This is a genomic window from Streptococcus pseudopneumoniae (assembly GCF_001074565.1).
GTDB lineage: Bacteria > Bacillota > Bacilli > Lactobacillales > Streptococcaceae > Streptococcus > Streptococcus pseudopneumoniae_J.
In genome coordinates this window covers 1-57671 of sequence record NZ_JUQX01000001.1, presented here as the reverse complement: position 1 = coordinate 57671, position 57671 = coordinate 1, and the positions used below count along the sequence as shown (strand labels likewise).

Genomic DNA, 57671 nt, shown 5'->3' with positions numbered 1-57671 from the left:
CAGGTATCAATGCCTTGCTTAGTAAAATGACTCCCAAAGCTGGCATTTCAAGGATTTTTGCCTTTAACCAAGTCTTTTTCTACCTTGGAGGTGTTGTTGGCCCTATGACTGGTTCAGCAGTCGCGGGGCAATATGGCTACCACTCTGTTTTTTATGCGACGGCTGCTTGTGTGGCTTTCAGTTGCTTATGTAACTTAGTTCAATTTAGATCATTATTAAAAGTAAAGGAAATCTCGTGCGAGTAAAAATCAATCTTAAATGCTCCTCTTGTGGTAGCATGAATTATCTAACCAGTAAGAACTCAAAAACCCATCCAGACAAGATTGAAGTTCTAAAATATTGTCCAAAGGAAAGAAAAGTAACTTTACATCTTGAATCTAAGTAGAATTTATGGTAAAATAATAGGGATTTTAAGGAGTTTGATATGTATAACCTATTATTAACCATTTTATTAGTATTATCTGTTGTGATTGTAATTGCGATTTTCATGCAACCAACTAAGAACCAATCCAGCAATGTATTTGATGCCAGCTCAGGTGATTTGTTTGAACGTAGTAAAGCGCGTGGTTTTGAAGCTGTGATGCAACGTTTGACAGGTATTTTAGTCTTTTTCTGGCTAGCCATTGCCTTAGCATTGACGGTATTATCAAGTAGATAAGAAATGGGCGAGACTAGGTCTTAGCCTATTTTTATTTTTATACTCTTCAAAAATCAAATTCAAACCACGTCAGCGTCGTCTTGTCGTACTCCAGTACTGCCTGCGCCTAGCTTTCTAGTTTGCTCTTTGATTTTTATTGAGTATTAAATGATGTTTGAGAAGGTCTTACAGTTAAAGAAAATTAAAAAATCTAGAAAGAAAACATGAAAGATAAAATTAAAGAATATTTGCAAGAGAAGGGGCGAGTGACGGTAAATGATCTAGCTCAGGCTCTCGGAAAGGATGGATCCAAGGATTTCCGTGAGTTGATTAAAACCCTGTCTCTGATGGAAAGAAAGCACCAGATTCGATTTGGAGAAGATGGAAGCCTTACCTTGGACCAGAAGAAGAAACATGAAATCACCCTCAAAGGGGTTTTTCATGCCCATAAAAATGGCTTTGGCTTTGTCAGTCTGGAAGGCGAAGAGGACGACCTTTTTGTAGGGAAAAACGATGTCAACTACGCTATTGATGGCGATACCGTTGAAGTGGTCATCAAGAAAGTTGCTGACCGCAACAAGGGAACAGCTGCCGAAGCTAAAATTATTGATATCTTAGAACACAGCCTGACGACAGTTGTAGGCCAAATCGTTCTGGATCAGGAAAAACCTAAGTATGCTGGCTACATTCGTTCAAAGAATCAGAAAATCAGCCAACCGATTTATGTGAAGAAACCAGCCCTCAAACTTGAAGGGACAGAGGTTCTCAAGGTCTTTATCGACAAATACCCAAGTAGAAAACACGATTTCTTTGTCGCATCTGTACTGGATGTAGTAGGACACTCTACTGATGCGGGAATTGATGTCCTTGAAGTCTTGGAGTCCATGGATATTGTCTCAGAATTTCCAGAGGCTGTTCTCAAAGAGGCAGAGAAAGTACCGGATGCGCCATCTCAACAGGATATGGAAGGGCGTCTTGATTTAAGAGATGAGCTTACTTTTACCATTGACGGCGCGGATGCCAAGGACTTGGACGATGCAGTTCACATCAAGCCTTTGAAAAATGGCAATATGGAACTCGGAGTTCACATCGCGGATGTTTCCTACTATGTGACTGAGGGCTCTGCCCTTGACAAGGAAGCCCTTAACCGCGCGACTTCTGTCTATGTAACAGATCGAGTGGTTCCAATGCTTCCAGAGCGTCTGTCAAATGGTATCTGCTCGCTCAATCCTCAAGTCGATCGCTTGACCCAGTCTGCCATTATGGAAATTGATAAACACGGTCGTGTGGTTAATTACACCATTACCCAAACAGTTATCAAGACTAGTTTCCGTATGACCTATAGCGCTGTCAATGACATCCTAGCTGGCGATGAGGAAAAGAGACAAGAGTTTAAGAAAATTGTTCCTAGTATCAAGTTAATGGCCAAGCTTCATGAAAGTCTAGAAAGCATGCGTGAGAAACGTGGTGCCCTGAATTTTGATACCAGCGAAGCTAAGATTTTGGTGGATAAAAAAGGCAAGCCTGTGGATATTGTCCTCCGTCAACGCGGCGTTGCTGAGCGGATGATTGAGTCCTTCATGTTGATAGCCAACGAAACGGTTGCCGAGCACTATAGCAAACTGGACCTACCTTTTATCTATCGGATTCACGAGGAGCCCAAGGCTGAAAAAGTTCAGAAGTTTATTGATTACGCTTCAAGTTTTGGATTACGAATCTATGGAACTGCTAGTGAGATTAGTCAAGAAGCCCTTCAAGACATCATGCGTGCTACTGAAGGCGAGCCATATGCGGATGTGTTATCAATGATGCTTCTCCGTTCCATGCAACAAGCTCGCTATTCTGAGCACAATCACGGACACTATGGACTAGCGGCAGACTATTACACTCACTTTACCAGCCCCATTCGCCGTTATCCTGACCTCCTTGTTCACCGCATGATTCGGGACTATGGACGTTCTAAGGAAATAGCAGAGCATTTTGAACAAGTGATTCCAGAGATTGCGACCCAGTCTTCCAACCGTGAGCGTCGTGCCATCGAGGCTGAGCGTGAAGTAGAAGCCATGAAAAAGGCTGAGTACATGGAAGAATACGTGGGTGAAGAATATGATGCGGTTGTATCCAGCATTGTCAAGTTCGGTCTCTTTGTCGAATTGCCAAATACAGTCGAAGGTTTGATTCACATCACCAATTTGCCTGAATTTTATCATTTCAATGAGCGGGATTTGACTCTTCGTGGGGAGAAATCAGGCATTACCTTCCGTGTAGGACAGCAGATACGTATTCGCGTAGAAAGAGCGGATAAAATGACAGGTGAGATTGATTTCTCTTATATTCCAAGTGAGTTTGATGTCATCGAAAAAGGCTTGAAACAAGCTGGTCGCAGAGACAGGGGTCGTGGTTCAAGTCGTCGTTCGGATAAGAAGGAAGACAAGAAGAGACAAGGTCGTTTTGATGATAAGCGCAAATCGTCTTCTAAAGACAAGAAAAAGGGTAAGAAACCATTTTACAAAGAAGTAGCTAAGAAAGGAGCCAAGCATGGCAAAGGGCGAGGGAAAGGTCGTCGCACAAAATAAAAAGGCGCACCACGACTATACAATCGTAGATACGCTAGAGGCAGGAATGGTCCTGACCGGAACTGAAATCAAGAGCGTTCGAGCTGCTCGAATCAATCTCAAGGACGGCTTTGCCCAAGTAAAAAATGGGGAAGTCTGGTTGAGCAACGTTCATATCGCCCCTTACGAAGAGGGCAATATCTGGAACCAGGAACCTGAACGCCGTCGCAAACTCTTGCTCCATAAGAAGCAAATTCAAAAATTGGAACAAGAGACCAAAGGGACAGGAATGACCCTTGTTCCCCTCAAAGTCTATCTCAAAGATGGCTATGCCAAGCTTCTTTTAGGACTTGCCAAAGGGAAACATGACTATGACAAACGGGAGTCGATCAAGCGACGTGAACAAAACCGCGATATTGCGCGTGTGATGAAAGCTGTTAACCAGCGTTAAGAAGAGGAAGTAAAATGGAAAAATTAATTGCCTATAAACGGATGCCCTTGTGGAATAAACAGACCATGCCTGAAGCTGTTCAGCAAAAGCACAATACTAAAGTCGGCACTTGGGGAAAAATTACTGTCTTGAAGGGGGCACTCAAGTTTATTGAGTTGACTGAAGATGGTGAGGTTCTAGCTGAGCACCTTTTTGAGGCAGGAGCTGACAATCCTATGGCACAACCGCAAGCCTGGCACCGAGTAGAGGCTGCAACAGACGATGTAGAGTGGTACTTGGAATTTTATTGTAAACCTGAGGATTATTTCCCTAAGAAATACCAGACCAATCCAGTCCATTCAGAGGTCCTAGAAGCTATGCAAACGGTGAAACCAGGAAGAGCCTTGGATTTGGGTTGTGGTCAAGGCCGTAACTCTCTCTTTCTTGCACAGAATGGTTTTGATGTGACAGCTATTGATCAAAATGAACTATCCCTTGAAATCTTGCAAAGCATCGTAGAGCAAGAGGATCTAGACATGCCTGTCGGACTTTATGATATCAATTCAGCCAGCATTGGGCAAGCCTATGATTTCATCGTATCGACAGTTGTTCTGATGTTCCTACAAGCGGACCGCATTCCAGCTATTATCCAAAATATGCAGGAGCACACCACGGTCGGTGGCTATAACCTTATCGTCTGTGCCATGGATACAGAGGATTATCCTTGCTCAGTGAACTTCCCATTCACCTTTAAAGAAGGGGAATTGGCTGACTACTACAAGGATTGGGAGTTGGTCAAGTACAATGAAAATCCAGGACATCTGCACCGTCGTGATGAAAACGGCAATCGCATTCAACTACGTTTTGCGACCATGCTAGCTAAAAAAGTAAAATAAACATACATGAAGGTCGGGAAAAAAGAAGGGGTATCAAATAGAAAAATTGCTTCTTTACTTGGAAAAGAGCTCTTTAAACTGTCCATACTGAAATCAAACGTGAGACAGTCCTATTGATTTCAAATAAAAGCGCTGAGTCTGTCAATCAGGCTCTAAAATTCATCTTAAAACAGCATTAAATTCTTTCCATCACGACAGATAATTGAACAGGATTCAACCACTTGTCTAATGTGTTTTCTAAGGAGCATATCTATTATCCACACCCCTATGCTTCTTGGTTAAGGGGAACTAATGAAGATCACAACAGGCTCATTCGTAGATGGTTACCCAAAGGAACTAATAAAGCGACTCCTAAAGAAGTCGCCTTCCTCGAAAATTGGATCAACAACTATTCTAAAAAATGCTTGTACTACAAGTCGCTCAGAGAAATTCTTCTTAATGGCTAACTTGAACTGAACAATTTGATTTGTTCTTAAATTGCTGACAAAAAATGAAAGCGCTTGACAAAATGGTTGTATTGGTTGTAAAATATGAATGATGTGAGAAGTTTTGTTTTAAATATACGGAACTGAAATGTCGATATAAAAGGAGATGAATATGAAACAAAAATATAAGTTAAATGTAGATGAACGTAGAAGAAGGTTTAGTCTCAGAAGAGTTTCAGGAATTGGGGTAGTGTCTGCTGTGATTGGGATTATTGGCTTTTCTTCACTTCCTATTGAAACAGTTTCAGCTACTGAAACAGATATTACAGTAAACTATAAATATGCCACTATGGATGAACTGACAGAAATAGAGAAAAAGCTCATTGTAAATGAGTTACCAAAGGATCTTGTAGATGGTTCAGATCTGTTTGTTATCTATCGTAAAGATACTGCAAAAAATACTTTACCAAATACTGGAAGTAATTTATTTCCCTTGGCTTCTATTATTGGAACAGGTCTACTGTTAGTTGCTTATATCATAAAAAAAACTGGTAATTCAGATAAGAAGATTGTTAAGAGTATTTTGTCAATCTCTTTGGTTGGAGGAGCTTTGACTGTGACAACTGTATCTGCTTTGACAGTTATTACTTTATCTAACTATAACCATACCGAAACGATAGCAGTAGGCTCAACGCTTCCAGATGGTAAAGTTAATATATCTGGTTATCAGTTTGTAGGTTACATTGATGGTAAAGTTCTAGTTATGAATCCAACTACACCTGCAACTTCACTTCCAGCAAAGGAAAATAAAATTCAGGATACTATTGTTCCAACGGATAATCCTGAGCAAGTTGCTATCAATGATGGTAGTAGTGGTAAAGTGGAGCCTATTAAACCAATAACGCCACCAAAAGAAGACGAACCAGTTAAGCCTGTAGACCCTAAAGTTATTGATAAAATTATCAAAGTGGATGACTCTGGGAACACTTTAGAAGATGTTACTGGTTATACAAAAGTTAGTACGAGCCAACCTGTTGAAACACGAGAAGTTCAGGATGGTCATTTAGTTATCATTCGAACTGTAACTGAAGTTTATGAGAAAGATACTGTATCAGAAGAAAATACAACTACGGATCTTCTTAAGGGAACAAACGTTGTTGTCCCATCTACATTAGTAGAAATATTGTCTGAGGAAGTTGTTGAAGATGAGACGCAAGTTACAACTACTCCAACTGCTAATTCAACCTCAGTTAAGCCAACAGTTGAAAAAAATTCGGAAATTGAAAATACAGAAACAGCACCTTCAACAGAATCATCAGTAAGAGAGGATAAAAAAGAAGATATTCCAGCTTCAGTTGAGGCTTCAAGCTCTAGCTTAGGAAGTATTACAGAGTCCACAATAGTTAAAGCCAAAAAAGTTATTCGTACTATACGCTCTACAGAAGACATTTCATTCAAGGTGGTTATCAAGAAGGATAACTCTTTATCTGAAGGTGAGAGCAAGATAGAAGCAGAAGGAAAACTTGGTAAGAAAATATCTACTCAAAAGGTTACTTTGATGAATGAAGTTGAAACTGAAAGGGAAATAATTTCAGAAACAATAGAAGAACCTCAAAATAAAGTTATCCTGATTGGAACTAAGAAAACAGTAACGAAATCTACTGCGAATGAAGTAGTTCCAAATGCAAGCTTAGATGTAGCGCCTACCACTGAAATCAAAGAAATAACACCGAAAACTACTTTTTCAGCTGACTATACAGTCGAGGTTACTGAATCTGAAAATAAAACAGTCGTCACTGACCGTGAAAAAATTCGTGAGTTGGTAAAAAATAGAACACCGTTTCTAAATCTTGCTTCACCAGATGGAGAAAAGTTGATTCAGATCAAGACGATAGAAGTCTATGATAATACAATTCTTGAAGGTCAGCGACAATTACGAGATATTCAAGCTAGTTATGTGACGGTAAATGTTAAGAAAAAAAGGGTTCTAAGTAACAAAGAACAACAAACGGAATTAGTAATTCGCAAAGATATACCATTAATTACTAAAGTTTATCATATAGGTGCCCCCAAAAAAGGGTTGTCTAGGAAAAATGTAGTTGTTTCAGGACACGCATACGATAGTAACAATAATGCACTTGAAGAAAGATCTATATCGGTTTATAAAGACAATAAATTAATTACTGAAGTTAATACTGATTTTGATGGCTATATGTTTGCTCATTTAATCTCTAATCAATCTTACACTTTGAAATCTAATAACTTCGAAGCTAAAGTTACAGCTCTACCTTATGGTGATCCGATAATTGAAAATATAAAGGGTCGTTTTGAATTAGGGAGAAAGTATTCAGATGATATGGTGGACTATCATCTAAAAAGCAAGGTAATTTACGTTAATGACGGTCGATATCAGAGCGAAAGTGACGATGGGAAAAAATTAGTATTGTCTAAAGAAATTGATGCCAGAGTAGGTGATATTCTTGTGGTCCCACCATCTAAGATTTATGAAACTTCAAAAGCTATCAAAATCAAATCAATTATCACTATTAATAATCAATCAGTTATTGAATATAGTGTTCCATCATTGTACGAGGTTGTACAAAATATCAACACAAAAGCTTGGTCATCTAATATTAGTAGTGCTACTTTTATTCCAGCTAAAGGAGTCACTGTAAAAAAAGCATCAAATACAGATACAAGTCTATTTAGAAGTGTATCTCTTGAAGGATCTTTTTCATCATCAGTCTCATTGACTGGTAAGAGAAATGATGATAAAAGCATCAAAGGAATGCTATCATTTAATATTGAAGGTAAGGTTTGGTCAGATGCTGTTGATTTAAATTTCTTGTCTCCTAAACTAGATTTTATGAATTTTGATATCAATAAAGAATTCAAATTTACCACAGAAGGTTCTTTAGAATTTAGTACATCAAAAGATATAAAAAGTCTAGAGATTCCGTTAGGAGAATTGATTTTACCTACACCGATTACGGGAGCGACTGTACATATCCCTATAAGTCTTAAAACAACTGTTGAAGGGAGTTTAAGTGTTTCAGTATCAAGCACATATTCAATTCAAAACTCAATCAAATTGAAAAATTGGGTGCCCGAATTTAAGCGTACTGTAAATCATACAATGGAAGTGGGAGAAGTAAAAGCTAAAGCTACAGTCCAAAGTGGTCCAGAAATAAAAGTAAAACCCAAAATATTTGGAATAGATACAGTTTCTCTTTCTGCTACTGCTGGGTTAGGAATAGAATCTTCGTATTCGAATACAAGCCATTCAGTTGAGGATAAAACAGAGGATAAGAAAAATCTAATTACTGGAAAAAATGATAAACTTATTACATCAACTATTTCTATAAATGATAAAAAAATTTCTATCGAAGAGTTTGGTTATCTAACCTTAAAGGCTGAATTAGAAATTTTGAAGCAAGCTAAAGATCTGGGATTCAATCTCGAAGGATTCAAGGAATTAAATTTTGAATTAACCGTATTTGATGGTAAATTAATACATAAAAAATATGAGCTTGATTTAGGAAATGATGTTAAGGTTGAACTAGTTCGCAATCCAGAAGTATTATTTGAAAAATTAACTAAACCATTCATCTTTACTAGTGGTGCAGGAGGGTGGTACACAGGAATGTCTATTTCCAAAGATGGTAGTATCAAAGGAACTTACCTTGATATGAATCGTGGAATTACTGGTTCAAATCATCCAAATGGTCAAATGTATCTTTCTAAATTTACAGGTAAATTTAAAAATCTAGTTAAAGTTAATGACTATGAATACAAGATGACTTTAACTGATTTGGATTATCCTAAGGTGGGAGAAACAAAGATTGTTAATGGTGTGAAAATTGATACAACTGAACCTTATGGAATAGCAGATGGGAAATCCCCAGGAAAAGAGTTCATTCTTTATTTACCAGGTCGTCCAGTTAAAGATTTACCAGAAGAAGTTGGTAGTTGGATTTATGATTTCAAAAAACGTATGCCAGAGAAATTAACGCGAGCAGTAATTTTTAATAAAGATAAAGGCTGGGCATTTGAAGAAAGCAATCAGCCGATAAGTAAAGTGCCTGTTGAGGATGAATTTGCTATTAAAGAAATTATTAACAATGGTTACGCTTATCAATTTTCTAAACTGGTAAAATCTAAACCTGTTATGAACGCTTATTCTTTGTATGTGCGTCAGTTTAACCCAGGTGAACTAATAGATTATTACAATACATATAAAGGTGATAAAACCTATCAACTGGAAGATGTTATTAAGGCTTTATTACCCACGCCTGCTAAAAAACTAAGTGTACCTTTGAAGTATTATACCGAGAAACAATGGCGTAAATTAGCTAATGATAAAAAATCTTGGGTAGAATGGTTTTATTCACAAGCAGATAAAGCTTTCTATGAAGTTGCTACAAATGGGAGAGGAGGATATGCCCCTCCGTTGCACATTGAACCAAGTAACAGATGGGTAGTGTCTGATAATGGTATTGAAGTAAAAACTTATCTTAATGATGGGGTGAATACACCTTATCAGAAATACCTATTAAAGAAAAATAATAAGAAGTATGATGGTGGAATAAATAAAACTCCATACTATATCTCTAGGGTTACCAGATTATAAGTCTCTTTTCTACCATTTTTCAAATCTATCAAGGCTTTAAAAAATAATGAGATAAGACAGTAACTATTCAAGGTTGCTGTCTTATTTTAATGCTTGTTTGAATATAAAAAATTTCATATTTTACGAATAGATGATATAGAAGGATTGACAGATATACGCATTATGAGTATAATTAAAACTAGAAAGGTGACTATAAATGCCCATTACAGGTAAGGAAATGGTAAAATTAGCTCTTGCAAATGGATGGATTGAAGTTCGTAAGAGGGGAAGTCATCATCATTTTAAGAAAGAAGGAGTTCCCTATCTTGTCACTATTCCAGTCCATGGTAATGATGATCTGGGAAGAGGTTTAGAGAGAAAGATATTAAAGGATTTGGGCCTGTAGTAGATTTGGAACAATGGAGGTGTGTTATGCTAAAGTCTTATCCAGCTATTTTTCATAGAGAAGGCACTAGATATTGGGTTGAATTTCCCGAATTTGGAGGCGGGACTGAGGGAGCAACGATTGAACTTGCCATGAAAAATGCTCATGAAATGCTCGAAAGTGTCTTAGCTTCTTATATTGACGAGGGACTAGCCCTACCTAAACCCAGTGATATTTTTCAGTTGCAAGCTCCTGATGGTTTTGTAACTTTGATTCAAGTAAATCCTCTGCCTTTTGTAAAAAATAATAAGGCGATTCGGAAGAATGTTACAGTTCCAGAGTGGTTGGTCAGATTAGCAGATCGAGAGAAAGTGAACTATTCTGAAGTGTTGACGCAAGCTTTAGAAAGTCGCTTGCAGCTGTAAGCTCATAAAATGATGAAGGTTGGGAATAACCCAGCCTTTTTCTTATTCTTTTCGAATAAAGTAGAAAAGGGGGTATAAATGTTTTTAGCCAGAGATGAAAAAGGAAGCTTAGTCAATGCCTTGGAGGATAAATTAGTTAAACAAAGCTATACTTGTCCAGCTTGTGGAGCTTTGGTTCGATTAAGAAAAGGGAAGAACCTACGGACGCATTTTGCCCATGTATCGCTCAAACAGTGTGATTTTTACTACGAAAATGAGAGTCTAGAGCATCTGGAAAATAAGGTTGCCCTTTTTAATTGGGCGATGAAAAATGACAAGGCCGAGCTTGAATGTCCCATTCCTCAACTAAAACAAATTGCAGATATTTTAGTCAATAAACAGCTTGCCTTAGAAGTTCAGTGTAGTCCTATTTCTCGTCAACTTTTGGAGGAAAGAAGCTTGGGCTATCGAAAAAAATGGCTACCAAGTACTTTGGCTAGTCGGTCAAAAACTTTGGTTAAAGGAACGTTTGACTCAGCTCCAAAGAGACTTGCTTTCCTTTAGTCAAAATATGGGCTTTCATCTATGGGAATTAGATCAGCAAAGGGACATACTACGCTTGAAATACATGATCCATCAAGATTTAAAGGGGAATCTTTATTATCAAATAAGGGAGTTTCCTTATGGGCAAGGCAATCTCATAGAGATTTTACGGCTTCCCTATCAGAAGCAAAGAATAGCAAGTATGGATGTATCACAAGATGAAACAATTTGCGCCTATATTCGCCAACAACTCTATTATAAAAATCCTTACTGGATGAAGAAGCAGGAGGAAGCTTATTATCAAGGAGACAATCTATTAAACCATCAACTGGACGACTGGTATCCTCAGGTCAGACCGATAGAGTCAGGTGATTTTTTGCAGATTGAAACGGATTTGACTAGCTATTATAGAAATTTTCAGGCTTACTATCAAAAAAATCCGAAAAATAATCGCCAAAAGCTCTATCCACCAGCCTTTTATCACTTATATTTCTCAAAAAATGTGGTAAAATAGAAAGGATGGAGGAATCTTATGGTATTACAACGACATGAAATAAATGAAAAAGATACATGGGATCTTTCAACAATCTACCCAACAGACCAGGCTTGGGAAGAAGCCTTGAAAGATTTAACTGAAAAAGTACAAACAGCATCTCAGTATGAGGGGCATCTCCTGGATAGCGCAGACAGTTTGCTTGAGATTACAGAATTCTCACTTGACTTGGAACGCCAAGTTGAAAAGCTTTATGTCTATGCGCATATGAAAAATGACCAGGACACACGTGAAGCCAAGTATCAAGAGTACTATGCTAAGGCAATGACCCTATACAGTCAGTTAGAACAAGCCTTTTCATTCTATGAACCTGAGTTTATGGAGATTAGCGAAGAACAGTATGCGGCCTTCCTAGAAGCTCAACCAAAACTCCAAGTTTACAAGCACTTTTTTGACAAGCTCTTGCAAAAGAAAGACCATGTTCTTTCGCAACGTGAGGAAGAATTGCTTGCTGGAGCAGGAGAAATCTTTGGTTCTGCTAGTGAAACCTTCGCTATTTTGGACAATGCGGATATTAGCTTCCCATACGTGCTTGATGACGAAGGCAATGAAGTGCAACTCTCACACGGTACTTACATCCGTTTGATGGAGTCTAAAAACCGTGAAGTGCGTCGTGGTGCCTATGAAGCCCTTTATGCGACATACGAGCAATTTCAACACACTTATGCTAAGACTTTGCAGACAAATGTTAAGGTGCAAAACTACCGAGCAAAAGTTCGCAACTATAAGAGTGCTCGCCATGCAGCCCTTGCAGCAAACTTTGTTCCAGAAAGTGTCTATGATAATCTAGTAGCAGCAGTTCGCAAGCATTTGCCACTCTTGCATCGTTACCTAGAACTTCGTTCTAAAATCTTGGGGATTTCCGACCTCAAGATGTACGATGTCTACACACCGCTTTCGTCAGTAGATTATAGCTTTACCTACGAAGAAGCCTTGAAAAAGGCAGAAGAGGCCTTGGCGGTTTTAGGTGACGACTACTTGAGCCGTGTCAAACGTGCCTTCAGTGAGCGTTGGATTGATGTCTATGAAAACCAAGGCAAGCGTTCTGGTGCCTACTCTGGTGGTTCTTATGATACCAATGCCTTTATGCTTCTCAACTGGCAGGACAATCTAGACAATCTTTTTACCCTTGTCCATGAGACAGGTCACAGTATGCACTCCAGCTATACTCGTGAAACCCAACCTTATGTTTACGGAGATTATTCTATCTTCTTGGCTGAGATTGCCTCAACGACTAACGAAAATATCTTGACAGAGAAATTGTTGGAAGAAGTAGAAGACGATGCGACTCGTTTTGCAATTCTCAATAACTTCCTAGACGGTTTCCGTGGAACAGTCTTCCGTCAAACTCAATTCGCTGAGTTTGAACATGCCATCCACCAAGCAGATCAAAATGGAGAAGTCTTGACAAGTGATTTCCTCAATAAGCTCTACGCTGACCTGAACCAAGAGTACTATGGACTCAGCAAGGAAGACAATCCTCAGATCCAATACGAGTGGGCACGCATTCCACATTTCTACTATAACTACTATGTTTATCAGTATTCAACTGGTTTTGCAGCTGCTTCAGCCTTGGCTGAGAAGATTGTCCATGGAAGTCAAGAAGATCGTGACCGCTATATCGACTACCTCAAGGCAGGTAAGTCAGACTATCCGCTCAATGTCATGAGAAAAGCGGGCGTCGATATGGAGAAGGAAGACTACCTCAACGATGCCTTTGCAGTCTTTGAACGCCGTTTGAATGAGTTTGAAGCCCTTGTTGAAAAATTGGGACTAGCTTAAGATGGTAGAGTCTTACAGTAAAAATGCCAATCACAATATGCGACGTCCCGTCGTCAAGGAAGAAATCGTAGAACTCATGCGCCAGCGTCAAAAGCAGGTGACAGGTTCCTTGAAAGAATTGGAGACCTTCGCTCGCAAGGAAAATATTCCCATCATTCCCCATGAAACGGTCGCGTATTTTCGATTTCTCATGGAGACCATACAGCCCAAGAACATTTTGGAAATTGGGACAGCTATTGGCTTTTCTGCCCTCTTGATGGCAGAACATGCGCCAGATGCAAAGATTACAACCATTGACCGTAATCCTGAGATGATCGGTTTTGCCAAGGAGAACTTTGCCAAGTTTGACAGTCGTAAGCAAATCACTCTTTTAGAGGGAGATGCAGTAGATGTTTTATCTACTCTGACAGAAACTTATGACTTTGTCTTTATGGATTCGGCCAAGTCCAAGTATATCGTCTTTCTGCCTGAAATCCTTAAACATTTGGAAGTCGGTGGAGTAGTGGTCTTGGATGATATTTTTCAAGGAGGAGATGTTGCCAAGGACATCATGGAAGTCCGCCGAGGTCAACGAACCATTTACCGTGGTTTGCAAAGACTTTTCGATGCAACTTTGGACAATCCAGATCTAACAGCAACTCTAGTTCCGCTTGGAGACGGCATTCTCATGCTACGAAAGAATCTAGCAGAAGTAGAGCTTCCTGAGAGCGAATGATTTTCAGAAAAATTTAAGAAATTATAGTAAAATAGATAAGGTAACACTTACCGTAAAAGGAGTAAACATGAAGAAAAAACTTATGGCAGGAGCCATCACACTTTTATCAGTAGCAACACTTGCAGCTTGTTCAAACAGTTCTGAAGGAAAAGATTTGATCAGCATGAAGGGCGATGTGATTACAGAGCATCAATTCTTTGAAGAAGTAAAGAACAATCCAACTGCACAACAAGTCTTGCTCAATATGACCATCCAAAAAGTATTTGAACAACAATATGGGTCGGAGGTAACGGATAAAGATGTGGATGATGCCGTTGCTGAAGAACAAAAGAAATACGGCGATAGCTACAACAGCGTGCTTCAACGTGCAGGTATGACACCTGAGACTCGTAAAGCTCAAATCCGTACCAGCAAATTGGTTGAATTAGCGGTTAAGAAGGCTGCAGAGAGCGAGTTGACAGACGAAGCCTACCAAAAAGCTTTTGAGTCTTACACACCAGATGTAACAGCTCAAATCATCCGTTTGGATAATGAAGACAAGGCAAAAGAAGTACTTGAGAAAGCTAAAGCAGAAGGTGCAGATTTTGCTCAGTTGGCAAAAGACAACTCTAATGACGATAAAACAAAAGAAAATGGTGGAGAAATCACTTTTGACTCTGCTTCAACAGAACTTCCAGAACAAGTCAAGAAAGCAGCCTTTGCCTTGGATGTGAACGGGGTTTCTGATGTGATTACAGCTACTGGAACACAAGCCTATAGCAGTCAGTTCTACATCATCAAAGTAACGAAGAAAACAGAAAAATCTTCTAATATAGAGGATTACAAAGAAAAATTGAAGACTATCATCTTGACTCAAAAACAAAATGATTCAGCTTTTGTTCAAGGAGTAATTGGTAAAGAATTGCAAGCAGCAAACATCAAGGTTAAAGACCAATCATTCCAAAACATCTTCACCCAATACATCGGTGGTGGTGACTCAAGCTCAAGCAGCAGTTCTTCATCTAACTAAGTAAGCAAAAAACAAATCTCAAAAGAGATTTGTTTTTTTATACCTGATACTAGAAAATGAGTAAAATTCGAAGGATTAAAGGATAAGAGTTTTTTTCTTTCTGAAAAAGTGGTATAATAGCAATCAAAACTAGAAAATAAAACGGAATTGGGAACAGAAGCGTCTGTTCCTATTAGAGTGGTGAAATATGAAAATTAGTAAAAGGCACCTACTAAACTATTCCATTTTGATTCCTTATTTCCTTTTATCGATTTTGGGACTGATTGTGGTGTACTCGACAACGAGTGCAACCTTGATCGAAGAAGGGAAAAGCGCCTTTCAATTGGTGCGTAACCAGGGGATCTTCTGGATAGCTAGTTTGATTTTGATTGCCTTAATCTATAAATTAAAATTAGGTTTCCTAAGAAATGGGCGTCTCATCTTTATCGTAATGATTGTGGAGATGGTTCTTTTAGCTCTGGCGCGACTGGTCGGGACACCTGTCAATGGAGCATACGGATGGATTTCTGTAGGACCTGTAACGATTCAGCCTGCAGAGTACCTTAAGATTATCATCATCTGGTACCTGGCACATCGATTTTCAAAACAACAAGATGAGATTGCGGTTTATGACTTCCAGGTTTTGACACAGAATCAGTGGCTACCTCGAGCTTTTAACGACTGGCGTTTTGTTCTGCTAGTTCTGATTGGTAGCTTGGGAATTTTCCCAGACTTGGGAAATGCGACCATCTTGGTCTTGGTGGCGCTCATCATGTATACGGTTAGTGGGATCGCCTATCGTTGGTTCTCGACCATTTTGGCTCTCTTGGCAGGGAGCTCAATGTTAGTCTTGTCTGTCATTCGCTTTGTTGGGGTTGAAAAGTTCTCTCAAATTCCTGTATTTGGTTACGTTGCTAAACGTTTTAGTGCCTTCTTTAATCCCTTTAATGACTTGGCAGGTGCAGGACACCAGCTCGCAAATTCCTACTATGCAATGGTAAATGGTGGCTGGTTTGGACTGGGACTGGGGAATTCTATCGAGAAGCGTGGTTATCTGCCAGAAGCCCATACGGATTTTGTCTTTTCGATTGTCATCGAGGAGTTTGGATTCGTAGGAGCTAGTATGATTTTGGCTTTACTCTTCTTCTTGATTTTGCGAATCATCTTGGTTGGTATTCGAGCAAAGGATCCCTTTAACTCCATGGTTGCTATTGGTGTCGGAGGAATGATCCTTGTTCAGGTCTTTGTCAATATTGGTGGGATTTCAGGGTTGATTCCTTCTACAGGGGTAACCTTCCCCTTCCTTTCACAAGGTGGGAACAGTCTATTGGTATTATCCGTAGCCATCGCGCTTGTACTGAATATTGATGCCAGTGAAAAACGTGCCAAACTTATCAGAGAATACGAGAATCAAACCGATGAAAATCTGTAAGGATTGAATGGAAAGGAAAGTATATGTCTCTTCAAAAATTAGAAAACTATAGTAATAAAGCAGTCGTCCAAGAAGAAGTCTTGATTCTGACTGAGCTATTAGAAGATATCACAAAAAATATGCTGGCGCCAGAAACCTTTGAAAAGATTATCCAGTTGAAGGAATTATCAACTAGCGAGAATTATCAAGGGCTCAATGACCTAGTGACCAGTCTTTCGAATGAAGAAATGATTTACATTTCACGCTATTTCTCAATCCTTCCACTTTTGATTAATATCTCTGAGGATGTGGATTTGGCCTATGAAATCAATCACCAAAACAATGTGGACCAAGACTATCTAGGAAAACTATCTACAACGATTAAGATGGTAGCTGAAAAAGAAAATGCAGCCGAAATTTTAGAAAAGTTAAATGTCGTTCCTGTCTTGACCGCTCATCCAACGCAAGTACAACGCAAGAGTATGCTGGACTTGACCAACCATATCCATACGCTTTTGCGCAAGTACCGTGATGTCAAACTTGGTTTGATTAATAAAGAAAAATGGCACACGGATCTCCGTCGTTATATTGAAATTATCATGCAAACGGACATGATTCGTGAGAAAAAATTGAAAGTAACCAACGAAATCACCAACGTGATGGAGTATTACCAAAGTTCTTTCCTGAATGCTGTTCCGCGTTTGACGGCTGAGTATAAAAAATTAGCTAAAGAACAAGGTATCGAGCTTGAGCATCCAAAACCAATTACTATGGGGATGTGGATTGGAGGAGACCGTGATGGAAATCCTTTCGTAACAGCGGAAACCCTCAATAAATCAGCCTTGACCCAGTGTGAAGTCATCATGAACTACTATGATGAAAAGATTTATAATCTTTACCGTGAATTTTCACTGTCAACCAGCATCGTGAATGTCAGCGACAAGGTTCGTGAGATGGCGCTGAAGTCACAAGATAACTCGATTTACCGTGAAAAAGAACTCTATCGTCGTGCCCTTTTTGATATCCAAGCTAAGATGCTGGCAACCAAGGCTTATTTGATTGAAGACAAGGATCTTCAACCTAGATATGCCACTGCAGATGAATTCTATCAAGATTTGTTGGCCATTCGCGACTCTCTCCTTGAGAACAAAGGAGAATACCTGATTTCAGGAGAATTTGTCGAGTTGATGCAAGCTGTCGAAATTTTTGGTTTCTACCTTGCTTCTATTGATATGCGCCAGGATTCTAGTGTTCACGAAGCCTGTGTGGCTGAATTGCTAGCATCAGCTGGTATTAACGACCATTATAGCGACCTTTCTGAAGACGAAAAATGTACCCTCCTCTTAAAAGAGTTGGAAGAAGATCCTCGTATCCTCTCAGCGACTCATGCTGAAAAGTCAGAACTGCTTGAAAAAGAACTCTCTATCTTTAAAGCTGCGCGCAAGTTGAAGGATAAACTGGGTGAAAACGTCATTCGTCAAACCATCATTTCTCACGCAACCAGTGTATCCGATATGTTAGAGCTAGCCATTATGCTTAAGGAAGTCGGCTTGGTGGATGCCCAAAAAGCCCGCGTTCAGATTGTTCCCCTCTTTGAAACAATCGAAGACTTGGATCACTCAGAAGAAACTATGAGAAGATATTTCTCTCTACCTTTGGCTAAAAAATGGATTGCTTCAAAAGATAACTATCAGGAAATCATGCTCGGCTACTCTGATAGTAACAAAGACGGTGGTTACCTGTCATCGTGTTGGACCCTCTATAAAGCGCAACAACAACTGACTGCTATTGGGGATGAATTTGGCGTTAAGGTTACTTTCTTCCATGGTCGTGGTGGTACTGTGGGTCGTGGTGGTGGACCAACTTATGAAGCCATCACATCTCAACCACTCAAGTCTATTAAGGACCGTATCCGTTTGACTGAGCAAGGAGAAGTGATTGGAAACAAATACGGAAACAAAGACGCTGCCTATTATAACCTTGAAATGCTAGTTTCTGCAGCCATTAACCGTATGATTACCAAGAAGAAGAGTGATACCAACACATCAAACCGTTACGAAGCTATCATGGACCAAGTAGTGGATCGCAGCTACGATATCTACCGTGACTTGGTCTTTGGAAATGAACATTTCTATGACTACTTCTTTGAATCAAGTCCAATCAAGGCTATTTCAAGCTTCAATATCGGTTCGCGTCCAGCAGCTCGTAAGACCATCACTGAAATCGGCGGTTTGCGTGCTATCCCTTGGGTTTTCTCATGGTCACAAAGCCGTGTCATGTTCCCTGGCTGGTACGGAGTGGGATCAAGCTTTAAAGAGTTTATTGATCAAGATCCAAAGAATATCGAGTTCCTTCGTGATATGTACCAAAACTGGCCTTTCTTCCAATCTCTTCTTTCCAATGTGGACATGGTCTTGTCTAAGTCTAATATGAATATTGCTTTTGAATATGCCAAGCTCTGTGAAGACGAAGAAGTACAAGCTATCTACTACACTATTTTAGATGAATGGCAGTTAACTAAGGACGTTATTTTAGCTATCGAAGGTTATGACGAACTCTTGGCAGAAAACTCTTACCTAAAAGACAGTCTAAACTATCGTATGCCTTACTTTAATATCCTGAACTACATCCAGTTGGAGTTGATAAAACGTCAACGTCGCGGCGAATTGTCAGCTGACGAAGAAAAACTGATCCATACAACTATTAACGGAATTGCAACTGGTTTGCGTAATTCAGGCTGATATTCTACAAACTTCCTCTTTTTTCAAGGGGAAGTTTTTGAATTGTTTAAAAAATTCTAAAAATAAGCTTGACAAGTAGTTGAAAAATGATATAATTTAAACATTCAGAAGGTAATCATGCTCATTTTTTAGAGAGTCTGTGGTTGGTGAAAGCAGATAGATGAAATTGATGAAAATTGGGCTGAATGTACTTAAGAATTTGAAATCATAAAAATTCGGTGAGCACACCTTACAGTGCAACTCGTTATTGCGAGAAAGAGCGATAGGGATATTCCCTATAATTGAGGTGGCACCGCGCATCGACGTCCTCACACAAGTTTTTTGTGTGAGGACTTTTTCTATTAGGAGGATGATGATGGAATTTAAACGATGGCATCGCTAGATGATGTGATTTAACAAGTTAAGGTAAAAGAATTAAGGAGAAAGAAAAATGAAAAATAAACGTTTGATTGGAATTGTCGCTGGATTAGCAGTATTGGTAGTGGCTAGCCTGATTTATTCATCTATGAACAAACCAGCAGCTAAGGAAGAGCAAAAGGTCGCTAAGGTTGGTGTCCTTCAATTTGTTAGTCACCCATCCTTGGACTTGATTTACCAAGGAATTCAAGATGGACTAGCTGAAGAAGGCTATAAGGACGATCAAGTAAAAATCGACTTTATGAACTCTGAAGGTGATCAGAGCAAGGTTGCAACCATGAGTAAACAATTGGTAGCAAATGGAAACGACGTTGTTGTTGGGATTGCGACACCAGCTGCTCAAGGACTTGCTAGTGCTACAAAAGACCTACCTGTTATCATGGCTGCTATTACAGACCCAATCGGTGCTAACTTGGTCAAGGATTTGAAAAAACCAGGTGGCAACATCACAGGGGTGTCAGACCACAACCCTGCTGAACAACAAGTAGAGTTGATAAAAACCCTCACACCAAATGTCAAAACAATCGGCGCTCTCTACTCAAGTAGCGAAGATAACTCAAAAACACAGGTAGAAGAATTCAAGGCTTATGCTGAAAAAGCAGGTTTGACAGTCGAAACATTTGCCGTTCCATCAACAAATGAAATTGCTTCAACAGTTAATGTCATGACAAGCAAGGTCGATGCGATTTGGGTTCCAATTGACAACACCATCGCATCAGCATTCTCAACAGTTGTTTCAAGCAACCAAACAGCTAAAAAGCCAATCTATCCAAGTGCTACTGCCATGGTAGAAGCAGGTGGATTAGCATCTGTAGTAGTTGACCAACACGATCTTGGAGTGGCTACTGGTAAAATGATTGCCAAAGTTTTGAAAGGTGAAAAACCAGCTGATACGCCAGTTAATGTCTTTTCAACTGGTAAGTCAGTGATTAACAAAAAACTAGCACAGGAACTTGGTATCACCATTCCTGAGTCCGTTCTAAAAGAAGCAGGACAAGTGATTGAATAAAGATAAAGGAGGAGCTGGACACATCTCCTCCCATTTTTACTAAAGAAAGAGATGAGTGAAAGATTATGATAGTATCCATTATTTCTCAGGGAATGGTGTGGGCGATTTTAGGTTTGGGAATCTTTATGACCTTTCGAATTCTAAATTTTCCTGATATGACAACTGAGGGCTCTTTTCCTCTAGGGGGAGCAGTAGCTGTAACCTTGATAACACAAGGGGTGAATCCATTTTTAGCGACCTTGGCTGCAGTAGGAGTGGGCTGCCTAGCTGGTATGGCAACAGGTCTCTTATACACCAAAGGTAAAATACCAACTCTCTTATCAGGGATTTTGGTCATGACTTCCTGCCATTCTATCATGCTCATGATTATGGGACGTGCCAATCTGGGCCTTCTTGGAAGCAAGCAAATTCAGGATGTTTTGCCTTTTGATTCGGACCTCAATCAACTCCTGACTGGATTTATCTTTGTTGCCCTTGTTATTGGTCTCATGCTCTTTTTTCTAGATACCAAACTAGGTCAGGCCTACATCGCTACAGGTGATAATCCGGATATGGCGCGTAGTTTTGGGATTCATACGGGACGCATGGAACTCATGGGTTTGGTTCTTTCAAATGGGATTATCGCGCTAGCAGGGGCATTAATTGCTCAACAAGAAGGATACGCAGATGTTTCTCGAGGAATTGGAGTGATTGTCGTAGGGCTTGCTAGCTTGATTATTGGTGAGGTTTTGTTCAAGAGTTTGACCTTGGCAGAGCGACTCATGACCATCGTTGTAGGTTCTATCGCTTATCAGTTCCTCGTATGGGGAGTGATTGCTCTTGGATTTAACACGAGCTATTTACGACTATATAGCGCTTTAATCTTGGCAGTTTGCCTTATGATTCCAACCTTCAAAAGCAAATACCTGAAAGGAGTCAAGTTTAGCAAATGACAGCAATTGTAGAATTAAAAAATGCTACCAAAGTCATCACGAATGGCTTTGACGAGGAAAAAATCATTCTAAATGATGTTTCTCTTGAAATTTTCGAACATGATTTCATTACTATCCTAGGTGGAAATGGAGCAGGGAAGTCAACGCTTTTTAACACTATTGCAGGTACCTTACCTTTAACAAGCGGAAGTATCCGTATAATGGGGGAGGATGTGACGCATTTTTCACCTGAGAAGCGGGCTAAGTACTTGTCTCGTGTCTTTCAGGATTCTAAGATGGGTACGGCTCCACGTATGACGGTGGCGGAAAATCTCTTGATTGCCAAGTTTCGAGGTGAGAAGAGAGGGCTCCTTCCTAGAAGGCTATCAAGCCATAGAGAGGAGTTTCAGGCTACCATTGAAAAAGTTGGAAATGGCCTTGAAAAACATCTGGACACTCCGATTGAATTTTTATCAGGTGGTCAACGTCAGGCCTTGAGTCTCTTGATGGCAACCTTAAAGCGCCCAGAGTTGCTCTTGTTGGATGAACACACAGCAGCTCTCGACCCAAAAACCAGTGTTGCATTGATGGAGTTAACAGATGAGTTTGTCAGCAAGGACCATCTGACAGCCCTCATGATTACACACCATATGGAAGACGCCCTCAAGTATGGAAATCGTCTCATCGTCATGAAAGAAGGTCGCATCATCCAAGACCTCAATAAAGAAGAAAAAGCAAAAATGAAGATTTCGGACTACTATCAATTATTTGAATAAAGTAGAGAATTTTTCGTCAAAAAATAGAGAAGAAAAACTTAGAAACATGGAAGTGTTTCTGAGTTTTTTATCTTCCCTTCCTATCAAGAAAAATAAGGCAAAGAGAATTACGGAAAGTGTATGAAATGGTTTACTTTTTTTCAGAAATAAGCTATACTAGATAACGTGAAACTATGATAAGATGGAGGTATTGTGTATGGTTGACAAGCAAGTCATTGAAGAAATCAAAAACAATGCCAACATTGTGGAAGTCATAGGTGACGTGATTTCTTTACAAAAGGCTGGACGGAACTATTTAGGGCTCTGTCCTTTTCATGGTGAAAAGACCCCCTCTTTCAACGTTGTGGAAGACAAGCAATTTTACCATTGTTTTGGTTGTGGGCGCTCAGGAGATGTTTTTAAGTTCATCGAAGAATACCAAGGTGTGTCCTTTATGGAAGCCGTTCAGCTCTTAGGAGAGCGCGTCGGTATTCAACTGGCTATGCCTGTCCAGTCTCGTCCTCAACAAGCTCCCCCCCATCAAGCTCTATATGATATGCATGAAGAAGCTGCACGCTTTTACCATGCCATCCTCATGACGACAAAGATGGGAGAAGAAGCAAGGGCTTATCTCTACAAACGCGGATTGACAGATGATGTTCTGAAGCATTTCCAGATTGGACTGGCTCCAGCAGAGAGAACCTATCTCTATCAACGTTTGGCTAACAAGTTTGAAGAAAAGGATTTATTGGATTCGGGCTTGTTTTATCTGTCAGATGACAATCAATTTTATGATACTTTTTTTGGACGGATCATCTTTCCTTTGACCAATGACAAGGGGCAGGTCATTGCCTTTTCAGGTCGTATTTGGCAAGAAACGGATAATCAGACTGCCAAATATAAAAATAGTCGCTCGACTGCAATTTTTAACAAGAGTTACGAATTGTATCATTTGGACAAGGCAAAGAAGGGAACAGGTAAGATTACAGAGCTCTATCTGATGGAAGGCTTCATGGATGTGATCGCAGCCTACCGTGCTGGTATAGAAAATGCTGTAGCTTCCATGGGAACAGCCTTAAGCAAGGAGCATGTTGATCACCTCAAACGCTTTACCAAAAAAATTGTTCTCAGCTATGATGGCGACAAGGCAGGGCAGGCAGCAACAGCCAAGGCTTTAGAGGAGTTAAAAGATTTCTCAGTGGAAGTTGTTCGGGTACCTGATGCCATGGACCCAGATGAGTATTTGCAAAAGAATTCTGCTGAAGACCTGGCTTACCTTTTAACCAAGACACGTATCAGTCCCATAGAGTTCTATATTCACCAACTCAAACCTGAGAATAGTGATAACTTGCAAGCGCAAATCGAGTTCATTGAAAAGATTGCGCCCTTAATCGCCAAAGAAAAGTCTATCACTGCCCAGAATTCATACATCCACATTCTGGCGGATAACCTACCTTCCTTTGATTACCAGCAAGTAGAACAGATTGTAAATGAAAGTCGGATTGTTCAAAGACAGGAGAGAGTCAAGGAGCAAGCTACACCAGTAGCGATTAGTTTGCCTGTGACGCGGCAACTGACAGCAGTTATGAGAGCAGAGGCTCATCTCCTTTATAGGATGGCTGAGAATCCAGTTGTGTTAAATGACTATCGATTAAGAGAAGATTTTTTCTTTGATACCCCAGAATTTCAGATTCTTTACGAATTATTAAGTGTAGAGGGAGAAATCGGATCAGAGGAACTGTCTCATCAGACTCCTGAGGTTGAAAATGCCTGGTACCATGTTCTTGGTCTAGATTTGCCAACAGAGATGTCGCCTCAAGAACTTTCTGAAGTCGAAGAGACTCGTAACCGTGCCCTCCTCAGCAAGGACAATTTAAGGATTAAAAAGAAAGTGCAGGAAGCTAGTCATCTAGGAGATACAGACACAGCCTTGGAAGAATTGCAACGATTGATTTCCCAAAAGAGAAGAATGGAGTAATAATGGCAACAAAACAAAAAGAAGTAACCACATTTGATGTGCAAGTAGCAGACTTTATCCGTAACCACAAAAAAACAGGAACAGCAACAGACGATGAAATCAACTCAAGTCTGGTGATTCCTTTTAGTTTAGATGCAGACGGTATTGAAGACCTTTTGCAACGGATTCAGGATGCTGGTATTTCTATCACGGATAACGAAGGGAATCCAAGTGCACGTGTCCTTAGTACAGAAGAAGAGCCAGAACTCAGTGATGAGGATTTGATTGGCTCTACCTCTGCCAAGGTTAATGACCCTGTCCGTATGTATTTGAAGGAAATTGGGGTTGTTCCTCTCTTGACCAATGAAGAAGAAAAAGAATTGGCTCTAGCTGTTGAAGCTGGTGATATCGAAGCCAAACAACGTCTTGCAGAAGCCAACCTTCGTTTGGTAGTTTCGATTGCTAAGCGATACGTAGGTCGTGGTATGCAGTTTCTTGACTTAATCCAAGAAGGAAACATGGGCTTGATGAAAGCCGTAGACAAATTTGACTATTCAAAAGGATTTAAGTTTTCTACGTATGCAACTTGGTGGATTCGTCAGGCAATCACTCGTGCTATTGCCGATCAAGCTCGTACCATCCGTATCCCTGTTCACATGGTTGAAACTATCAATAAATTGGTTCGTGAACAGCGTAACCTCCTTCAAGAATTGGGACAAGATCCGACACCTGAACAAATCGCTGAGCGTATGGATATGACACCTGACAAGGTCCGTGAAATCTTGAAAATCGCCCAAGAACCAGTATCACTTGAAACACCGATCGGTGAAGAGGACGATAGCCATCTTGGGGATTTTATCGAAGATGAAGTGATTGAAAATCCAGTAGACTACACAACTCGCATCGTCTTGCGCGAGCAGTTGGATGAAGTCTTGGATACTCTCACAGACCGTGAAGAAAACGTCTTGCGCTTGCGTTTTGGTTTGGACGATGGAAAAATGCGCACTCTTGAAGATGTTGGCAAAGTCTTTAACGTGACTCGTGAGCGTATCCGTCAGATCGAGGCCAAGGCTTTGAGAAAATTGCGCCAACCAAGTCGCAGCAAACCCCTTCGTGATTTTATTGAAGATTAGAGTGAGGATGAACATGGCTTATACAGAAGAGCAAATTGAAACGATTAAAACACGCATTTTAAATGCCTTGGAAGAAGTCATCGACCCTGAGTTGGGGATTGATATTGTCAACCTAGGTTTGATTTATGAAATTCGTTTTGATGGTGAAACAGGTCACACGGAAATTGATATGACCTTGACAACTATGGGTTGCCCACTGGCTGACCTCTTAACAGACCAGATACACGATGCGATGACAGAGGTGCCTGAGGTAACTAATACCGAAGTCAAATTGGTCTGGTATCCAGCCTGGACGGTTGAAAAAATGAGTCGCTATGCGCGTATCGCCCTAGGAATTAAGTAATCGATTGGAAAATTACGAGAGACGATTGGAAAAGAGAGGGGCTCCTCCATTTTCCTCTGGTCTCTTCTTCCTTTTACTGATTTTCTTGAAATAAAATGGTATAATGAGTAATATGGAAAACAAAAAATTGCGTATTAATATGCTAAGTTCAAGTGAAAAAGTGGCTGGTCAAGGAGTGTCAGGAGCCTACCGTGAATTGGTGAGTCTCCTTCATCGTGATGCCAAAGATCAGTTGATTGTTACGGAGAATCTTCCTGTAGAGGCAGACGTAACCCACTTTCACACCATTGATTTCCCTTATTATTTATCCACATTTCAAAAGAAACGCTCTGGGAGAAAAGTTGGCTATGTGCATTTCTTGCCTGAGACACTCGAAGGGAGTTTGAAAATTCCATTTTTCCTAAAAGGAATTGTCAAACGCTATGTTTTTTCCTTTTACAATCGGATGGAACACTTGGTGGTGGTCAATCCCATGTTTATCGAGGATCTAGTTGCTGCGGGTATTCCACGAGAAAAAATAACTTATATTCCCAATTTTGTAAACAAAGAAAAATGGCATCCATTACCAGCTGAACAAGTTGCACAACTTCGTGAAGAAATGGATCTCGCAAAAGATCAGTTTGTCGTGGTTGGTGCGGGCCAGGTTCAGAAACGAAAAGGGATAAATGATTTTATCCGTCTTGCTGAAGAATTGCCAGAAATTACCTTTATCTGGGCTGGTGGTTTTTCATTTGGTGGAATAACAGATGGTTATGAACGCTATAAGAAGATTATGGACAATCCACCTAAAAATCTAATTTTCCCAGGTATTGTGTCACCGGAGAGGATGCGGGAACTGTATGCTTTAGCTGATTTGTTCTTACTACCTAGCTATAATGAACTATTCCCTATGACCATCTTAGAGGCAGCTAGTTGCGAGGCTCCTATTATGTTAAGGGATTTGGACCTGTATAAGGTCATTCTTGAGGGAGATTATCGTGCTACAAGTGATGTCTCTGAGATGAGAGAAGCAATCCTAGAATATAAAGAAAATCCTGAAGCGTTGAAAGAATTGAAAGAAAAAGCTAAAAGGATATCCAAGCAGTATTCAGAAGAGCGTTTACTGGGAATTTGGTTAAAATTTTATCGGGAACAGGCTGCTCTAGGTAAAAAGTGAGGTAATCTATGCGAATTGGTTTATTTACAGACACCTATTTTCCTCAGGTTTCCGGGGTTGCGACCAGTATTCGAACCTTGAAGACAGAGCTTGAGAAGCAAGGCCATGCAGTTTTTATCTTTACAACAACAGATAAAGATGTGAACCGCTACGAGGATTGGCAAATTATTCGAATTCCAAGTGTCCCTTTCTTTGCATTTAAAGATCGACGATTTGCCTATAGAGGTTTTACAAAGGCACTTGAAATCGCCAAGCAGTATCAACTCGATATCATTCATACCCAGACAGAATTTTCACTTGGATTATTAGGGATTTGGATTGCACGAGAATTGAGAATTCCTGTTATCCATACTTACCATACCCAGTACGAAGACTATGTGCATTATATTGCTAAGGGAATGTTGATTCGTCCAAGTATGGTAAAATATCTGGTACGTGGTTTCCTTCGTGATGTAGATGGAGTAATCTGCCCTAGTGAGATTGTTCGGGACCTTTTATCTAAATACAAAGTGAAGGTTGAAAAACGTGTCATTCCAACCGGAATTGAGCTAGCTAAGTTTGAACGACCTGAGATTAAAGAGGAAAACTTACAAGAACTTCGTTCGAAGTTAGGTATTCAGGAAGACGAGAAAATGCTACTGAGCCTTTCGCGTATTTCTTATGAGAAGAATATCCAAGCAGTCCTAGATGCTTTTGCTGAAGTATTGAAAGAAGAAGATAAGGTGAAGCTGGTCGTTGCTGGAGACGGTCCTTATCTGGACAGTCTGAAAGAGCAAGCAGTGAAATTAAACCTGCAAAAACATGTGATTTTTACAGGTATGATTGCTCCAAGCGAGACAGCCTTATACTATAAGGCTGCAGATTTCTTCATCTCTGCCTCTACGAGTGAAACTCAGGGCTTAACCTATCTAGAAAGTCTAGCCAGTGGAACGCCTGTTATCGCTCATGGCAACCCCTATCTTGATAACCTGATCAGTGATAAAATGTTTGGTACCCTCTACTATGGAGAACGAGAGCTTGCAGGAGCCATCCTTGAAGCCTTAATCGCTACTCCGTATATGTCTGAACAAAAGTTGGCGGATAAGTTGTACGAAATTTCGGCTGAGAACTTTGGGAAACGAGTACATGAGTTTTACCTTGATGCCATTATCTCAAATAACTTTGAACATGAATTACATGATGGGAAACCTGCCAGTCAGCGCTTTTTGAAAACGATTTTATATCTACCCCAACAGGCTGTTACAAGTCCAGTAAAAGAGTCTAAGCGTATTTTACGGGCTTCTCGGAAGCAATTATCCAGCATCAGAGATTATTGGAAAGATGAATTCAAATAATAGAATAAGAGGAAAATACTATGAAAAAATTAATGCGAAGTGGAAAAAACCAAATAATTGGTGGAGTCTGTGCAGGAGTTGCCCATTATTTTGATATTGACCCAACAATTGTTCGTGTTGTTTGGGGTGTTCTTGCATTTTGTTATGGAGCAGGAATCCTTGCTTACATCATTTTATGGGTGGTTGCACCGGTTTCGACAGACTATTAAATTAGAATTATATAGAAAAAGGAGAAGTTATGGCTTTTGGAGATAATGGTAACCGTAAAAAAACAATGTTTGAAAAGGTGACACTTGTTGTCGTGCTCATCATGTTGTTTGTGACCCTTGCTGGTATCTTTGCAACGGCGCTTGGAGCTTTTAGCAGATTCTAAGCAAGTTGTTTAGACAGAAACAATAACTAATGACTGGGATTTCCCAGCCTTTTTAAAGCGAGAAAAAATATGAGTATGTTTTTAGATACAGCCAAGATCAAAGTCAAGGCTGGTAATGGTGGTGATGGCATGGTTGCCTTTCGCCGTGAAAAATATGTCCCTAATGGCGGACCTTGGGGTGGTGATGGTGGACGTGGAGGGAACGTCGTTTTCGTAGTAGACGAAGGCTTGCGTACCTTGATGGATTTCCGCTATAACCGTCATTTCAAGGCCGAATCCGGTGAAAAAGGGATGACCAAAGGAATGCATGGACGTGGTGCAGAAGACCTTCGTGTTCGCGTACCCCAAGGAACGACTATACGTGATGCTGAGACTGGAAAAGTCATTACAGACTTGATTGAGCATGGCCAAGAGTTTATCGTGGCACATGGCGGTCGAGGTGGTCGTGGAAATATACGCTTTTCAACACCAAAAAATCCTGCACCTGAAATCTCTGAGAACGGAGAACCGGGTCAGGAACGTGAGTTGCAACTGGAATTAAAGATCTTGGCGGATGTCGGTTTGGTAGGTTTCCCTTCGGTCGGGAAATCAACTTTGCTTAGTGTTATTACTTCAGCCAAACCAAAGATTGGTGCCTACCACTTCACAACTATTGTCCCTAACCTAGGGATGGTCCGTACACAGTCAGGTGAATCTTTTGCCGTAGCAGATCTTCCAGGTTTGATTGAGGGGGCTAGTCAAGGTGTTGGCTTGGGAACTCAGTTTCTTCGACATATTGAACGCACTCGAGTTATCCTTCATATCATCGATATGTCGGCTAGCGAAGGGCGTGATCCTTATGAGGACTACCTTGCTATCAATAAGGAATTAGAATCCTACAACCTTCGTCTGATGGAGCGTCCGCAGATCATCGTGGCCAACAAGATGGACATGCCCGAAAGTCAGGAAAATCTTGAAACCTTCAAGAAGAAATTGGCAGCAAATTACGACGAGTTTGAAGAACTACCAGCCATCTTCCCTATTTCTGGTTTAACCAAGCAAGGGTTGGCACCCCTTTTGGATGCGACAGCTGAATTGTTAGATAAAACTCCTGAATTCTTGCTCTATGATGAGTCTGATATGGAGGAAGAGGTTTACTACGGCTTTGACGAGGAAGAAAAAGCCTTTGAAATTAGCCGCGACGATGATGCGACATGGGTACTTTCTGGTGAGAAACTCATGAAACTCTTTAATATGACCAACTTTGACCGTGATGAGTCAGTCATGAAGTTTGCTCGTCAGTTACGTGGTATGGGGGTTGACGAAGCCCTTCGTGCGCGTGGAGCTAAGGATGGAGACTTGGTACGAATCGGCAAGTTTGAGTTTGAATTTGTAGACTAGGAGATTGATATGGGAGATAAACCGATATCATTCCGAGATGCAGATGGAAATTTTGTTTCTGCAGCAGACGTATGGAATGAAAAGAAACTAGAAGAATTGTTTAATCGTCTCAATCCCAAACGTGCCCTTCGATTGGCACGTATGAAGAAAGAAGAAACACTTTCAAATGAATAAAAGAATCCCGTGATTTTCAATCACGGGATTTGTTTTATTCGCTAAAGAAAAATGGTGGGGCATATTTTTTAAGATTTTCAAAACATGCTTGAGCTTTTGTAGCATCTTCACAGATGATCATGCAGACATCGTCTCCGCATAGTGTAGCAACAACTTCGTTGAAATCTAGGGCATCAATGACAGCTCCAAAAGACTGAGCCAAACCTGGAAGAGTCTTTAGAATGACTTGGTGTTGGACAGGACGTAACATGACAAGAGCATCTTCCATATAGTTTTCCAAACGTTTCTCCCATTTAGAAATAGAACCAGTATTTAGTACATAGTAGGACTGATCTTCTTCCCGAACTTTCGAAAGGTTCATAGTCTTGATATCACGAGATAAGGTTGCTTGTGTGACTTGGATATCATTCTCAGCTAGCAAGGTTTGTAATTCTGCTTGGGTATGAATTTTATTTTTTGAAACGAGGGCGCGGATAAGTTGGTGTCGATGTTCTGATTTGTTCATAAAGTAAGTACTCCTTTTAAAAGGTACAGTAAGCGTGGACTGAACGAAAACGTCAGTCGGGTGGTAGGCGGTATTGTCACGTATGATGATGTCAAAGTCAGTAGTATAAAGAACTAGACGGAGAGATTCTCCATCTTTTAACTTGTCACTAGTTGGGTGCAGATAAACTGGGTATCAATCCGTTCATAACCATTGATGTTCTTTAATGACAGTAAATCATTCAATTAGGTTAGCATTTTGTCACGGCTTGTTGTGAATTTACTCTAAATGTCAATTCACAGAGATTTTCCAACATGTGGTCTAGTAGCGTGTATGATAAATGGTTACACATGTTGGTTAGAGGAAGTATCTTTTGTCCAAGGTTCATCTAGAGGCTTATAAAAAGCTCTTATTTGAACTGGATTTGATACGAAGTTTATGTTTAGTTGGACTGTTCAAGTGGAAATCCTTGGTTATAGGAAGTTCAATGGATAATTTGACTGCCTTTTCCTTGGAATATTTCCATATTGAAAGTCTGGGATGTTATACCTTTTGACATGGTAGAATGAGAGTAGACTGTTCAAGATCGACAGTCAGGTGATAGTCTGTATTATCTCGAATTGTAATCTCAAAGTCAGTCGTGTAGAGAACCAAACGGAGAGAATCTCCTTTTTTTAACTTGTAAATAGTTGGTTGCAGTTCAAATTGCAGCTCCATCCATTCATCCGTAGTGATATCCTCTACTAAGAGTAAATCTTTTCTATTTTGAAGATTGAGGTAGCCTTTAGTGATGACACGTTGGGCACTTGGATTGAATGGCAGTTCGCAGAGATTTTCAAGCATGTGGTAGCGACCGTTGTCAATGGTTCTAGCGCTTAAAACAGCTGGATAAGGCTGTAGATATTTCTTTTGCCCAAGTTCGAGCAGTTGGGCTGATAAGAGCCCCTTGTTTGTACTTGATTTGACACGAAGTTTCAGCTCGACTCGACCATTTAAATGAATGTCTTGACTTACTGGAATGTCAATGGTGATCTGATTGGCTTTTCCTTGGTAAAGTTCTGTGTTGAAGGTCTGGTAAGTCTTGCCATAACGCTCAAAATCTTCTTGTTCATAGTGGTTCTGAATCACTTTTTCTTCAGTTCCAAGAGAGAAGGTATGCAGTTCATCTTGCTTGCCAAAGTCATCAAGACTCTGCCATGTTTGCGGTTCGGTATTGTCCTGCCAGATAACAGTCGGAAGTTGATAGTCTGTTGCAAGTCCTAACAATTTCTTACTCAACAAGGCATTCATGGACTCGCGGAAGTCAATGGACTGCCAGTTATTCATATAAACGTGGGCACCATGATGGAAAAAGAGGTGCTTATTGATATGAGCTGGAAGAGCATGAAACATCTGGTAAACATGAAGTGGTTTGACGTTCCAATCCTGAGAACCATGCGTAAAGACTACCTCAGCTTTAACCTTGTGGGCATTGAGTAGATAGTTGCGGTCATGCCAAAACTGATTGTAGTCACCAGTCTTGCGATCTAATTGTTCTTTTACCTTTTCTAAATCCGCTTTGTGGGCCTCATTAGCACGGATATAGTCACCGGCTAAGAGATTGCGGGAGTAGGTCAATTCAGCAAGTGAGTCAAAATCCTCACCTGGATAACCTCCAGGACTGGTTACCAGACCATTTTCACGATAGTAGTTGTACCAAGAAGAAATTCCTGCTTCTGCGATAATCACTTCTAAGCCATCAACACCAGTGGTCGCAAGTCCATTGGACATGGTCCCTAGATAGGAAATTCCTGTCGTTGCGACTTTACCGTTTGACCAGTCAGCCTTGACTTGACGTTTGCGTGTGTGATCCGTGAAAGCACGGCAACGACCATTAAGCCAGTCAATCACATTTTTATAGGCTTCAATCTGCTGGTAGTCACCGTTAGTCATCAGACCTTGGGAATCCTTGGTGCCAACACCAGACACATAAAGATTGGCAAATCCTCTTGGGAGGAAGTAATCGTTGAGAGTGTATGAGCTATTGATGTGAGTTAGCTTTTCTTCTGACTCAGAGACGAGTTCGGCTTGACCAAGAGGCTCGACAAAATCAACCTCAGGCTTCTCAAGTTCAATAATATGGGCAGGTTTGACCTCCAAGTCTCCTTCCATCTTGTAGAGAGCCTTGTCGCTGGCTTTGTCGTTGGTCCCTTGGTGATAAGGACTTGCAGTCATAAGAGCAGGGATTTGTCCATCATAGCGAGGACGAATAACGCTGACTTTGACTAAATCAGGGAGTCTGTCTTTATCAGTATCCACACGACTCTCTACATAAACAACTTCACGAATGACATCGTGACTAGAAAAGGTTGCCAAGCTCTTACCGTTAAAGTAGTGGTAGTGATTGTCTTCTGCAATAAGTCCATCACCAACAAGCTGGTCGATGAGTGTATTTCCCTTTTTGGTTCGAGTGTTGAGCAAATGGTAGAGATTTTCAATCAAATCTCCATAAATAATAGGAAATCCAGTTTCTTTACGGAATTGTTCAGCATCCTCAAAATCAATAAGATAATTGAAGCCTAAAAGTTGAAAAACTACGGTATAGAAAATATCAGCTGTCAGCTCTTTATCAGACTGAAAGAAGGTTAGTAGATCCGTTTCTCTATCTGCAGCTAGGGTAGATAGAGCATAATCGGTATTAGTATAAGTGAAGAAACTCCAACGAATGAAGTCTTCAAACTGTCTTTTTATAGGCAGTTTAGATGATAGCTTCAAGCCAAGACTCTCTAATTCATCTAATAGTTGAGAACGAGGAGTGGGCAAGTAGCTGATTTGATTAAAACGCATGGCGCTCTCCTTTGAAGTGATAAATTTATTATATCAAAAAAAGAGGAAAAATGGAATAAATAAACTCAATTGAAATAAATTTTAAAAATAGGAATGAACTTTAAGCAAGTTATTATAAAATATTGAATAAATCTTCTAATTAAAAGCCACCTTAAAGATATTTATATGTAAATTTGCATAAGGGATATTATTTCAATATTCGTCACTTAGCATAAAAACGTCCAAAATTACTATTAAAAATATTATAAGATATAGATATTTTATTCTTCTTAATTTTCATTTTCAAGAAACATAAAGGATGAACAGTTAAAAAAATTCAAAGAGGTTTTGAAAGAAAGAGTCTAAGCCAGTTCATTATGGAACTTAAAATGGTATAATAGTACTATATTTAAAGCAAGGAGGAGATGGAATGATTGCACAGCTCGATACCAAGACTGTTTACAGTTTTATGGAAAGTGTGGTTTCGATTGAAAAATATGTACAAACGGCTAAAGAGTACGGCTATTCTCACCTTGCTATCATGGATGTGGATAATCTCTATGGGGCTTATCATTTTTTAGAGGTGACTCGAAAATATGGAATCCAACCTTTAATTGGTCTTGAAATGACCTTGATTATAGACGAAAAGGCGATCTCTTTCCGTTTTCTAGCTCTATCTACTAAAGGGTATCAAGAGTTGATGAAGTTATCCACTTTAAAAATGACTGGACGAAAAAATTGGTCTGACTTTACCAGTCACCTTGAGGATGTTGCTGTTATTGTTCTTTATTTTGATGGAATCGATCAGCTGGATTTGGGTCATGATTATTTTATTGGGGTTAGTCCCGATACTCCTCAAGAAGTCTTTACGAAACCTATTCTTCCCTTCTATCAGGTTAACTCTTTTGAGAAAGAAGATCTACAGGTTTTGCAGATTTTGTCGGCAGTTAAGGATAATGTCAGTCTGAGAGAAGTGGATGTGCATTCACAGCAAGGGATCTTTCTACCAGCCTCAGACTTAGAAGCAAGATTTAAAAATCGCTTTCCTCAGGCACTTGCCAATCTTCAAGATTTGATAGAGAATGTTAGCTACCAACTTGATCCAAGCTTAAAACTCCCTCGCTTTAATCCTGAAAGGCCTGCAGTAGAAGAACTTAGAGAGAGGGCTGAGCAAGGCTTGATAGCCAAGGGGTTAACCTCAGTTCTTTATCAAGAGCGGCTAAATGAAGAGTTGGCTGTTATTCATGATATGGGCTTTGATGACTATTTTCTAGTTGTTTGGGATTTGTTGCGTTTTGGACGTTCCCAAGGCTACTATATGGGAATGGGGCGCGGTTCTGCTGTGGGTAGTTTGGTCGCCTACTCACTTGACATCACAGGGATTGATCCGGTTGAGAAGAACTTGATTTTCGAGCGCTTTTTAAATCGTGAGCGGTACACCATGCCTGATATTGATATTGACATTCCTGACCTTTATAGACCAGAGTTCATTCGTTATGTTCGTGATCGGTATGGCAGTCAACATGTGGCGCAGATTGTCACTTATTCGACCTTTGGAGCCAAACAGGCAACTCGTGATGTTTTCAAACGTTATGGCGTTCCAGAGTACGAATTAACAAATATTACGAAAAAAATCAGTTTCCGAGATACGCTAACGACGGCCTATGAAAAGAATTTGCAATTTAGACAGGTCATCAATAGCAAGATTGAATACCAAAAAGCTTTTGAGATTGCTCGTAAGATCGAAGGTTATCCTCGTCAAACCTCTATCCATGCGGCTGGAGTCGTTATGAGTGACCAAGACTTGACGGACTACATTCCGCTAAAATATGGTGAGGATATGCTGATCACCCAGTATGATGCTCATGGTGTTGAAGCCAATGGACTTCTAAAAATGGATTTCCTCGGTTTACGTAACCTGACTTTCGTCCAAAAAATGCAGGAATTGCTTGCGGAGTCAGAGGGTGTTCATCTAAAAATCGAAGAGATTGATCTGGAAGACAGTGAAACTTTAGCCCTCTTTGCAGCTGGAAATACGAAAGGTATTTTCCAATTTGAACAACCAGGCGCCATTCGACTCTTGAAACGGGTCAAACCACAAGTCTTCGAAGAAGTGGTAGCAACGACATCCCTCAATAGACCAGGTGCTAGTGATTATATCGATAACTTTGTAGCTCGAAAGCATGGCAAAGAAAAGGTGACAGTGCTGGATCCTGCCTTGGAAGACATTCTGTCATCAACCTATGGTATTATGCTCTATCAGGAGCAAGTCATGCAGGTAGCTCAGCGCTTTGGAGGCTTCAGCCTTGGTAAAGCCGATATTCTCAGACGAGCCATGGGTAAGAAAAATGCTAAAGAGATGCATTTGATGAAGGAAGATTTTATCACTGGTGCAGTCAAACTCGGTCATTCGGAAGAAAAAGCTAATCAAGTATTTGCCGTGATGGAAAAGTTTGCAGGCTATGGGTTTAATAGATCCCACGCCTATGCCTACTCAGCACTGGCATTCCAACTTGCTTATTTTAAAACTCATTATCCTGCTATTTTCTTTCAAGTCATGTTGAATTATTCGAGCAGTGATTACATTGTAGATGCTCTGCAGATGGGATTTGATGTAGCGCCTTTAGCCATTAACAGCATTCCCTATCATGATAAAATCACCCAGAAGACAATCTATCTTGGTTTGAAAGCCATTAAAGGGATGCCAAGAGATTTTTCTTATTGGGTTATTGAAAACCGTCCCTTCTCAAGTATTGAAGATTTCGTCTCACGTCTGCCTAAGAATTACAAGAAACTATCGCTTTTGTCTCCTTTGGTTGAACTGGGGCTCTTTGATTATTTTGACAAGAACCGCCAGAAAATCCTAGTGAACCTTCCCAACCTATTTGTTTTTGTTGAGGAGTTGGGTGGTCTCTTTGCAGATGCAAGCTATAGTTGGACTGAGGCGGATGATTTTACGGAAGCAGAGAAATTTTACAAGGAGCAGGAACTAATCGGGGTTGGTATCAGTGCTCATCCTTTACAAACACTTGCAAAACAAGCCCTTTATCCGACAACGCCCATTGCTACTCTCACTGAAGGGAGTCATGTAACCCTTCTAGTTGAAGTGCAAAAAATAAAAGTCATTCGAACTAAGAAAGGCGAGAGTATGGCCTTTCTACAGGTTCATGACAGTAAGTCTAGACTGGATGTGACTGTATTTTCAGATCAGTATCGAAGATTCGCTTCCATCTTATCTGAAGGGAAATTCTACTACATCAATGGCAAAGTTCAATCCCGAGATGGTCGTCTGCAAATGATTGCACAAGATTTGAAAGAAGCAGTGGCGGAACGATTCTGGATTCAAGTTAAAAACCACGACAAGGATAAAGAAATTTCTACCATCTTAGAACAACATAAAGGCTCTATTCCTGTTATTATCAGGTATGTTGAGGAAGAAAAGACAATTGTTTCCTCCCAACATTTTGTAAAAAAAGACCTAGTTTTACAGGAAAAATTAGAGGGAATTGTTATGAAAACGATTTATCGCTAAAAATACGGAAAATAGAAGAATTTTCCAATTAAATGTGGTATAATCAGTAAGAATGTTAAAAGAAAAAGGAGCATAACCAAATGAAACGTATTGCTGTTTTAACCAGTGGTGGAGACGCCCCTGGTATGAATGCTGCCATCCGTGCGGTAGTTCGTCAAGCAATCTCAGAAGGAATGGAAGTATTTGGTATCTATGATGGATACGCAGGTATGGTTGCCGGTGAAATCTATCCACTTGATGCTGCTTCAGTAGGAGACATCATTTCACGTGGTGGTACTTTCCTTCACTCTGCTCGTTACCCTGAGTTTGCACAACTCGAAGGTCAACTTAAAGGGATTGAGCAATTGAAAAAACACGGTATCGAAGGTGTCGTAGTTATCGGTGGTGACGGTTCTTATCATGGAGCTATGCGCTTGACCGAGCATGGATTCCCTGCTATCGGTCTTCCAGGAACAATTGATAATGATATCGTTGGTACGGACTTCACAATCGGATTTGATACAGCAGTTACAACTGCTATGGATGCGATCGACAAGATTCGCGATACTTCATCAAGTCACCGTCGTACCTTTGTTATTGAGGTAATGGGACGCAATGCTGGTGACATCGCTCTCTGGGCAGGTATTGCTACAGGTGCTGATGAAATCATTATCCCTGAAGAAGGTTTCAAATTTGAAGATATCGTAGCAAGCATCAAAGCTGGTTATGAATGCGGTAAGAAACACAATATCATCGTTTTGGCTGAGGGGGTTATGTCTGCCGATGAATTCGGTAAGAAACTCAAGGAAGCAGGAGATACTAGCGACCTTCGTGTTACTGAACTTGGTCACATCCAACGTGGTGGTTCACCAACTGCTCGTGACCGTGTTTTAGCATCACGCTTAGGTGCGCACGCTGTTAAACTTCTTAAACAAGGAATCGGTGGTGTCGCTGTTGGTATCCGTAACGAGAAAATGGTTGAGAATCCAATTCTTGGAACAGCAGAAGAAGGAGCTTTGTTTAGCTTAACAGCTGATGGTAAGATCGTTGTTAACAACCCTCATAAAGCTGATCTTGAACTCTCTAACTTAAACAAGAGCTTGTCCTAATCAACTTTCATTAATTTGGTAACATGACCTTAAAAGGTCGAATTATATAAAGGAGTCACAAAAAATCATGAACAAACGTGTAAAAATCGTTGCAACCTTGGGTCCTGCGGTAGAAATCCGTGGTGGTAAAAAATTCGGTGATGACGGATACTGGGGAGAAAAACTTGACGTTGAAGCTTCAGCTAAAAATATCGCTCAGCTGATTGAAGCTGGAGCAAACACTTTCCGTTTCAACTTCTCTCACGGTGACCACCAAGAACAAGGTGAGCGTATGGCAACTGTTAAACTTGCTGAAAAACTTGCAGGTAAAAAAGTTGGTTTCCTTCTTGATACTAAAGGACCTGAAATCCGTACAGAATTGTTTGAAGGTGACGCAAAAGAGTACTCTTACAAAACTGGTGAAAAAATCCGTGTTGCAACCAAACAAGGAATCAAATCAACTCGCGATGTGATTGCTTTGAACGTTGCTGGCGCTCTTGATATCTATGATGACGTTGAAGTTGGTCACCAAGTTTTGGTTGACGATGGTAAACTTGGTCTTCGTGTTTTCGCTAAAGACGATGCAACCCGTGAATTTGAAGTTGTAGTTGAGAATGATGGCGTTGTTGCAAAACAAAAAGGTGTAAACATCCCTAACACTAAAATTCCTTTCCCAGCTCTTGCTGAACGTGATAACGACGATATCCGCTTCGGTCTTGAGCAAGGTATCAACTTCATCGCGATCTCATTTGTACGTACTGCTAAAGACGTGAATGAAGTTCGTGCAATCTGTGAAGAAACTGGAAACGGACATGTTCAATTGTTCGCGAAAATCGAAAACCAACAAGGTATCGATAACTTGGATGAGATCATCGAAGCTGCTGATGGTATCATGATCGCTCGTGGTGACATGGGTATCGAAGTACCATTCGAAATGGTTCCAGTTTACCAAAAAATGATCATTACTAAAGTGAATGCTGCTGGTAAAGTTGTTATCACTGCAACAAACATGCTTGAAACAATGACTGAGAAACCACGTGCAACTCGTTCAGAAGTATCAGACGTATTCAATGCTGTTATCGACGGAACTGACGCAACAATGCTTTCAGGAGAGTCTGCAAACGGTAAATACCCACTTGAATCAGTAACAACAATGGCTACAATCGACAAGAACGCTCAAACTCTTCTTAATGAATATGGTCGTTTGAACTCAGATTCATTCGAGCGTAACTCTAAGACAGAAGTTATGGCTTCAGCTGTTAAAGATGCTACTAACTCAATGAACATCAAATTGGTTGTTACCCTTACTAAGACTGGTCACACAGCACGTTTGATTTCTAAATACCGTCCAAATGCTGACATTTTGGCAATCACTTTCGATGAATTGACTGAACGTGGATTGATGTTGAACTGGGGTGTTATTCCAGTAACAACTGAACGTCCTTCAAATACTGACGATATGTTTGATCTTGCTGAAAAGATTGCAGTTGAACAAGGCTTGGTTGAATCTGGCGACGATATCGTTATCGTTGCAGGTGTGCCACTTGGAGAAGCTGCTCGTACAAACACAATGCGTATCCGTACAGTACGCTAATCCAACACAAAAACCTATCATTTCAGGCTAGAAAGCTTGAGTGATAGGTCTTTTTTTATCAAAATGAGATGGTATTTAGTAAATAGGAATGGGAAAAAACTGAAAATTATGGTATAATAGAACGAAAAGACCTTTTTAGTAAATTTTGAAAGAGTAAAACATGAGAAAAATTGTCATCAATGGTGGACGTCCATTGCAAGGTGAGATCACCATTAGTGGTGCTAAAAATAGTGTTGTAGCCCTTATTCCAGCTATTATCTTATCAGATGATATTGTCACTTTAGATTGTGTTCCAGATATTTCAGACGTTGCTAGTCTTGTCGAAATTATGGAGATCATGGGGGCATCAGTTAAGCGTTATGACGATGTCTTGGAGATTGATCCAAGAGGCGTTCAAAACATTCCTATGCCTTACGGCAAGATCAATAGCCTTCGTGCATCTTATTATTTCTATGGAAGTCTGTTAGGTCGCTTTGGTGAAGCTACAGTTGGACTTCCTGGTGGATGTGATTTGGGACCTCGTCCGATTGACCTTCACTTAAAAGCTTTTGAAGCCATGGGAGCTAAGGTGAGCTATGAGGGAGACAATATGAATTTGTCTGCTCAGGGTAAGGGACTTCACGGCGCAAGTATCTATATGGATACTGTCAGCGTTGGTGCAACGATTAACACCATGATTGCTGCGGTCAAAGCAAAGGGACGTACTGTCATTGAAAACGCGGCCCGTGAACCAGAAATCATTGATGTGGCTACCCTTTTGAACAACATGGGAGCCCACATTCGTGGTGCCGGGACTGATATTATCATTATTGATGGTGTTGAGACACTACATGGGACTCGTCACCAAGTCATTCCAGACCGTATTGAAGCTGGGACTTATATTTCACTTGCTGCTGCGGTTGGTAAAGGAATTCGTATTAACAACGTTCTTTATGAGCATCTTGAAGGCTTTATCGCCAAACTCGAGGAAATGGGTGTTCGTATGACGGTCTCTGAAGATAGTATCTTCGTTGAAGAGCAGTCAAACTTGAAGGCAATCAATATTAAAACTGCTCCTTATCCTGGTTTTGCAACTGATTTGCAACAGCCTATCACGCCACTTTTATTAACAGCTCAAGGCCGTGGGACGATTATTGATACCATTTATGAAAAACGTGTCAACCATGTCTTTGAGTTAGCAAAAATGGATGCGGATATTACGACTACGAATGATCACATTATCTATAAAGGTGGTCGTACCTTGCATGGAGCAAGTGTCAAAGCTACAGATTTGCGAGCAGGTGCCGCTCTTGTGATTGCTGGATTGATGGCTCAAGGCCAGACCGAAATTACAAATATCGAGTTTATCCTTCGTGGCTACTCAGATATTATTGAAAAATTACGTAGTCTTGGAGCAGATATTACACTCGTCGAAGACTAAAACCATTGAGGTGATTATGAATATTTGGACCAAATTAGCAATGTTTTCTTTCTTTGAAACGGAGCGCTTGTATTTGCGTCCTTTCTTTTTTAGTGACAGTAAAGCCTTTTATGAGATTGCTTCTGATCCAGAAAATCTGCAATTTATTTTTCCCAGCCAAGCAAGTTTAGAGGAGAGTCAATATGCTCTTGCCAACTATTTCATGAAGGCTCCTCTAGGTGTTTGGGCAATTTGTCTCCAAGGAAATCAGGAAATGATTGGCTCTATTAAATTTGAAAAAATTGATGAAATCAAAAAAGAAGCAGAAATCGGTTATTTCTTAAAAAAAGATGCTTGGTCGCAAGGTTTTATGACAGAGACTGTTAGCAAACTCTGTCAACTTTCCTTTGAAGAATTTGGTTTAAAACAATTATCCATCATCACTCATCTGGAGAATCAAGCTAGCCAAAAAGTAGCCTTAAAATCGGGATTTAGTCTCTTCCGACAGTTTAAGGGGAGCGATCGCTATACACGAAAAATGAGGGACTATCTTGAATTTCGTTACGTAAAAGGAGATTTCAATGAGTAAACACCAGGAAATTTTGTCTTATCTGGAAGAGTTACCAATTGGGAAGAGAGTTAGTGTTCGTAGTATTTCAAATCACCTTGGTGTTAGTGATGGAACAGCCTATCGGGCTATCAAAGAAGCTGAAAATCGGGGAATTGTTGAGACTCGCCCCCGCAGTGGAACCATACGTGTCAAGTCAAAGAAAGTAGCTATCGAACGGCTAACCTATGCAGAAATCGCAGAAGTGACTAGCTCTGAAGTTTTAGCTGGTCAGGAAGGGTTAGAGAGAGAATTTAGTAAATTTTCTATTGGCGCCATGACTGAGCAGAATATCCTCTCTTATCTCCATGATGGAGGCCTTTTGATTGTAGGTGACCGTACTCGTATTCAACTTTTAGCATTAGAAAATGAAAATGCAGTCCTTGTGACTGGAGGTTTCCATGTCCAAGATGATGTATTGACTCTAGCCAATAAAAAAGGTATCCCAGTTCTGAGAAGTAAGCATGATACTTTTACAGTCGCAACCATGATTAACAAAGCTCTCTCAAATGTTCAAATCAAAACAGACATTTTAACAGTCGAAAAGCTCTATCGTCCGAGTCATGAGTATGGCTTTTTGAGAGAGACGGATACAGTCAAAGACTATCTAGACTTGGTACGTAAAAACAGAAGTAGCCGTTTTCCAGTTATTAACCAACATCAAGTGGTTGTTGGGGTTGTTACCATGCGTGATGCGGGAGATAAGTCACCCAGCACAACGATTGACAAGGTGATGACGCGGAGCATCTTCGTAACAGGTTTAGCGACGAATATTGCCAATGTCAGTCAACGAATGATAGCCGAAGACTTTGAGATGGTTCCCGTTGTTCGAAGTAACCAGACTCTACTTGGGGTCGTAACACGAAGAGATGTCATGGAAAAAATGAGCCGTTCTCAAGTATCAGCCTTGCCAACTTTTTCAGAGCAAATCGGGCAGAAACTATTTTATCATCACGATGAAGTAGTCATTACTGTTGAGCCGTTCATGTTGGAGAAAAATGGTGTACTTGCTAATGGTGTCTTGGCTGAAATCCTTAATCACATGACCCAAGACCTTGTTGTCAATAGCGGGCGCAATCTTATCATAGAGCAGATGTTGATTTATTTCTTGCAGGCTGTTCAGATTGATGATACTCTGCGAATTCAGGCTCGCATTATTCATCACACAAGGCGCTCGGCTATTATTGATTATGATATTTATCATGGTCATCAGATTGTATCAAAAGCAAATGTTACAGTGAAAATCAATTAGAATCTAGGAGAAAAAATGATAACTTTAAAATCAGCACGTGAAATCGAAGCCATGGACAAGGCTGGTGATTTCCTAGCTAGTATCCACATCGGCTTACGTGATTTGATTAAGCCTGGCGTGGATATGTGGGAAGTAGAAGAATATGTTCGTCGCCGTTGTAAAGAGGAAAATTTCCTTCCTTTACAGATTGGCGTGGATGGTGCAGTCATGGATTACCCCTATGCAACTTGTTGCTCTCTCAACGACGAAGTAGCTCACGCTTTTCCACGTCATTACATCTTGAAAGATGGCGACTTGCTCAAGGTTGACATGGTACTCGGAGGTCCGATTGCCAAATCCGACCTCAATGTGTCTAAACTCAACTTTAATAATGTTGAGCAAATGAAAAAATACACCCAAAGTTATACTGGCGGTCTAGCTGACTCATGTTGGGCTTATGCGGTCGGTACACCGTCTGAAGAAGTGAAAAACCTGATGGATGTGACTAAGGAAGCTATGTACAAAGGGATTGAGCAAGCAGTCGTTGGAAACCGTATTGGCGATATTGGTGCTGTAATTCAAGAATATGCTGAAAGTCGTGGTTATGGTGTAGTGCGTGATTTGGTTGGTCACGGAGTTGGTCCAACTATGCACGAGGAGCCAATGGTCCCTAACTATGGTGTCGCTGGTCGTGGTCTCCGTCTCCGTGAAGGAATGGTCCTGACCATTGAACCCATGATCAATACTGGGGATTGGGAAATTGATACAGATATGAAAACTGGCTGGGCTCATAAAACCATCGATGGTGGCCTATCTTGTCAATATGAACACCAGTTTGTGATTACAAAAGACGGTCCAGTTATCTTGACTAGTCAAGGTGAAGAAGGAACGTATTAAAATGAAAGGGGCTTAGCTCCTTTTTTTGTGTCAAATTTAGTCAAAATAAATAAGCGTAGCAAAGTTGTCACAAATTTTTTCTTTTGTAGTAAAATAAGATTAGAATTTTTTGAAAGTAGGTAATTCATTGGAATCTATTATATTTTTAGTATCGGTTTTTTTAGCCGGCATTCTGTCTTTCTTTTCACCCTGCATCTTCCCTTTGCTACCAGTCTATGCTGGTATTTTACTGGATGATCAGGGAAATTCGAAAAGCTTTCGATTTTTCGGAAGAGACGTTGCATGGTCGGGCTTAATTCGGACCTTGTGCTTTATTGCTGGGATCTCCCTCATTTTCTTTATTTTGGGATTTGGAGCTGGATTCCTAGGGCATATGCTCTATGCTGACTGGTTTCGTTATGTTATGGGAGCAGTCATTATCCTCTTGGGCCTTCACCAGATGGAAATCTTACATTTCAATAAACTAGAAGTGCAAAAGACAGTCACCTTCAAACAATCCAAGTCGAATCACTATCTGTCAGCCTTTTTGCTTGGGATAACCTTTAGTTTTGGTTGGACTCCTTGTATCGGACCGGTTTTAAGTTCGGTCTTGGCTCTTGCAGCTTCAGGAGGCAATGGTGCTTGGCAAGGAGCAGTGTTAACATTAGTATACACATTGGGAATGGCCATTCCTTTCATTATTTTGGCCCTGGCTTCGGGTTGGATCATGCCCTATTTTAGTAAATTAAAACCCCATATGATTCTACTAAAGAAAATCGGGGGTGCTTTAATTATTTTGATGGGATTGTTATTAATGCTAGGGCAGTTAAATGCCTTGTCAGGAATTCTTGGATAAAGGGAGAAAAAGATGAAAAAAGTTATTTTTGCTGGATTGAGCCTCATGTCTCTATTCTTGTTGATTGCCTGTGGCGAAAAAGAAACCAAACAAACGGAAAGTCCCAAACAGCCTGCTGTACAACAAATCGCAGTAGGAAAGGATGCACCAGACTTCACCCTGCAGTCTATGGATGGCAAAGAAGTCAAGTTATCAGACTATAAGGGCAAAAAAGTCTATTTGAAATTCTGGGCCTCTTGGTGTGGTCCTTGTCGAAAGAGTATGCCCGAGTTGATGGAATTAGCTGCAAAACAAGATCGAGACTTTGAAATACTAAGTGTCGTTGCACCAGGACTACAAGGTGAAAAAACAGTTGAAGAGTTTCCAAAATGGTACCAAGAACAAGACTACAAGGATATACCAGTTCTATATGATACCAAGGCAACTACCTTCCAAGCCTACCAAATTCGTAGTATTCCAACAGAATACTTGATTGATAGTCAAGGAAAAATTGGAAAAATCCAATTTGGTGCTATTAGTAATGCTGACGCAGAAGCAGCTTTTAAAGAGATGAAATAAATTAAAGAATACGAAAAAATCGCGAAGAATCGCGATTTTTTTATAATTTTTCATTGATAAAGCGGATGAATTGGTTCCACCAAACTTTTAAGAAGAAGGCTTTTTCAACTTTCTTTGCAGAAACCATTTCAAAAGATGGTTTATCAGAAGTGAGGTAGCCTTGTCCGATCAAATCTTGGTCATCATAAGTTAGAGTACCGACAACCTTTCCTTCTTCCAAAGGAGCAGTTTCTGATGTTGATTTTGGTGTGAATTGAAGAGCTGGTGTAGTACCGCTTCCGATGCGTTGGACGATGGAAATGTCTGACTTAGCGATAGCTGTCACATTATCTTCTTTACCATCCAGAACTGTTACTTTACTATCATTGTATGCTTCACCTTTCTGAACGACGGTTTTTAAGGCAAAGTTTGCAGAAATATAATCTAAAAGTGCAGAAGTTGCGGTAAAACGCGCATAAGGGTTGGTATCTTGTTGATCGGCATTTAAAACAACTGTAATGATACGCATTCCTTTTTCGACAGTGGTTCCAACGAAAGAAGCTCCTGCCTTATCAGTTGTTCCTGTCTTTAAACCGTCAATTCCTCCTCGGTAGGCTGGCATCCCCTCCAACATAGAGTTAGTTGAGTGGATTTCAAGCCCAGCAAAAGTAGAGGATGCTTTTTTGGTAATTTCTAAAACCTGCGGAAAATCTCGGATGAGGTTACGAGCAACGATGGCAACATCGTAAGCACTAAGTTTATTTTCTTCGTCTTTCTTAGAACCTGGATAGATGTTATCTCCAAGAGTCTCGTTGTTTAATCCAGTTGTGTTTACAATAGTTGCATCCTGGATTCCCCATTCCAAAAGTTTCGCCCTCATTTTGTCAACGAAGTCTTTCTCAGAACCGGCAATTTTTTCTGCTAGCGCAATTGCAGCACTGTTTGCACTGGATACCATTGTAGCCTCTAATAGTTGTTCAACAGTATAGTTTCGAGCTTCCATAGGGACGTTACTTGCTTCTGAATTGGTGGTGAGCTGGTATGGATAGTCTAAAATATCAACAGGGGTTGATAGGCTGATGGTTCCTTGTTCCAAGGCCTCATAAACCAAATAGACAGTAACAAGTTTTGTGATAGAAGCTATCTCGACAGGCTGACTCGCATCTTTTTCATAAAGAATTTTTCCTGTTGTTGCTTCAACTGCAATAGCGTGCTTTGCAGCAACATCAAAACTTTGGGCTGAAACAGTAGAGATCGTACCAAAAGTAAGAAGTGTTAGTAAGGATATAATTATTTTTTTCATATTAGCTTTATTTTATCATAAAGGGAAAAAATATTCTTGCTTTTATGCTGAAGCCTTCGTATCTTTTTTTAGAAATATGGTAAAATAGATAGAAGGAGGATAGTTATGTTCCGTAGAAACAAATTATTTTTTTGGACAGCCGAAATCTTACTATTAACCATTATTTTTTATCTTTGGAGAGAGATGGGGGCCATCATTACTCCCTTTGTCACAGTTATCAATACGATTATGATCCCATTCTTATTGGGGGGATTTTTCTACTATCTGACAAATCCAATCGTAACCTTCTTGGAGAAAAGATGTAAGATCAATCGTTTGATTGGTGTTTTGGTTACTCTTTGTGCCTTGATTGGAGCCATCGTGGTTGGTGTAGTTTATCTCTTACCTATTTTGATCAACCAGCTGACAAGTTTGATTATCTCTAGCCAAAATATCTACAGCAGACTGCAGGATTTGGTTATTGATTTATCGATGAATCCTATTTTCCAAAATATTGATATCCAAAAAACCATTCAACAGTTAAATCTATCCTATGTCGATATTCTCCAAAATATCCTTAATAGCGTTAGCAATAGCTTAGGAAGTGTCCTTTCTGCTTTATTTAGTACGATCCTCATTCTAATTATGACTCCTGTCTTCTTGATCTATTTCCTACTGGATGGCAACAAATTTCTTCCGATGTTGGAACGAACAGTTCTCAAACATGACAAGCTGAACTTAACCAGTCTCTTGAAAAATTTGAACGCTACTGTAGCGCGTTATATCAGTGGAATTGCGATTGATGCTGTCATAATTGGATGTTTGGCTTATGTTGGTTACAGTGTTATTGGCTTGAAGTACGCCTTAGTCTTTGCTATTTTTTCTGGCATTGCCAATCTAATTCCATATGTTGGTCCAAGTATTGGTTTGATTCCGATGATTATTGCAAATGTATTCACCGATCCTCAACGGATGTTAATTGCAGTTGTCTATATGCTGATTATTCAACAGGTTGATGGCAATATTCTCTACCCTCGTATCGTTGGAGGGGTTATGAAAGTTCATCCAATCACCATTTTAGTCCTTCTCTTACTATCAAGTAATATCTACGGTGTGATTGGCATGGTAGTAGCAGTACCTAGCTATTCTATCTTAAAAGAAATTACTAAGTTCTTTGCGAAATTGTATGAAAATCATAAGGAAGCCAAAGAACAAGAAATAACAGAATCAGTTTAAAAATCAGGGAAACCTGGTTTTTTACTTATATAAATAAGCTTTAAAACTAAAATATCATAGAAAAGAGGATCTTGATAAGAAGCGTAAGAAAGGGATCCCATAAGATTTAGATTAATTAACAAAATATGTGTAAAACACTTGCAATTTAGCTGAAATTTGATAAAATAGTAAGGAAAGTTAGACTGTATTGCCTACTGTCTATCTATAAAATATATTTTATTGGAGGCTTTTACTCAAATGGCAAAAGAAAAATACGATCGTAGTAAACCACACGTTAACATTGGTACTATCGGACACGTTGACCACGGGAAAACTACTTTGACTGCAGCTATCACAACTGTATTGGCACGTCGCTTGCCTTCAGCAGTTAACCAACCTAAAGACTATGCGTCTATCGATGCTGCTCCAGAAGAACGCGAACGCGGTATCACTATCAATACTGCGCACGTTGAGTACGAAACTGAAAAACGTCACTACGCTCACATCGACGCTCCAGGACACGCGGACTACGTTAAAAACATGATCACTGGTGCCGCTCAAATGGACGGAGCTATCCTTGTAGTAGCTTCAACTGACGGACCAATGCCACAAACTCGTGAACACATCCTTCTTTCACGTCAGGTTGGTGTTAAACACCTTATCGTCTTCATGAACAAGATCGACTTGGTTGACGACGAAGAATTGCTTGAATTGGTTGAAATGGAAATCCGTGACCTTCTTTCAGAATACGACTTCCCAGGTGACGATCTTCCAGTTATCCAAGGTTCAGCTCTTAAAGCCCTTGAAGGTGACTCTAAATACGAAGACATCATCATGGAATTGATGAACACTGTTGACGAGTACATTCCAGAACCAGAACGTGACACTGACAAACCATTGCTTCTTCCAGTCGAGGACGTATTCTCAATCACTGGACGTGGTACAGTTGCTTCAGGACGTATCGACCGTGGTACTGTTCGTGTCAACGATGAAATTGAAATCGTTGGTATCAAAGAAGAAACTTCAAAAGCAGTTGTTACTGGTGTTGAAATGTTCCGTAAACAACTTGACGAAGGTCTTGCTGGAGATAACGTAGGTGTCCTTCTTCGTGGTGTTCAACGTGACGAAATCGAACGTGGACAAGTTATCGCTAAACCAGGTTCAATCAACCCACACACTAAATTCAAAGGTGAAGTCTACATCCTTACTAAAGAAGAAGGTGGACGTCACACTCCATTCTTCAACAACTACCGCCCACAATTCTACTTCCGTACTACTGACGTTACAGGTTCAATCGAACTTCCAGCAGGTACTGAAATGGTAATGCCTGGTGATAACGTGACTATCGACGTTGAGTTGATCCACCCAATCGCCGTAGAACAAGGTACTACATTCTCTATCCGTGAGGGTGGACGTACTGTTGGTTCAGGTATGGTTACAGAAATCGAAGCTTAATTCGATTTAGTTCCCAGAAGAACAATTATTTAAGTCAGACACTAAAAGAATCTTGCTTTGCAAGGTTCTTTTTTTCATTCAAATGATCTTAGAAGGCCTTCTAGTATAGCGATATGATAGATTTTTTGGTATAATAAAGGTTATGGAAATCGAAAAAACCAATCGCATGAATGCGCTTTTTGAATTTTATGCTGCGCTTTTGACAGATAAGCAGATGAATTATATTGAACTCTACTATGCAGATGATTACAGTCTTGCGGAGATTGCTGAAGAGTTCGGTGTTAGTCGCCAAGCTGTTTATGACAATATCAAGCGGACAGAAAAGATTCTGGAAGACTATGAGATGAAATTACATATGTATTCAGACTACATTGTTCGCAGTCAGATTCTTGACCATATATTGGAGCGTTATCCCAAGGATAACTTTCTGCAGGAGCAGATAGAAATTTTAACAAGCATTGATAATAGAGAATAAGAGGAAGAAAAATGGCATTTGAAAGTTTAACAGAACGTTTGCAGAACGTCTTTAAAAATCTACGTAAAAAAGGAAAAATTTCTGAGGCTGATGTCCAAGAAGCAACCAAGGAAATCCGTTTAGCTTTGCTGGAAGCCGACGTTGCTTTGCCTGTTGTAAAGGACTTTATCAAGAAGGTTCGTGAGCGTGCAGTCGGACACGAGGTCATTGATACCCTTAATCCAGCACAACAGATTATCAAAATCGTTGATGAGGAATTGACAGCTGTTTTAGGATCTGATACGGCTGAAATTATCAAGTCACCTAAGATTCCTACCATTATCATGATGGTCGGTTTGCAAGGGGCTGGTAAAACAACCTTTGCTGGTAAGCTGGCTAACAAACTCAAGAAGGAAGATAATGCACGTCCTTTGATGATTGCGGCGGATATTTACCGCCCAGCTGCCATCGACCAGTTGAAGACACTTGGACAACAGATTGATGTTCCTGTTTTCGCTCTTGGAACAGAAGTTCCGGCCGTTGAAATTGTTCGTCAAGGATTGGAACAAGCGCAAGCCAACCATAATGATTACGTCTTGATTGATACGGCAGGTCGTTTGCAGATTGATGAGCTCTTGATGAATGAGCTTCGTGATGTTAAGGCTTTGGCTCAACCAAATGAAATCCTGCTCGTCATTGATGCCATGATTGGTCAGGAAGCGGCCAATGTCGCCCGTGAGTTTAATGCTCAGTTGGAAGTGACTGGGGTCATCCTTACCAAGATTGATGGAGATACTCGTGGTGGTGCGGCTCTATCTGTTCGTCACATCACTGGAAAACCAATCAAGTTCACTGGTACGGGTGAAAAGATTACAGATATTGAAACCTTCCACCCAGACCGTATGTCTAGCCGTATCCTTGGTATGGGGGATATGCTTACTCTTATTGAGAAAGCTTCTCAGGAATACGATGAGCAAAAAGCCCTTGAAATGGCTGAGAAGATGCGTGAAAACACCTTTGATTTCAATGATTTCATTGATCAATTAGATCAGGTGCAAAACATGGGGCCGATGGAAGACTTGCTCAAGATGATTCCAGGGATGGCTAATAATCCAGCTCTTCAAAATATGAAGGTGGATGAGCGCCAAATTGCGCGTAAACGTGCCATCGTATCTTCGATGACTCCTGAGGAGCGTGAAAATCCTGATTTGTTAAATCCAAGTCGTCGCCGTCGTATCGCTGCAGGTTCTGGAAATACCTTTGTCGAAGTCAATAAATTCATCAAGGACTTTAATCAGGCCAAACAGCTCATGCAAGGTGTCATGTCAGGTGATATGAACAAGATGATGAAGCAGATGGGAATCAATCCCAATAACCTTCCAAAAAATATGCCAAATATGGGAGGAATGGATATGTCTGCCCTCGAAGACATGATGGGACAAGGTGGAATGCCGGATATGTCAGGTCTCGGAGGCGCAGGCATGCCAGATATGAGCCAGATGTTTGGTGGCGGACTCAAAGGTAAAATCGGTGAATTTGCCATGAAACAGTCTATGAAACGTATGGCCAACAAAATGAAAAAAGCGAAGAAAAAACGTAAATAAAAAGGGAAGCAGAAGTGCTTTCCTTTTTTATATAAAATATGTACTTTCTATGATTAGGCAATTTTCTTAATCGAAAAATTACTAAATAGAAAGAGTGATTTCAAATCCTTGCATCCATTCGGATTTTACTGTGATTTCGATTTTTAAAGTATCTGCTAATTGTTTGACCAGATAGAGTCCCATGCCTGTTGATTTTTTCCTTGTCTCTCCTGAATCACCTGTAAAGCCTTTTTCAAAGATATGAGGGAGGTCGCAAGCTTTAACTCCGCAGCCATTATCCCTAATAATCAGACTTGTGCGTCCCTTGTCTCTTGACATAGAAATATTGAGTTCGGGCTTGTCAGAGCTGTATTTAAGAGCGTTGGCTAGGATTTGAGAGAGGATAAATTCAAAACTGCGTTGATCGGTGTAGCAGATTCCTTGTATGTTTTCTAACTTAATCGTAAAATTTTTTTCTTTGAGCAAGGGATCAAAGTTCTCCAAAAGATCCTGGATACAATCTTCTAGGTCAAGGTCTTCAAATAGAAAATCATTTTTCTCACTTTTCACTCTGTAGTAGAATAGGATCTGTGACACATTTCCTTGGATTTGATTTTTCACATAGTCCAATTTAAAAGCAGTATCCCGAGGTAGTTGGTCACTTTGATTGTCTAAAAGGAGGGAAAGAAGCGATAAAGGAAGTTTGATTTCATGAGCCCATTTTTCAACATAGTCCTCATACTCGGCTAGTAATGAGTTGAGTTTTCCTATTTCAGCCTGCTTTTGATAAAGTGTATCTGCCATTTTTTCAATGCTTTCTTTCTCTGAGGCACTTGATAAATGCAATAATTCAAGCTCCGTATCGATCTTGGGATTGGATATGAAGGCTTTATAGGCAGCGGATTTTTTTCTCTTTTTTCTTATCAGTAGGAATGATAGGATGAAAAAAAGCAGGACGGTGGCTAAAATATAGAGAAGGATGAGGGCTTGAAACATTCTCACATCTGAAAGCCAAAGCAGGACAGCTGTAAATAGATCAAATACCAAAAGAACAAGTAACCAGGGCAGGTAAGTAGTCAGATAGTTTAGATTATGTTTCATCTGGGCCTACCTCTTCTAACTTGTAACCAATACCTCTGACGGACTTGACTTTAAGTGCAATACCAGCCTGTTTCATCACCTTTTTGAGTCTTGCAATATTTACTTGAAGGGCATTTTCATCTATAAACTCAGTTGTATTCCACAGTTTCATGCTTAGTTCTTCTTTTGTGACGACAGAATCAGTTGCCGCTAATAAGGTTTCTAGCAATTTCCCTTGATTTTGGGGGAGTAAAATCGAATGTCCGTTGATATAAAGGGTATAGGTATTTCTATCCAGCAGGAAATTATCTTTTTCAAGCAAATTTTGTCTACCTTCATAGCGTTTCAAGATGTTTTCTATACGAGCCAAAAATCTTTCTTTCTTGAAAGGTTTTGTTAAGTACTCGTCAGCCCCTAATTTTAGGGCGTAGATCTCATCTTTTAGTTGTTCACGGGAAGTGAGAACCAATATGGGCACAGAGCGTTTTGACTTGAGATTTTTACAAATTTGAAAACCTGTTTCTCCCGGCAAATTCAAATCCAGTATGATTAGATCCGTATCGTATTGCAACACTTGCTGGGTTGTATCTTTGAAGTCAGTCAACTTATCAACTTGATAACCCGCTTTCTCTAACAAGATGACAATTTCATCTCGAATCAAGGCTTCATCTTCAATTACCAGAATATGCTTCATATCGGTTCCTCCTTTTCCTATTTTATTCTACCTTATTCATCTCTTTTTGGTTCCATTAAGGACAACAAGTACTTGTTGCTATTTTTCTTTACAATTTTTATATAGATGACTTCAAAGCCAGCTAAGAGCAGTACTATCAGCATGGCTGTGATAAATTTTTGCCCCATAACCATTCTTGCGCTAGCGGGTACTATTCCTGTGAGGAGGGAGCCCACTCCGAAGCTACTACTGAGAAGTGCAATGGCTATTGGCAGACCGAAATACCAGTTGATTTGTTTTTCTGAAGATTTACAAAGAGTTTCGTAGTTAGCTCCAAGATGGATCAAGGTTTGATATCGTCTGTAGGATTGTCTCTGCCCCATCAAAAACTGAACGCCAATGATTGTATTTGCAACGACAAGGAAAATGATTGCCAGATAAATAGTAATATAGCTAGCAGAGATAATGTAAAATAATTGGCGCCCCATATTTTGTATATAGCTTTCATAGCCAAGAGAGGTTTGATTCAGCTTTTCATTTGTATCTGAGATAGCTTTCATCAGACCTTTTTCCTTGATTAGCTCAGGAGCCAAGATACCGCTGACATAGTTTGAGTAGCGACCGTCTGTATAGTTCACAAAGACTTCATCTGGGACTATGAGGGCAACAGAGAGGGTGATTTCACGATCCGTTACGATTGGTAAAGACTGTACCTCTCCAATCAATTTTACATCATTTCCCATGACTTTGATTTGAGGCTTTGTCTTCAGAACAGAGTTGACAAGACTTTCATCCGGCAGGAAATCTTTCCCCATATACAAGTAGGCTTCCTTGCTAGTTAATTCTAGAGGAGGGAGATTGGCAGCCTTTCTAAGTTCATTGTATTCGGAAACTGGCATGAGGTGGGAAGTAGTAGACTGTTTAAATTTACGGAGCAAAATTTCCTTGTTCTTGCTGTCTTTTTGCTTTTTCAACTCCTTGATGACCTCTTCGAAGGACACGGACTCGTGTTCTTTCGGTTTGCCGACTTTGATTTGCAGAATCTTTGAAAACTGTGATGCTAGTCCAGCAGCTTCAAGCTCTTTTTTTACTGTATTTACATCAAGATTTTCATCTGTTTCCTGCTTGCTATCTCTAAATGTATAATCCAAAACGTGGGTTTGGTTGCCTGAATTGCCACTTGCAATGGCCACACCTGCTCCAAAGAGGCACAAGGCAGAAAAGATTAAGAGGGAGCAGATAGCCAGTATAGTTGAGCGCTGGATAACTAATTCCTGAATCTGTCTAAAATTATAGGCATGAAGTTTTCGATTTTTTCCAAGCTTGACCAAAAAGTCTATAAATAAACGCATGCCAAAGAAGAGTAGGATGGTTCCCAGAGTCCCCAAGAGAACAGTGATGCCCATGGTTATGACACTCTTCCAAGCTCGTCCACTCATACCCATGTAATAGGCTGTTCCTAGAAGCAAAATTCCGAGGACTGAAGCAAGAAGGTACACACCCTTGGGGAGTAGTTTCTTCATTCCAGAGGGTGAATAGGCAAGCAGGTTTCCGATTTCCTTATTGGCTGTTTTTGCACTTAAAAGGACAAAAACAGCTAATTTTACGGCTAGGAAGCCGATGACTGTATAGAGTAGAGCTGTAGTAGATAGAGAAAATTGATGCTCAATAATCCCTAGTCCCACAATTTTAGCGGTTATTAGGCTGATTAGTTCTGAAATCAAGATTGAAATTGGAAGACCTACTCCAAGGGCAAGGACACTGTTTCTCAAATCCTCAAGGAGGACTAGCAAGAACAGTTTGGTTCTTCGCATTCCCAGTGTGAGATAGACACCAAATTCATGTTTTCTCCTTTCCATCTGCATACTGCTTGCGAAGTAGACTAGAAAAAAGAGAATAAAGAGCGTTGCTACGTAAAGAATAGGAATCATGCTAAAGAGTTTATTTACAGCGTCACTTTCTATTTGTTTTAGAAAGATCATCACATCTTGATGGGACAAAGAAAGGATGATGTAAAAGGAGATAATAGAAAGAACCATGGAACTGAAGTACAAGCCATTATTTTTTCGATCTCTCTTGCTATTTCTTGAAACTAATTTAGAAAACATTGCCATCACCTCCAGCCAGTGCAGCCATGACCTTTAATATTCTGTGGTAAAAATCTTCTTGACTTTCTCTTGGATAATCGCGTCGGATTTCATGGAATAGTTTTCCGTCTTGGATAAACAAGATGCGGTTGCAAAAGCTGGCTACAACTGAATCGTGGGTCACCATGAGAATGGTGGTTTCTTCAACTTGATTCATTTCGGATAATTTTTGCATTAAAATAGTTGCATTTTTTGAATCCAAAGCCCCTGTGGGCTCATCCGCAAATACAATCTTAGGGTCTAAAATCAAGGCGCGCGCAGCAGCTACCCTTTGCCGTTGACCACCCGATAATTGAGATGGGAACTTATCCAGAAGTTCAGAAATATCCAGATATTGGGAAAGCAATTCTAATCGAACCTTGCTTTCGTTGGCATCGACCTTGTGCAAAGACAAGGGAAGTAAAATATTTTCTTTGGCTGTCAGATTGTCCAAAAGCTCAAAATTTTGAAAGAGGTAACCAATTTCCTTACCACGATAATCAGCTAACTGACTACCTTTTAATTGACCTAAATCCTTTTCTTGCATTTGAATGGAACCGTCAGTTGGTTTGATGATAGTGGCGAGACAGTTAAGAAGGGTTGTTTTCCCAGATCCACTGCTTCCCATAATTCCTAAGAACTCACCTTTTACAACTTGAAAAGATATGCCGTTCAAGGCTTTTGTGATATTCGGCTCTTTTCCATAATGCTTTTTTAATGATTCTACTCGTAAAATGGTTTCCATGTGAAACACCTCCATCTTTTGTTACTTTCATTATAGTATGAATCAGAGTAGAATAACACTTACGGATGATGTAAGAAATCTTTGTCGTTGACTTTTATAGTCAGATTATTGAACTATACTTACTATATTATAGCATGCTTTCAGGGATTTAAAAAGAGAAGTAGGGGGGGAGGGATTCCTACAACCTTGAAACCATCGAATTTCAAAATTGAAAAAAAGTCCTAGAAGTCAACATTTCTAGGGCTTTTTAAAATCATTAACTTTATTCCCACTCACTAAAAGTCAGATATTGACTATTTAGGATAGTTGATTTAATAGTGATTGATAATACAATCAATGAGTACTATTTGATATTATTTGAGTCTTTTGTTGTTAAATTGTTGTTATTTTTTTGCCAAGGCCATTTAAAACTTTTTTGTGATTTTCTGAATTTATCAAATGCTATTATCTCATCTGCAAATGTTTTAGATTCAGTAAGCAAAGCATCTAAAATGCTTTCTTCATCTTTGTCAAGTTTGTTTTTGATAGTTAGTCTATTTTTGACTGCTAGTGTATTTGTGGACTCATCTAACAATTCAAGAACTATTGTAGCTTTTAAATCATAAATCTCTTGTTCACTAAAGTTCTTCAAATTGCTTAAGTCATATTTAGATATATCAAATATAATCCTGTCTCCAAAATTGACTTGTCTTCCCAATAGTTCATCAGTGGAAGTATCTAGTATTTTTGATAGTTTTACTATATTTTCGAGAGTGGGTTCAGTCCGACCGTTTTCCCACTTGGCATAGGCGCTCTGCCCAATATCTAAGAGTTTAGACATTTGTTCTTGGGTATATCCTTTATTTTTTCGTTTTTCTTTTAATCTGTTTGGAAAATCTAACATATAAATACCTACTTTCAAAAAAATTCCAAATAAGACTATTTTTTTGTTGACAATTAGTCTTATTTGGACTAAAATATAATTAGTCTTATTAAGACTAATTATATCAAACTATACTATGTTTGGCAAGAATTGGGGGTAACTGTCTATGATTGTATAAAAAAGTCTTTGAAGAAAAATCTTCAAAGGCTCAATAAAATAAATCTATCTAAATTATATCATATATACAGAAAAGAGGAAAGGAGATGCCGAATAAGAATTATTACGAATATAAAGACATCATGGAAGCTACTGGCAAGTCCTACAGCGCTGTTAAGAAATGGCGGATAAGTATTGAACGCTTGTCAGGTTACGAGTTTAAGAAAGTCAAAATAAAGGTCACACGTAAGCACGTAAAAGACCATTATCAATTTACTGAAGAAGAATTTGAAAAGTTTATCAAACTTTCTAAGCGAATTGATGAAACAAAAAACATGACTGAAGCTGTAACTGCTGTATGGGGCGATCTAAAAAGTGCTGAAGAAAGGGCACTTAAACAAGACGTGGCTGAGTTAAAAAAATTTCAAGAAAATCAAAAAATAAAGAATAAAGATGTGAATTTTAAACTGATTTCATTAGAAATGGATTTAAAAACATTAAAAAAGCTAGAAGAACGACTTGAAGCCTTGGAAGAAAAACAGGCAAAAGGGTTCTTCTCAAAATTGAAAAAATAGAAAAGGAAATATAAAAAATGGCAAACAAAAAAATTAAACTAACATCACCGCTTTCACTTAAAGAAGTAGCTCTTGAAAGCTCTCAATTTGATATTCCTAAGAAAATTCAAGTAGATTTTTCCAAAGCTCGACCAAGTAAGAAGTTCAAAGACGGTAAACAGACGGACATTTTGAGCCATTATATTTTAGAGGGAATTGATGAGCGAACCGCTAAAGCCGTAAATGATGGGTTAATTGATCAAGAGGACGTTAAGTCCATCAAGATTGAAGTTCATGGCAGTTTCGAGGAAATTGAAGAAACCATTGAGTTTGGTGGATCTCTATTCGTTGAGTTGCTAGATGTGCAGGTCAAAGCGGACTGGGTTGAGGGTAGAAATGCAGGATATAAAGCCGTCAAACTAGTAGCCTCTGGGCTAAAACTTGTTATGTAGGTCTAAAATTTCTGTATATGATGGGAGCTG

General features: G+C 39.9%; 49 protein-coding genes, 2 pseudogenes and 1 other annotated feature (1 of these 52 running past the window's edge). Of the genes and pseudogenes, 43 read left to right on the top strand and 8 right to left on the bottom strand.

The genetic code is table 11. From position 1 onward, the window contains the following. From ADI74_RS00255 to ADI74_RS00120, 28 genes and pseudogenes are all read left to right on the top strand, one after another. Positions 1–245: the 3' portion of a multidrug efflux MFS transporter gene (locus ADI74_RS00255; RefSeq protein ID WP_049536263.1), read on the top strand. 964 nt of this gene lie to the left of the window's left edge; 245 of the gene's 1209 nt are visible here — the last part of the coding sequence; its start codon lies off the left edge, out of view; its stop codon occupies positions 243–245. After that, the gene (rpmG, locus tag ADI74_RS00250; RefSeq protein ID WP_007519517.1) at positions 236–385 is read left to right on the top strand and encodes a 50S ribosomal protein L33; all 150 of its coding nucleotides are present in this window, start codon (positions 236–238) and stop codon (positions 383–385) included. Before ADI74_RS00255 ends, rpmG begins: the two co-directional genes overlap by 10 nt. Positions 386–424: 39 nt before the next feature. Beyond that, a complete protein-coding gene (secG, locus tag ADI74_RS00245; RefSeq protein ID WP_000282517.1) occupies positions 425–658 on the top strand; it encodes a preprotein translocase subunit SecG in 234 nt (77 codons plus the stop codon). Between the two features lie 203 nt (positions 659–861). Further along, positions 862–3213: a ribonuclease R gene (rnr, locus tag ADI74_RS00240; protein ID WP_049536262.1), complete on the top strand. Its 2352-nt coding sequence runs from the start codon at positions 862–864 to the stop codon at positions 3211–3213. Further along, a complete protein-coding gene (gene smpB, locus ADI74_RS00235; protein WP_001051743.1) occupies positions 3176–3643 on the top strand; it encodes an SsrA-binding protein SmpB in 468 nt (155 codons plus the stop codon). Before rnr ends, smpB begins: the two co-directional genes overlap by 38 nt. Before the next feature lie 14 nt (positions 3644–3657). Then, the gene (gene tehB / locus ADI74_RS00230; RefSeq protein ID WP_049536260.1) at positions 3658–4518 is read left to right on the top strand and encodes an SAM-dependent methyltransferase TehB; all 861 of its coding nucleotides are present in this window, start codon (positions 3658–3660) and stop codon (positions 4516–4518) included. 113 nt (positions 4519–4631) lie between these two features. After that, positions 4632–4964 (top strand): annotated as a pseudogene (locus ADI74_RS11275) (IS30 family transposase); the annotation flags it as partial. Between the two features lie 151 nt (positions 4965–5115). Then, the gene (locus ADI74_RS00220) at positions 5116–9573 is read left to right on the top strand and encodes a G5 domain-containing protein (RefSeq protein WP_049536258.1); all 4458 of its coding nucleotides are present in this window, start codon (positions 5116–5118) and stop codon (positions 9571–9573) included. Positions 9574–9769: 196 nt separating this feature from the next. Next, positions 9770–9958, top strand: coding sequence for a type II toxin-antitoxin system HicA family toxin (locus ADI74_RS00215; protein ID WP_049485252.1), 189 nt, complete (start codon positions 9770–9772; stop codon positions 9956–9958). A gap of 26 nt (positions 9959–9984) precedes the next feature. Continuing rightward, the gene (locus ADI74_RS00210; RefSeq protein WP_049536257.1) at positions 9985–10362 is read left to right on the top strand and encodes a type II toxin-antitoxin system HicB family antitoxin; all 378 of its coding nucleotides are present in this window, start codon (positions 9985–9987) and stop codon (positions 10360–10362) included. Between the two features lie 78 nt (positions 10363–10440). Further along, positions 10441–11398 (top strand): annotated as a pseudogene (locus ADI74_RS00205) (competence protein CoiA). Positions 11399–11416: 18 nt separating this feature from the next. Beyond that, positions 11417–13219: an oligoendopeptidase F gene (pepF, locus tag ADI74_RS00200; RefSeq protein WP_049536256.1), complete on the top strand. Its 1803-nt coding sequence runs from the start codon at positions 11417–11419 to the stop codon at positions 13217–13219. Between the two features lies 1 nt (position 13220). Further along, positions 13221–13934, top strand: coding sequence for an O-methyltransferase (locus ADI74_RS00195; protein ID WP_080980315.1), 714 nt, complete (start codon positions 13221–13223; stop codon positions 13932–13934). Between the two features lie 67 nt (positions 13935–14001). Beyond that, the gene (gene prsA / locus ADI74_RS00190; protein WP_000728082.1) at positions 14002–14943 is read left to right on the top strand and encodes a peptidylprolyl isomerase PrsA; all 942 of its coding nucleotides are present in this window, start codon (positions 14002–14004) and stop codon (positions 14941–14943) included. Positions 14944–15130: 187 nt separating this feature from the next. Next, complete coding sequence (gene ftsW, locus ADI74_RS00185) at positions 15131–16354, top strand: cell division peptidoglycan polymerase FtsW (protein WP_000703342.1); 1224 nt, start codon at positions 15131–15133, stop codon at positions 16352–16354. Between the two features lie 23 nt (positions 16355–16377). Continuing rightward, positions 16378–19074, top strand: coding sequence for a phosphoenolpyruvate carboxylase (ppc, locus tag ADI74_RS00180; protein ID WP_049536255.1), 2697 nt, complete (start codon positions 16378–16380; stop codon positions 19072–19074). Between the two features lie 96 nt (positions 19075–19170). After that, positions 19171–19387, top strand: a binding site (T-box leader). 117 nt (positions 19388–19504) lie between these two features. Then, complete coding sequence (gene trpX / locus ADI74_RS00175) at positions 19505–20500, top strand: tryptophan ABC transporter substrate-binding protein (protein ID WP_000792183.1); 996 nt, start codon at positions 19505–19507, stop codon at positions 20498–20500. Between the two features lie 65 nt (positions 20501–20565). Next, the gene (locus ADI74_RS00170; RefSeq protein ID WP_049536253.1) at positions 20566–21432 is read left to right on the top strand and encodes an ABC transporter permease; all 867 of its coding nucleotides are present in this window, start codon (positions 20566–20568) and stop codon (positions 21430–21432) included. Next, entirely contained in the window at positions 21429–22187 is a 759-nt protein-coding gene (locus ADI74_RS00165; RefSeq protein WP_049536251.1) for an ABC transporter ATP-binding protein, read from the top strand. The genes ADI74_RS00170 and ADI74_RS00165 overlap by 4 nt, the downstream gene beginning before the upstream one ends. Positions 22188–22383: 196 nt before the next feature. Then, complete coding sequence (gene dnaG / locus ADI74_RS00160) at positions 22384–24144, top strand: DNA primase (protein ID WP_049536249.1); 1761 nt, start codon at positions 22384–22386, stop codon at positions 24142–24144. Between the two features lie 2 nt (positions 24145–24146). Continuing rightward, positions 24147–25256: an RNA polymerase sigma factor RpoD gene (gene rpoD / locus ADI74_RS00155; protein WP_049536247.1), complete on the top strand. Its 1110-nt coding sequence runs from the start codon at positions 24147–24149 to the stop codon at positions 25254–25256. 13 nt (positions 25257–25269) lie between these two features. Further along, on the top strand, positions 25270–25599 hold the full coding sequence (locus ADI74_RS00150; protein WP_000331932.1) for a metal-sulfur cluster assembly factor: 330 nt from the start codon (positions 25270–25272) through the stop codon (positions 25597–25599). A gap of 112 nt (positions 25600–25711) precedes the next feature. Then, entirely contained in the window at positions 25712–26755 is a 1044-nt protein-coding gene (locus tag ADI74_RS00145) for a glycosyltransferase family 4 protein (RefSeq protein WP_049536245.1), read from the top strand. A gap of 8 nt (positions 26756–26763) precedes the next feature. Beyond that, positions 26764–28089, top strand: coding sequence for a glycosyltransferase family 4 protein (locus ADI74_RS00140; RefSeq protein WP_049536244.1), 1326 nt, complete (start codon positions 26764–26766; stop codon positions 28087–28089). A gap of 20 nt (positions 28090–28109) precedes the next feature. Next, positions 28110–28298: a PspC domain-containing protein gene (locus tag ADI74_RS00135; RefSeq protein ID WP_000735791.1), complete on the top strand. Its 189-nt coding sequence runs from the start codon at positions 28110–28112 to the stop codon at positions 28296–28298. Between the two features lie 29 nt (positions 28299–28327). Further along, positions 28328–28462: a DUF4044 domain-containing protein gene (locus tag ADI74_RS00130; protein ID WP_000863864.1), complete on the top strand. Its 135-nt coding sequence runs from the start codon at positions 28328–28330 to the stop codon at positions 28460–28462. Positions 28463–28531: 69 nt separating this feature from the next. Continuing rightward, positions 28532–29842, top strand: coding sequence for a GTPase ObgE (gene obgE / locus ADI74_RS00125; protein ID WP_049536242.1), 1311 nt, complete (start codon positions 28532–28534; stop codon positions 29840–29842). 9 nt (positions 29843–29851) lie between these two features. Beyond that, complete coding sequence (locus tag ADI74_RS00120) at positions 29852–30016, top strand: hypothetical protein (RefSeq protein ID WP_000502575.1); 165 nt, start codon at positions 29852–29854, stop codon at positions 30014–30016. 34 nt (positions 30017–30050) lie between these two features. Here the strand turns inward: ADI74_RS00120 and ADI74_RS00115 are convergent, their stop codons facing one another. Next, positions 30051–30521 (bottom strand): arginine repressor, encoded by a 471-nt coding sequence (locus ADI74_RS00115; protein ID WP_049536241.1) that lies wholly within the window; start codon positions 30519–30521, stop codon positions 30051–30053. Positions 30522–31043: 522 nt separating this feature from the next. Next, positions 31044–33326 (bottom strand): Xaa-Pro dipeptidyl-peptidase, encoded by a 2283-nt coding sequence (locus ADI74_RS00110; protein WP_049536239.1) that lies wholly within the window; start codon positions 33324–33326, stop codon positions 31044–31046. Positions 33327–33735: 409 nt separating this feature from the next. Between ADI74_RS00110 and ADI74_RS00105 the strand changes: the two genes are divergently transcribed. From ADI74_RS00105 to sdbB, 9 genes are all read left to right on the top strand, one after another. Further along, positions 33736–36837, top strand: a complete 3102-nt coding sequence (locus ADI74_RS00105) for a DNA polymerase III subunit alpha (protein WP_049536237.1) — start codon at positions 33736–33738, stop codon at positions 36835–36837. Positions 36838–36917: 80 nt separating this feature from the next. Further along, positions 36918–37925, top strand: coding sequence for a 6-phosphofructokinase (pfkA, locus tag ADI74_RS00100; protein ID WP_049536235.1), 1008 nt, complete (start codon positions 36918–36920; stop codon positions 37923–37925). A 67-nt stretch (positions 37926–37992) separates the two neighbouring features. After that, a complete protein-coding gene (gene pyk, locus ADI74_RS00095; protein ID WP_049536232.1) occupies positions 37993–39498 on the top strand; it encodes a pyruvate kinase in 1506 nt (501 codons plus the stop codon). A 160-nt stretch (positions 39499–39658) separates the two neighbouring features. After that, complete coding sequence (locus tag ADI74_RS00090) at positions 39659–40918, top strand: UDP-N-acetylglucosamine 1-carboxyvinyltransferase (RefSeq protein ID WP_049536231.1); 1260 nt, start codon at positions 39659–39661, stop codon at positions 40916–40918. 16 nt (positions 40919–40934) lie between these two features. Beyond that, a complete protein-coding gene (locus ADI74_RS00085) occupies positions 40935–41486 on the top strand; it encodes a GNAT family N-acetyltransferase (protein WP_049536229.1) in 552 nt (183 codons plus the stop codon). Then, complete coding sequence (gene spxR, locus ADI74_RS00080) at positions 41479–42756, top strand: CBS-HotDog domain-containing transcription factor SpxR (RefSeq protein WP_049536227.1); 1278 nt, start codon at positions 41479–41481, stop codon at positions 42754–42756. The genes ADI74_RS00085 and spxR overlap by 8 nt, the downstream gene beginning before the upstream one ends. 15 nt (positions 42757–42771) lie before the next feature. Then, positions 42772–43632, top strand: a complete 861-nt coding sequence (locus ADI74_RS00075) for a methionyl aminopeptidase (RefSeq protein ID WP_049536226.1) — start codon at positions 42772–42774, stop codon at positions 43630–43632. Between the two features lie 127 nt (positions 43633–43759). After that, the gene (ccdA2, locus tag ADI74_RS00070; RefSeq protein WP_049536225.1) at positions 43760–44467 is read left to right on the top strand and encodes a thiol-disulfide oxidoreductase-associated membrane protein CcdA2; all 708 of its coding nucleotides are present in this window, start codon (positions 43760–43762) and stop codon (positions 44465–44467) included. A 12-nt stretch (positions 44468–44479) separates the two neighbouring features. Beyond that, on the top strand, positions 44480–45025 hold the full coding sequence (sdbB, locus tag ADI74_RS00065; protein WP_049536223.1) for a thiol-disulfide oxidoreductase-associated lipoprotein SdbB: 546 nt from the start codon (positions 44480–44482) through the stop codon (positions 45023–45025). 40 nt (positions 45026–45065) lie between these two features. Here sdbB and pbp3 read toward each other — a convergent pair whose 3' ends face one another. Further along, positions 45066–46307 carry a D-alanyl-D-alanine carboxypeptidase PBP3 gene (pbp3, locus tag ADI74_RS00060; protein WP_049536222.1) on the bottom strand — a complete coding sequence of 414 codons (1242 nt, stop codon included), beginning with the start codon at positions 46305–46307 and terminating at the stop codon, positions 45066–45068. A gap of 105 nt (positions 46308–46412) precedes the next feature. Between pbp3 and ADI74_RS00055 the strand changes: the two genes are divergently transcribed. The 4 genes from ADI74_RS00055 (at position 46413) to ffh (ending at position 51014) form a co-directional block, all read left to right on the top strand. After that, a complete protein-coding gene (locus ADI74_RS00055; protein WP_049536220.1) occupies positions 46413–47522 on the top strand; it encodes an AI-2E family transporter in 1110 nt (369 codons plus the stop codon). A gap of 237 nt (positions 47523–47759) precedes the next feature. After that, positions 47760–48956, top strand: a complete 1197-nt coding sequence (tuf, locus tag ADI74_RS00050) for an elongation factor Tu (protein ID WP_004253262.1) — start codon at positions 47760–47762, stop codon at positions 48954–48956. Between the two features lie 142 nt (positions 48957–49098). Continuing rightward, positions 49099–49431 carry a putative DNA-binding protein gene (locus ADI74_RS00045; protein WP_049536218.1) on the top strand — a complete coding sequence of 111 codons (333 nt, stop codon included), beginning with the start codon at positions 49099–49101 and terminating at the stop codon, positions 49429–49431. Between the two features lie 11 nt (positions 49432–49442). Continuing rightward, positions 49443–51014: a signal recognition particle protein gene (gene ffh / locus ADI74_RS00040; RefSeq protein ID WP_049536216.1), complete on the top strand. Its 1572-nt coding sequence runs from the start codon at positions 49443–49445 to the stop codon at positions 51012–51014. An 81-nt stretch (positions 51015–51095) separates the two neighbouring features. Here ffh and ADI74_RS00035 read toward each other — a convergent pair whose 3' ends face one another. From ADI74_RS00035 to ADI74_RS00015, 5 genes are all read right to left on the bottom strand, one after another. After that, entirely contained in the window at positions 51096–52094 is a 999-nt protein-coding gene (locus tag ADI74_RS00035; RefSeq protein ID WP_049536215.1) for a sensor histidine kinase, read from the bottom strand. Then, the gene (locus tag ADI74_RS00030; protein ID WP_049536213.1) at positions 52084–52767 is read right to left on the bottom strand and encodes a response regulator transcription factor; all 684 of its coding nucleotides are present in this window, start codon (positions 52765–52767) and stop codon (positions 52084–52086) included. Before ADI74_RS00030 ends, ADI74_RS00035 begins: the two co-directional genes overlap by 11 nt. Positions 52768–52799: 32 nt before the next feature. Beyond that, positions 52800–54854 (bottom strand): FtsX-like permease family protein, encoded by a 2055-nt coding sequence (locus ADI74_RS00025; protein ID WP_049536212.1) that lies wholly within the window; start codon positions 54852–54854, stop codon positions 52800–52802. Further along, positions 54844–55617, bottom strand: a complete 774-nt coding sequence (locus tag ADI74_RS00020; RefSeq protein WP_049536211.1) for an ABC transporter ATP-binding protein — start codon at positions 55615–55617, stop codon at positions 54844–54846. The genes ADI74_RS00025 and ADI74_RS00020 overlap by 11 nt, the downstream gene beginning before the upstream one ends. A gap of 343 nt (positions 55618–55960) precedes the next feature. Then, positions 55961–56500 carry a helix-turn-helix domain-containing protein gene (locus ADI74_RS00015; protein ID WP_049536210.1) on the bottom strand — a complete coding sequence of 180 codons (540 nt, stop codon included), beginning with the start codon at positions 56498–56500 and terminating at the stop codon, positions 55961–55963. 242 nt (positions 56501–56742) lie between these two features. Here ADI74_RS00015 and ADI74_RS00010 point away from each other — a divergent pair, with 242 nt between their 5' ends. Together ADI74_RS00010 and ADI74_RS00005 are read left to right on the top strand one after the other, a co-directional pair. Further along, entirely contained in the window at positions 56743–57210 is a 468-nt protein-coding gene (locus ADI74_RS00010) for a hypothetical protein (protein ID WP_049536208.1), read from the top strand. 17 nt (positions 57211–57227) lie between these two features. After that, positions 57228–57641, top strand: coding sequence for a hypothetical protein (locus ADI74_RS00005; protein WP_049536207.1), 414 nt, complete (start codon positions 57228–57230; stop codon positions 57639–57641). Positions 57642–57671 lie beyond the last annotated feature (30 nt).

Bases quoted from the DNA above. Each gene is read 5' to 3' on its own strand.
- secG (WP_000282517.1), top strand. From the start codon at position 425: ATGTATAACCTATTATTAACCATTTTATTAGTATTATCTGTTGTGATT.
- rnr (WP_049536262.1), top strand. From the start codon at position 862: ATGAAAGATAAAATTAAAGAATATTTGCAAGAGAAGGGGCGAGTGACG.
- smpB (WP_001051743.1), top strand. From the start codon at position 3,176: ATGGCAAAGGGCGAGGGAAAGGTCGTCGCACAAAATAAAAAGGCGCAC.
- tehB (WP_049536260.1), top strand. From the start codon at position 3,658: ATGGAAAAATTAATTGCCTATAAACGGATGCCCTTGTGGAATAAACAG.
- ADI74_RS00220 (WP_049536258.1), top strand. From the start codon at position 5,116: ATGAAACAAAAATATAAGTTAAATGTAGATGAACGTAGAAGAAGGTTT.
- ADI74_RS00215 (WP_049485252.1), top strand. From the start codon at position 9,770: ATGCCCATTACAGGTAAGGAAATGGTAAAATTAGCTCTTGCAAATGGA.
- ADI74_RS00210 (WP_049536257.1), top strand. From the start codon at position 9,985: ATGCTAAAGTCTTATCCAGCTATTTTTCATAGAGAAGGCACTAGATAT.
- pepF (WP_049536256.1), top strand. From the start codon at position 11,417: ATGGTATTACAACGACATGAAATAAATGAAAAAGATACATGGGATCTT.
- ADI74_RS00195 (WP_080980315.1), top strand. From the start codon at position 13,221: ATGGTAGAGTCTTACAGTAAAAATGCCAATCACAATATGCGACGTCCC.
- prsA (WP_000728082.1), top strand. From the start codon at position 14,002: ATGAAGAAAAAACTTATGGCAGGAGCCATCACACTTTTATCAGTAGCA.
- ftsW (WP_000703342.1), top strand. From the start codon at position 15,131: ATGAAAATTAGTAAAAGGCACCTACTAAACTATTCCATTTTGATTCCT.
- ppc (WP_049536255.1), top strand. From the start codon at position 16,378: ATGTCTCTTCAAAAATTAGAAAACTATAGTAATAAAGCAGTCGTCCAA.
- trpX (WP_000792183.1), top strand. From the start codon at position 19,505: ATGAAAAATAAACGTTTGATTGGAATTGTCGCTGGATTAGCAGTATTG.
- ADI74_RS00170 (WP_049536253.1), top strand. From the start codon at position 20,566: ATGATAGTATCCATTATTTCTCAGGGAATGGTGTGGGCGATTTTAGGT.
- ADI74_RS00165 (WP_049536251.1), top strand. From the start codon at position 21,429: ATGACAGCAATTGTAGAATTAAAAAATGCTACCAAAGTCATCACGAAT.
- dnaG (WP_049536249.1), top strand. From the start codon at position 22,384: ATGGTTGACAAGCAAGTCATTGAAGAAATCAAAAACAATGCCAACATT.
- rpoD (WP_049536247.1), top strand. From the start codon at position 24,147: ATGGCAACAAAACAAAAAGAAGTAACCACATTTGATGTGCAAGTAGCA.
- ADI74_RS00150 (WP_000331932.1), top strand. From the start codon at position 25,270: ATGGCTTATACAGAAGAGCAAATTGAAACGATTAAAACACGCATTTTA.
- ADI74_RS00145 (WP_049536245.1), top strand. From the start codon at position 25,712: ATGGAAAACAAAAAATTGCGTATTAATATGCTAAGTTCAAGTGAAAAA.
- ADI74_RS00140 (WP_049536244.1), top strand. From the start codon at position 26,764: ATGCGAATTGGTTTATTTACAGACACCTATTTTCCTCAGGTTTCCGGG.
- ADI74_RS00135 (WP_000735791.1), top strand. From the start codon at position 28,110: ATGAAAAAATTAATGCGAAGTGGAAAAAACCAAATAATTGGTGGAGTC.
- ADI74_RS00130 (WP_000863864.1), top strand. From the start codon at position 28,328: ATGGCTTTTGGAGATAATGGTAACCGTAAAAAAACAATGTTTGAAAAG.
- obgE (WP_049536242.1), top strand. From the start codon at position 28,532: ATGAGTATGTTTTTAGATACAGCCAAGATCAAAGTCAAGGCTGGTAAT.
- ADI74_RS00120 (WP_000502575.1), top strand. From the start codon at position 29,852: ATGGGAGATAAACCGATATCATTCCGAGATGCAGATGGAAATTTTGTT.
- ADI74_RS00115 (WP_049536241.1), bottom strand. From the start codon at position 30,521: ATGAACAAATCAGAACATCGACACCAACTTATCCGCGCCCTCGTTTCA.
- ADI74_RS00110 (WP_049536239.1), bottom strand. From the start codon at position 33,326: ATGCGTTTTAATCAAATCAGCTACTTGCCCACTCCTCGTTCTCAACTA.
- ADI74_RS00105 (WP_049536237.1), top strand. From the start codon at position 33,736: ATGATTGCACAGCTCGATACCAAGACTGTTTACAGTTTTATGGAAAGT.
- pfkA (WP_049536235.1), top strand. From the start codon at position 36,918: ATGAAACGTATTGCTGTTTTAACCAGTGGTGGAGACGCCCCTGGTATG.
- pyk (WP_049536232.1), top strand. From the start codon at position 37,993: ATGAACAAACGTGTAAAAATCGTTGCAACCTTGGGTCCTGCGGTAGAA.
- ADI74_RS00090 (WP_049536231.1), top strand. From the start codon at position 39,659: ATGAGAAAAATTGTCATCAATGGTGGACGTCCATTGCAAGGTGAGATC.
- ADI74_RS00085 (WP_049536229.1), top strand. From the start codon at position 40,935: ATGAATATTTGGACCAAATTAGCAATGTTTTCTTTCTTTGAAACGGAG.
- spxR (WP_049536227.1), top strand. From the start codon at position 41,479: ATGAGTAAACACCAGGAAATTTTGTCTTATCTGGAAGAGTTACCAATT.
- ADI74_RS00075 (WP_049536226.1), top strand. From the start codon at position 42,772: ATGATAACTTTAAAATCAGCACGTGAAATCGAAGCCATGGACAAGGCT.
- sdbB (WP_049536223.1), top strand. From the start codon at position 44,480: ATGAAAAAAGTTATTTTTGCTGGATTGAGCCTCATGTCTCTATTCTTG.
- pbp3 (WP_049536222.1), bottom strand. From the start codon at position 46,307: ATGAAAAAAATAATTATATCCTTACTAACACTTCTTACTTTTGGTACG.
- ADI74_RS00055 (WP_049536220.1), top strand. From the start codon at position 46,413: ATGTTCCGTAGAAACAAATTATTTTTTTGGACAGCCGAAATCTTACTA.
- tuf (WP_004253262.1), top strand. From the start codon at position 47,760: ATGGCAAAAGAAAAATACGATCGTAGTAAACCACACGTTAACATTGGT.
- ADI74_RS00045 (WP_049536218.1), top strand. From the start codon at position 49,099: ATGGAAATCGAAAAAACCAATCGCATGAATGCGCTTTTTGAATTTTAT.
- ffh (WP_049536216.1), top strand. From the start codon at position 49,443: ATGGCATTTGAAAGTTTAACAGAACGTTTGCAGAACGTCTTTAAAAAT.
- ADI74_RS00035 (WP_049536215.1), bottom strand. From the start codon at position 52,094: ATGAAACATAATCTAAACTATCTGACTACTTACCTGCCCTGGTTACTT.
- ADI74_RS00030 (WP_049536213.1), bottom strand. From the start codon at position 52,767: ATGAAGCATATTCTGGTAATTGAAGATGAAGCCTTGATTCGAGATGAA.
- ADI74_RS00025 (WP_049536212.1), bottom strand. From the start codon at position 54,854: ATGTTTTCTAAATTAGTTTCAAGAAATAGCAAGAGAGATCGAAAAAAT.
- ADI74_RS00020 (WP_049536211.1), bottom strand. From the start codon at position 55,617: ATGGAAACCATTTTACGAGTAGAATCATTAAAAAAGCATTATGGAAAA.
- ADI74_RS00015 (WP_049536210.1), bottom strand. From the start codon at position 56,500: ATGTTAGATTTTCCAAACAGATTAAAAGAAAAACGAAAAAATAAAGGA.
- ADI74_RS00010 (WP_049536208.1), top strand. From the start codon at position 56,743: ATGCCGAATAAGAATTATTACGAATATAAAGACATCATGGAAGCTACT.
- ADI74_RS00005 (WP_049536207.1), top strand. From the start codon at position 57,228: ATGGCAAACAAAAAAATTAAACTAACATCACCGCTTTCACTTAAAGAA.